55 protein-coding genes (1 of these 55 running past the window's edge) are annotated in these 55,411 nt (G+C 69.4%); 35 read left to right on the top strand and 20 right to left on the bottom strand.

The window, feature by feature from the left end; all coding sequences use genetic code 11:
• Positions 1-669, top strand: partial view of an alkaline phosphatase D family protein gene (locus AB0B91_RS04490; RefSeq protein WP_358315391.1) — the 3' end only. The gene continues 924 nt to the left of window position 1, outside the view; only the last 669 of its 1,593 coding nucleotides appear in the window; the start codon falls outside the window, past its left edge; it ends in the stop codon at positions 667-669.
• Positions 670-1,106: 437 nt separating this feature from the next.
• Here the strand turns inward: AB0B91_RS04490 and AB0B91_RS04485 are convergent, their stop codons facing one another.
• Positions 1,107-2,549 carry an ATP-binding protein gene (locus AB0B91_RS04485; RefSeq protein WP_358315388.1) on the bottom strand — a complete coding sequence of 481 codons (1,443 nt, stop codon included), beginning with the start codon at positions 2,547-2,549 and terminating at the stop codon, positions 1,107-1,109.
• A gap of 293 nt (positions 2,550-2,842) precedes the next feature.
• Here AB0B91_RS04485 and AB0B91_RS04480 point away from each other — a divergent pair, with 293 nt between their 5' ends.
• The 3 genes from AB0B91_RS04480 (at position 2,843) to AB0B91_RS04470 (ending at position 5,269) form a co-directional block, all read left to right on the top strand.
• The gene (locus tag AB0B91_RS04480; RefSeq protein WP_358315384.1) at positions 2,843-3,829 is read left to right on the top strand and encodes an NADP-dependent oxidoreductase; all 987 of its coding nucleotides are present in this window, start codon (positions 2,843-2,845) and stop codon (positions 3,827-3,829) included.
• Between the two features lie 9 nt (positions 3,830-3,838).
• Entirely contained in the window at positions 3,839-4,315 is a 477-nt protein-coding gene (locus AB0B91_RS04475; protein WP_358315381.1) for an ester cyclase, read from the top strand.
• A 321-nt stretch (positions 4,316-4,636) separates the two neighbouring features.
• Entirely contained in the window at positions 4,637-5,269 is a 633-nt protein-coding gene (locus tag AB0B91_RS04470) for a helix-turn-helix domain-containing protein (protein WP_358315378.1), read from the top strand.
• A gap of 1,464 nt (positions 5,270-6,733) precedes the next feature.
• Here the strand turns inward: AB0B91_RS04470 and AB0B91_RS04465 are convergent.
• Positions 6,734-7,000 (bottom strand): hypothetical protein, encoded by a 267-nt coding sequence (locus AB0B91_RS04465; RefSeq protein WP_358315375.1) that lies wholly within the window; start codon positions 6,998-7,000, stop codon positions 6,734-6,736.
• 529 nt (positions 7,001-7,529) lie between these two features.
• Between AB0B91_RS04465 and AB0B91_RS04460 the strand changes: the two genes are divergently transcribed.
• Positions 7,530-8,555: a M23 family metallopeptidase gene (locus AB0B91_RS04460; protein WP_358315373.1), complete on the top strand. Its 1,026-nt coding sequence runs from the start codon at positions 7,530-7,532 to the stop codon at positions 8,553-8,555.
• A 58-nt stretch (positions 8,556-8,613) separates the two neighbouring features.
• Here AB0B91_RS04460 and AB0B91_RS04455 read toward each other — a convergent pair whose 3' ends face one another.
• Positions 8,614-9,363: a LysR family substrate-binding domain-containing protein gene (locus tag AB0B91_RS04455; protein WP_358315370.1), complete on the bottom strand. Its 750-nt coding sequence runs from the start codon at positions 9,361-9,363 to the stop codon at positions 8,614-8,616.
• Between the two features lie 55 nt (positions 9,364-9,418).
• Between AB0B91_RS04455 and AB0B91_RS04450 the strand changes: the two genes are divergently transcribed.
• Both AB0B91_RS04450 and AB0B91_RS04445 read left to right on the top strand, forming a co-directional pair.
• Positions 9,419-9,784, top strand: coding sequence for a DUF5997 family protein (locus AB0B91_RS04450; protein ID WP_358315368.1), 366 nt, complete (start codon positions 9,419-9,421; stop codon positions 9,782-9,784).
• Positions 9,785-9,902: 118 nt separating this feature from the next.
• Positions 9,903-10,733: a sugar nucleotide-binding protein gene (locus tag AB0B91_RS04445; RefSeq protein ID WP_358315365.1), complete on the top strand. Its 831-nt coding sequence runs from the start codon at positions 9,903-9,905 to the stop codon at positions 10,731-10,733.
• A gap of 42 nt (positions 10,734-10,775) precedes the next feature.
• Here the strand turns inward: AB0B91_RS04445 and AB0B91_RS04440 are convergent, their stop codons facing one another.
• The 7 genes from AB0B91_RS04440 to AB0B91_RS04410 all read right to left on the bottom strand — a co-directional run bounded on the left by AB0B91_RS04440 (position 10,776) and on the right by AB0B91_RS04410 (position 13,955).
• A complete protein-coding gene (locus AB0B91_RS04440) occupies positions 10,776-11,108 on the bottom strand; it encodes a hypothetical protein (RefSeq protein WP_358315362.1) in 333 nt (110 codons plus the stop codon).
• Positions 11,105-11,632, bottom strand: a complete 528-nt coding sequence (locus tag AB0B91_RS04435; protein WP_358315359.1) for a hypothetical protein — start codon at positions 11,630-11,632, stop codon at positions 11,105-11,107. The genes AB0B91_RS04440 and AB0B91_RS04435 overlap by 4 nt, the downstream gene beginning before the upstream one ends.
• Positions 11,632-12,147, bottom strand: a complete 516-nt coding sequence (locus tag AB0B91_RS04430; RefSeq protein ID WP_358315356.1) for a hypothetical protein — start codon at positions 12,145-12,147, stop codon at positions 11,632-11,634. Before AB0B91_RS04430 ends, AB0B91_RS04435 begins: the two co-directional genes overlap by 1 nt.
• Before the next feature lie 39 nt (positions 12,148-12,186).
• Entirely contained in the window at positions 12,187-12,591 is a 405-nt protein-coding gene (locus tag AB0B91_RS04425; RefSeq protein ID WP_358315353.1) for a hypothetical protein, read from the bottom strand.
• Between the two features lie 156 nt (positions 12,592-12,747).
• On the bottom strand, positions 12,748-12,909 hold the full coding sequence (locus AB0B91_RS04420) for a hypothetical protein (protein ID WP_358315350.1): 162 nt from the start codon (positions 12,907-12,909) through the stop codon (positions 12,748-12,750).
• Positions 12,910-12,916: 7 nt separating this feature from the next.
• A complete protein-coding gene (locus tag AB0B91_RS04415) occupies positions 12,917-13,435 on the bottom strand; it encodes a hypothetical protein (protein ID WP_358315347.1) in 519 nt (172 codons plus the stop codon).
• 10 nt (positions 13,436-13,445) lie between these two features.
• A complete protein-coding gene (locus AB0B91_RS04410; RefSeq protein WP_358315344.1) occupies positions 13,446-13,955 on the bottom strand; it encodes a MauE/DoxX family redox-associated membrane protein in 510 nt (169 codons plus the stop codon).
• 173 nt (positions 13,956-14,128) lie between these two features.
• Here AB0B91_RS04410 and AB0B91_RS04405 point away from each other — a divergent pair, with 173 nt between their 5' ends.
• The 4 genes from AB0B91_RS04405 to AB0B91_RS04390 all read left to right on the top strand — a co-directional run bounded on the left by AB0B91_RS04405 (position 14,129) and on the right by AB0B91_RS04390 (position 16,750).
• Entirely contained in the window at positions 14,129-14,512 is a 384-nt protein-coding gene (locus AB0B91_RS04405) for a hypothetical protein (protein ID WP_358315341.1), read from the top strand.
• A 176-nt stretch (positions 14,513-14,688) separates the two neighbouring features.
• Positions 14,689-15,102 carry a GntR family transcriptional regulator gene (locus tag AB0B91_RS04400; protein WP_358315338.1) on the top strand — a complete coding sequence of 138 codons (414 nt, stop codon included), beginning with the start codon at positions 14,689-14,691 and terminating at the stop codon, positions 15,100-15,102.
• 80 nt (positions 15,103-15,182) lie between these two features.
• The gene (locus tag AB0B91_RS04395; RefSeq protein WP_358315335.1) at positions 15,183-15,668 is read left to right on the top strand and encodes a SigE family RNA polymerase sigma factor; all 486 of its coding nucleotides are present in this window, start codon (positions 15,183-15,185) and stop codon (positions 15,666-15,668) included.
• Positions 15,665-16,750, top strand: a complete 1,086-nt coding sequence (locus tag AB0B91_RS04390) for a hypothetical protein (RefSeq protein ID WP_358315333.1) — start codon at positions 15,665-15,667, stop codon at positions 16,748-16,750. The genes AB0B91_RS04395 and AB0B91_RS04390 overlap by 4 nt, the downstream gene beginning before the upstream one ends.
• Positions 16,751-16,811: 61 nt before the next feature.
• On the opposite strand, the gene AB0B91_RS04385 is transcribed toward AB0B91_RS04390, so the two are convergent.
• Together AB0B91_RS04385 and AB0B91_RS04380 are read right to left on the bottom strand one after the other, a co-directional pair.
• A complete protein-coding gene (locus AB0B91_RS04385) occupies positions 16,812-20,612 on the bottom strand; it encodes a S8 family serine peptidase (protein ID WP_358315330.1) in 3,801 nt (1,266 codons plus the stop codon).
• Positions 20,613-20,852: 240 nt separating this feature from the next.
• Complete coding sequence (locus tag AB0B91_RS04380) at positions 20,853-23,147, bottom strand: glycosyl hydrolase family 28 protein (protein ID WP_358315327.1); 2,295 nt, start codon at positions 23,145-23,147, stop codon at positions 20,853-20,855.
• Positions 23,148-23,339: 192 nt separating this feature from the next.
• Here AB0B91_RS04380 and AB0B91_RS04375 point away from each other — a divergent pair, with 192 nt between their 5' ends.
• On the top strand, positions 23,340-23,825 hold the full coding sequence (locus AB0B91_RS04375; protein ID WP_358315324.1) for a GNAT family N-acetyltransferase: 486 nt from the start codon (positions 23,340-23,342) through the stop codon (positions 23,823-23,825).
• 199 nt (positions 23,826-24,024) lie between these two features.
• On the opposite strand, the gene AB0B91_RS04370 is transcribed toward AB0B91_RS04375, so the two are convergent.
• Entirely contained in the window at positions 24,025-24,321 is a 297-nt protein-coding gene (locus AB0B91_RS04370; RefSeq protein WP_358315321.1) for a hypothetical protein, read from the bottom strand.
• A 137-nt stretch (positions 24,322-24,458) separates the two neighbouring features.
• Between AB0B91_RS04370 and AB0B91_RS04365 the strand changes: the two genes are divergently transcribed.
• On the top strand, positions 24,459-24,668 hold the full coding sequence (locus AB0B91_RS04365) for a hypothetical protein (protein ID WP_219531178.1): 210 nt from the start codon (positions 24,459-24,461) through the stop codon (positions 24,666-24,668).
• A gap of 236 nt (positions 24,669-24,904) precedes the next feature.
• Here the strand turns inward: AB0B91_RS04365 and AB0B91_RS04360 are convergent, their stop codons facing one another.
• The gene (locus AB0B91_RS04360; RefSeq protein ID WP_358315318.1) at positions 24,905-26,122 is read right to left on the bottom strand and encodes an RNA polymerase sigma factor; all 1,218 of its coding nucleotides are present in this window, start codon (positions 26,120-26,122) and stop codon (positions 24,905-24,907) included.
• A gap of 120 nt (positions 26,123-26,242) precedes the next feature.
• Positions 26,243-26,581: a YciI family protein gene (locus AB0B91_RS04355; protein WP_358315315.1), complete on the bottom strand. Its 339-nt coding sequence runs from the start codon at positions 26,579-26,581 to the stop codon at positions 26,243-26,245.
• Between the two features lie 225 nt (positions 26,582-26,806).
• On the opposite strand from AB0B91_RS04355, the gene AB0B91_RS04350 reads away from it, so the two are divergent.
• Positions 26,807-27,367: a helix-turn-helix domain-containing protein gene (locus tag AB0B91_RS04350; protein ID WP_358315312.1), complete on the top strand. Its 561-nt coding sequence runs from the start codon at positions 26,807-26,809 to the stop codon at positions 27,365-27,367.
• Positions 27,364-28,647 carry an MFS transporter gene (locus AB0B91_RS04345; protein WP_358315308.1) on the top strand — a complete coding sequence of 428 codons (1,284 nt, stop codon included), beginning with the start codon at positions 27,364-27,366 and terminating at the stop codon, positions 28,645-28,647. Before AB0B91_RS04350 ends, AB0B91_RS04345 begins: the two co-directional genes overlap by 4 nt.
• Before the next feature lie 18 nt (positions 28,648-28,665).
• Here the strand turns inward: AB0B91_RS04345 and ligA are convergent, their stop codons facing one another.
• Both ligA and AB0B91_RS04335 read right to left on the bottom strand, forming a co-directional pair.
• Positions 28,666-30,741 (bottom strand): NAD-dependent DNA ligase LigA, encoded by a 2,076-nt coding sequence (ligA, locus tag AB0B91_RS04340; RefSeq protein ID WP_358315305.1) that lies wholly within the window; start codon positions 30,739-30,741, stop codon positions 28,666-28,668.
• Between the two features lie 39 nt (positions 30,742-30,780).
• Positions 30,781-31,695, bottom strand: a complete 915-nt coding sequence (locus AB0B91_RS04335) for an IclR family transcriptional regulator (RefSeq protein WP_358315302.1) — start codon at positions 31,693-31,695, stop codon at positions 30,781-30,783.
• An 11-nt stretch (positions 31,696-31,706) separates the two neighbouring features.
• Here AB0B91_RS04335 and AB0B91_RS04330 point away from each other — a divergent pair, with 11 nt between their 5' ends.
• From AB0B91_RS04330 to nirD, 7 genes are all read left to right on the top strand, one after another.
• Positions 31,707-32,903: an FAD-dependent monooxygenase gene (locus AB0B91_RS04330; RefSeq protein ID WP_358315299.1), complete on the top strand. Its 1,197-nt coding sequence runs from the start codon at positions 31,707-31,709 to the stop codon at positions 32,901-32,903.
• Positions 32,904-32,938: 35 nt separating this feature from the next.
• On the top strand, positions 32,939-33,826 hold the full coding sequence (locus AB0B91_RS04325) for an intradiol ring-cleavage dioxygenase (RefSeq protein ID WP_358315296.1): 888 nt from the start codon (positions 32,939-32,941) through the stop codon (positions 33,824-33,826).
• Between the two features lie 141 nt (positions 33,827-33,967).
• Positions 33,968-35,278 (top strand): MFS transporter, encoded by a 1,311-nt coding sequence (locus tag AB0B91_RS04320; RefSeq protein ID WP_358315293.1) that lies wholly within the window; start codon positions 33,968-33,970, stop codon positions 35,276-35,278.
• Positions 35,279-35,288: 10 nt separating this feature from the next.
• Positions 35,289-37,310, top strand: coding sequence for a molybdopterin-dependent oxidoreductase (locus tag AB0B91_RS04315; RefSeq protein WP_358315290.1), 2,022 nt, complete (start codon positions 35,289-35,291; stop codon positions 37,308-37,310).
• Entirely contained in the window at positions 37,307-38,701 is a 1,395-nt protein-coding gene (locus AB0B91_RS04310; protein ID WP_358315287.1) for an FAD-dependent oxidoreductase, read from the top strand. The genes AB0B91_RS04315 and AB0B91_RS04310 overlap by 4 nt, the downstream gene beginning before the upstream one ends.
• Positions 38,698-41,130: a nitrite reductase large subunit NirB gene (gene nirB / locus AB0B91_RS04305; protein ID WP_358315284.1), complete on the top strand. Its 2,433-nt coding sequence runs from the start codon at positions 38,698-38,700 to the stop codon at positions 41,128-41,130. The genes AB0B91_RS04310 and nirB overlap by 4 nt, the downstream gene beginning before the upstream one ends.
• Positions 41,127-41,450 carry a nitrite reductase small subunit NirD gene (nirD, locus tag AB0B91_RS04300; protein ID WP_358315281.1) on the top strand — a complete coding sequence of 108 codons (324 nt, stop codon included), beginning with the start codon at positions 41,127-41,129 and terminating at the stop codon, positions 41,448-41,450. The genes nirB and nirD overlap by 4 nt, the downstream gene beginning before the upstream one ends.
• A gap of 66 nt (positions 41,451-41,516) precedes the next feature.
• Here the strand turns inward: nirD and AB0B91_RS04295 are convergent, their stop codons facing one another.
• On the bottom strand, positions 41,517-41,681 hold the full coding sequence (locus AB0B91_RS04295; RefSeq protein WP_358315278.1) for a hypothetical protein: 165 nt from the start codon (positions 41,679-41,681) through the stop codon (positions 41,517-41,519).
• Between the two features lie 192 nt (positions 41,682-41,873).
• On the opposite strand from AB0B91_RS04295, the gene AB0B91_RS04290 reads away from it, so the two are divergent.
• Positions 41,874-42,449, top strand: coding sequence for a nuclear transport factor 2 family protein (locus AB0B91_RS04290; protein WP_358315275.1), 576 nt, complete (start codon positions 41,874-41,876; stop codon positions 42,447-42,449).
• A gap of 148 nt (positions 42,450-42,597) precedes the next feature.
• Complete coding sequence (locus AB0B91_RS04285; RefSeq protein ID WP_358315272.1) at positions 42,598-43,236, top strand: class I SAM-dependent methyltransferase; 639 nt, start codon at positions 42,598-42,600, stop codon at positions 43,234-43,236.
• On the opposite strand, the gene AB0B91_RS04280 is transcribed toward AB0B91_RS04285, so the two are convergent.
• Entirely contained in the window at positions 43,233-43,475 is a 243-nt protein-coding gene (locus AB0B91_RS04280) for a hypothetical protein (protein ID WP_358315269.1), read from the bottom strand. The two genes, AB0B91_RS04285 and AB0B91_RS04280, sit on opposite strands and share 4 nt — an antisense overlap.
• 121 nt (positions 43,476-43,596) lie before the next feature.
• On the opposite strand from AB0B91_RS04280, the gene AB0B91_RS04275 reads away from it, so the two are divergent.
• From AB0B91_RS04275 to AB0B91_RS04240, 8 genes are read left to right on the top strand one after another with little or no spacing between them, the layout of a single operon-like run.
• Positions 43,597-43,944: an NADH-quinone oxidoreductase subunit A gene (locus tag AB0B91_RS04275; protein ID WP_358315266.1), complete on the top strand. Its 348-nt coding sequence runs from the start codon at positions 43,597-43,599 to the stop codon at positions 43,942-43,944.
• An 11-nt stretch (positions 43,945-43,955) separates the two neighbouring features.
• Positions 43,956-45,221: a hypothetical protein gene (locus AB0B91_RS04270; protein WP_358315263.1), complete on the top strand. Its 1,266-nt coding sequence runs from the start codon at positions 43,956-43,958 to the stop codon at positions 45,219-45,221.
• The gene (locus AB0B91_RS04265; RefSeq protein ID WP_358315260.1) at positions 45,214-46,146 is read left to right on the top strand and encodes an NADH-quinone oxidoreductase subunit H; all 933 of its coding nucleotides are present in this window, start codon (positions 45,214-45,216) and stop codon (positions 46,144-46,146) included. The genes AB0B91_RS04270 and AB0B91_RS04265 overlap by 8 nt, the downstream gene beginning before the upstream one ends.
• Positions 46,143-46,640 carry an NADH-quinone oxidoreductase subunit J gene (locus tag AB0B91_RS04260; RefSeq protein WP_358315257.1) on the top strand — a complete coding sequence of 166 codons (498 nt, stop codon included), beginning with the start codon at positions 46,143-46,145 and terminating at the stop codon, positions 46,638-46,640. The genes AB0B91_RS04265 and AB0B91_RS04260 overlap by 4 nt, the downstream gene beginning before the upstream one ends.
• Positions 46,637-46,942 carry an NADH-quinone oxidoreductase subunit NuoK gene (nuoK, locus tag AB0B91_RS04255; RefSeq protein WP_358315254.1) on the top strand — a complete coding sequence of 102 codons (306 nt, stop codon included), beginning with the start codon at positions 46,637-46,639 and terminating at the stop codon, positions 46,940-46,942. Before AB0B91_RS04260 ends, nuoK begins: the two co-directional genes overlap by 4 nt.
• Entirely contained in the window at positions 46,939-48,786 is a 1,848-nt protein-coding gene (locus AB0B91_RS04250; protein ID WP_358315251.1) for a proton-conducting transporter membrane subunit, read from the top strand. The genes nuoK and AB0B91_RS04250 overlap by 4 nt, the downstream gene beginning before the upstream one ends.
• Complete coding sequence (locus AB0B91_RS04245; protein WP_358315248.1) at positions 48,783-50,231, top strand: NADH-quinone oxidoreductase subunit M; 1,449 nt, start codon at positions 48,783-48,785, stop codon at positions 50,229-50,231. Before AB0B91_RS04250 ends, AB0B91_RS04245 begins: the two co-directional genes overlap by 4 nt.
• Entirely contained in the window at positions 50,228-51,565 is a 1,338-nt protein-coding gene (locus AB0B91_RS04240) for an NADH-quinone oxidoreductase subunit N (RefSeq protein ID WP_358315245.1), read from the top strand. Before AB0B91_RS04245 ends, AB0B91_RS04240 begins: the two co-directional genes overlap by 4 nt.
• 23 nt (positions 51,566-51,588) lie before the next feature.
• Here the strand turns inward: AB0B91_RS04240 and AB0B91_RS04235 are convergent, their stop codons facing one another.
• Positions 51,589-52,248, bottom strand: coding sequence for a FadR/GntR family transcriptional regulator (locus tag AB0B91_RS04235; protein ID WP_358315242.1), 660 nt, complete (start codon positions 52,246-52,248; stop codon positions 51,589-51,591).
• A 132-nt stretch (positions 52,249-52,380) separates the two neighbouring features.
• Between AB0B91_RS04235 and AB0B91_RS04230 the strand changes: the two genes are divergently transcribed.
• The 3 genes from AB0B91_RS04230 (at position 52,381) to AB0B91_RS04220 (ending at position 55,302) form a co-directional block, all read left to right on the top strand.
• Positions 52,381-52,902 (top strand): hypothetical protein, encoded by a 522-nt coding sequence (locus tag AB0B91_RS04230; protein ID WP_358315239.1) that lies wholly within the window; start codon positions 52,381-52,383, stop codon positions 52,900-52,902.
• Positions 52,895-53,236, top strand: a complete 342-nt coding sequence (locus AB0B91_RS04225; RefSeq protein ID WP_358315236.1) for an alpha-ketoglutarate-dependent dioxygenase AlkB — start codon at positions 52,895-52,897, stop codon at positions 53,234-53,236. Before AB0B91_RS04230 ends, AB0B91_RS04225 begins: the two co-directional genes overlap by 8 nt.
• Before the next feature lie 149 nt (positions 53,237-53,385).
• Entirely contained in the window at positions 53,386-55,302 is a 1,917-nt protein-coding gene (locus tag AB0B91_RS04220; RefSeq protein ID WP_358315234.1) for a Xaa-Pro dipeptidyl-peptidase, read from the top strand.
• Positions 55,303-55,411: the final 109 nt, after the last annotated feature.

Here is a 55,411-nt window from a genome sequence, read left to right as displayed (position 1 = left end):
GACAAGATCGGCCGCGTCTACCGCAAGCTGTCCTACGGGCCGCTGATGGATCTGTTCATCCTCGACATGCGTACCTACAAGGACCCGAACACCACCGACCTCGAGACCGTCGCCGACGGTGGCCTGCTGGGCACGGAGCAGACCGCGTGGCTGCTGCGCGAGCTCAAGGCGTCGAAGGCGACCTGGAAGGTGATCGCCAACGACCTGCCGATCGGCCTCGTCGTGCCCGACGGGAGCAATCAGGAGTCGTCGTCCAACGGCGACCCGGGTGCGCCGCTGGGCCGCGAGCTCGACGTCGCCTACCTCCTCACGCAGATCAAGCGCCTCGGTATCCGCAACCACGTCTGGCTCACCGCCGACGTGCATTACACCGCCGCGCACCACTACCACCCCGACCGGGCGGCGTACCAGGACTTCGACCCGTTCTGGGAGTTCGTCTCCGGACCGCTCAACGCCGGCGCCTTCGGCCCGAACGTGCTCGACGCGACCTTCGGCCCGGAGGCCGTCTTCCAGGCCGTGCCGCCGCGGCCGTCCACCTCGCCGCTGGAGGGCTACCAATTCTTCGGCCAGGTCGACATCGACCCGCGCACGCAGCAGTTGACCGTCACCCTCAAGGACGTCGAGGGCAAGGCGCTCTTCACACAGACGCTCGACCCCGAGCGCCGATGACATTGGGTCGCTGAAGATCCTGCTGGGCCGAGGTGCCCGGGTCTCCCGTCTCCTGCTTAGGCTCCGCGGCTGGACGCTGCATGCCCACGGAGAGCGCCGTGAGGCAGTGGACCTTCGACGGTCTGCCGGGCGCTTGGCCGGTACCTTGACTGCCGACGAAGGAACTGCGCACTGACGCGGGCAGTTCCTTCAGATCGGATGTGTCCCCACCGCCCGGACAGTGGCCGCCGGAGGGTCCGTCGATCGCCCAGCGGCTTGCCTGGTGGCACGCTGGGCTCAAGAGGCTCCTTACAAGTGAAAGGTCTCTGGTTCGAACCCAGTACCGCCTGCCTGCATCAAGAAGCCCCGCAGCGATCACGCCACAGGGCCGCTTACGCCATTCGCATGCCATCTTGTCTGGCTGGGCGAACCGCCGTACATGGACATCAGCATCGCCCCTACTCCGAGAGCTTCCGGTAGGTTGTTGGCCGCCCTTGGCCCCCAAGTTGCTCGACGAGCCCCCTCGATCTCAGTTCGCGTAGTGCCTTGCGGATGTTGGGTGCGGACAGGTTCAGTTCCTGCTTGAGGTCAGCGACACTGCGTGTCCCGGCCGCCAAGGTGTCGTAGACGCGTAGCTCCGTCTCGTTCAGGTCGTCGCCCGGGCGGATGACGGGAACTGCCTGCCGCCGTAGGACGACAGTGAATCGAATGGCGGCGTCGATATAGTGCGCAGGTGGAAGCCCGGCCTCTGCCAGGGCATCGGCCACGATCGGAATGCCGGTTGCCAGCGCCTCGATCACTCGCGCGCCTGTTTCTGGTGTGCGAGCGTGTTGGCAGATCGCAACGAGTCGCGCATTGCGTGCTGAGGTGACGGCATCCCGGCCGAGCCGATCGACCGTGATGCCGTACAGGCCGCCCGGGTTTGAGACGATCAGCCGGTCACGGCGGAGCCGAACCTCCACGGCCATGCCAGCCGACCAATGATCGAGGTCGCGATGGAGAAGAGCGTTCGCGATGATCTCGCGAAATGCGATGTATGGATAGGCGGGCCGATCACGAACAGTCCCGTCCGGTGCCGACACGACGCTGGTGTCAAAGGTTCGCCGTGCCCAGTTCAGGGCCTCTTCCAGCATCCGTGGAATAGCTCCAGTGATCGTTGTCTGGTTCCGAGCCCGCGATCCTACGGGATCGGTCGGCAATGGCTCTGCCGAAGCCTGGATGACGAAGCGCGGAAACCACTCCTGTGGATGAACCCCCAAAGCCAACACTCCGGCGACGGTCGGAGTGCCGTCGGGCAGAGTAACTCCAGCACGCCGCAGCAACTCGGCATCGTCAAGGAAACGGCCCAGGCCGTAGGGATCCCGTTCGCGGACCGAACGTAGGAACGCTGCGACAAGGTCGCTGTCCAGGTCCTCGCGGCTGGCGCCTGTGACGGGCTGCCGGTCGAAGAGCGGCGGCTTCCGGGCGGCAAGGAATGCCTGCTCTTCCAAATCCGACAGTGGGAAGTCCCCGTCGTACCCCCGCATGTATGCCGTACCCGACGCCGTGATCCGACACGGCTTGGCCGACGGATCGCATTCATGCACCCTGGCGACGATGACCGGTGCCCCATCCACTTCCGCGTCGCTGATCGTAAGCTGGACAGGCGGCGAGAACGAGCGAGCCTTGTGAGCGAGGCCCTGCTTGAGAGCTTGCGGATCTGAAAGCTGTACCGGACGAAAGCCGGTGGCCTCGTCGAGGCCGAGGATGATCATCCCGCCGCCTGGATGGTTTGCCAGCGCACTCAGAGTTGAGGCGAGCGACTGCGGCAACCCTCCTGCCGCCGACTTGACCTCGACATCGTCGTAGTCGCCTCCGGCTGTGCGGAGACGTGCGACCAACTCGTTTACGCTCTGGCTCACAGGTAAATGTAATCATGTGCTGGTTACATTTACTCGGTTTCCGGTTACATTTCGTCCTGTTCCGATTCGGCGCCTTCAGACGCGTCGCCTCCGAGAGAGCCCAGCACCCCGGAGCCGACTGTCCGAGCATCGCGCAGCCTGACGAGTTCCCGATCGACGTGATGTCCGAGGCGCCCCCCGTCCGGCGCCGCCGACGTCACCAGCCTCCTGATCGAGCGTCTTGCCAGTCGTCTCAATGCCGCCGTCACCGCCCGTTCACCGTTCGCTCCCGCATTTACATACATGGTGCATGTATGTATTCTCGCGTCATCATCACTCCAGGAGGGGCGGTCATGCGGGCGATGCAGCAGTCGGCGTGGGGAGAGGCCGAGACCATGGCGTTGGTCGAGGTGGAGGAGCCTGCGCCGGTGTTCGGCGAGGTGCTGGTCAGGGTCATGGCGGCCGGGGTCAATCCGGTGGACGTCTTCACGCGCCGGGGGCAGGCGTACAACCGGGTGCTCGACCTGCCGTTCATCAATGGCTGGGACGTCGCGGGGACAGTGGTGAGGACCGGCTACGGCACGGCCCGGTTCCGGCCCGGCGATCGGGTGTTCGGGATGCCGTGGTTCCCCCGGGCCGCGGGTTGTTATGCCGAGTACGTCACCGCCCCTGCCCGCCACTTCGCCCGTATGCCGGAGGGCTTGAGCTTCACCGAGGCGGCGGCGCTGCCGCTCGCCGGGTTGACGGCGTGGCAGATGCTCACCGAGGTCGCCGCCGTCGCCCCGGGGCAGCGGATCCTCGTGGCGGGCGCGGCCGGGGGCGTGGGACACCTGGCGGTCCAGATCGCCAAAGCCCGCGGCGCCCACGTGACCGGCACCGCGAGCGCCGCCAAGCATGCCTTCGTCCGCGGATTGGGGGCGGACGAAGTGATCGACCACACCACGACAGAGGTGTCCGCCGTGGCGCGTGACATGGATGTCGTCGTCCAGATGTTCGGCGGTGAGGCCGGGCTCAAAGCGCTGGAGTGCCTGCGGCCGGGCGGCGTCCTGGTCAGCGGGCAGGCGGCCTGGACCCCCGGGTTGCACGAGCGTGCCGACGAGCTCGGCGTGCGTGCCGTGGCCTACCTCGTCGATCCCGACGGCGCCGGGCTCGCCGCACTGGCCGGCCTCGTGGCCGAGAGGCAGTTGAAGGTGCACCTCGACGCGGTGTTCCCGCTGGCGGAGGCGGCTAAGGCGCATGACCTCCTCGGTTCGGGGCGTACCAGGGGCAAGGTTGTGCTCGCCGTCGGCGAGATGAATTAAGGAGGAGCAGTGTCGGAACAGCACACCACACCGGCTGACGTGGTCCACGCTTACGCGCAGGCCAAGAGCCGCGCCGATATGCAGGCGGCTCTGCGGTACTGCAGCCCGGACACCGTTTTCGAGACGATCGCGTTCCAGGCCGTCGCGACCGGCATCGATGAGGTCGCCCGACAGAACGCCGCGTTCCTGCGCACCTTCCCCGATTACGGTGTGGAGCTCGAATATCTCGTTGCGGCGGGCGACCTGGTCGTCGGCGCCGGGACGATCCGAGCCACCATGGTGGAGAGCCTGGTGGGGATCGAGCCCACGGGCAGAGCCTTCGCGCTGCCGTTCGCCTGCCACTGGAGAGTGCGGGACGGGCTGATCGCCCACGAGCGGTTCTTCTTCGACTTCCATCAGATGTGCGAGCAACTCGGGCTGTCCACCGCCGAGGCCGCGGCGCGGTTCGCCGCCTGGCGGGAGCGGGCGAAGGCGGCGGCGCGATGATGGCCTACGTGCTGGTTCATGGGGCCGGGCACGGCGGCTGCTGCCGGCGGCACGTGCCCGCGCGGTTGTGAGAGACCGGTCGTGAGGTCCACGCTCCGACGCTGACCGGTCTCGGCGAGATAGCTGAACTCCTACATCCGGGTAGGAGCCCGGCACGTCATCATCCGGCTGGCCGCTGATGACCATCACGCGGCCCTGGAAAAGGTCGCGGGCCAGCTCCTGCCACTGCTCCACCTGCACGGGCACCCGTGACGGCTCGGAAAATACGTTCGCCGCGTATGTTCTTCTAACCTCGAGTTGAGAGCAAGAGGAGATACGCGGGTGGCAGAGAACACGAATGTGCGACGGAGCCAGCACGAGCGCACCAAGGCGACCACGGGCGCCTTGGTCGCGGCGGCGCGCGAGCTTTTCATCAGCGACGGTTTCTCCGCCACCGCGGTGGACGAGATCTGTGCCAGGGCCGGCGTGACACGTGGCGCTTTCTACCATCACTTCAGCAACAAGGAACACATCTTCCGCGAGGTCTACGCCGCCGACCAGAAGGCGCTCGCGATGATCGTCCGGCGGGCGTTCCAGGCCCAGCGGGATCCGTGGGACGGGGTGTCGGCGGGCTGCCGACGCCTGCTGGAGGCGTCCCTCGAACCCGCCGTACGCCAGATCACGCTGGTCGAGGCGCCGGGCGCGCTCGGCTGGTCTGCCATGCGAGACATCCAGGCCGGGTGCAAGGAGCAGATGCGGCGCGGGCTGGCCATCGCGATCGAGGCCGGATGCATCCCGAACCGGCCGTTGGACCCCCCCACCTCGCTGCTGTACGGGGGGATCTGCGAGAGTGCCCTGGACATCGCACGCGCCCCGGACCAGCGTGCCGCTCTGGAGGACTCGCTGGCGGAACTCGACCTGGTGCTCGCCGGCGTCGCCCACCGTTCAACTCCGGGCTGCATGCACGCAAGATAGGGGAGCGGCATCCAGGCGCGGCTCCGCAGGCCGAAGTCACGTTCCTGAAGTCCTTCGGTGGCAACGGGTTTCAGTGGCCGGGTCGGAGGACGAGGACCTTCCTCGCATGGCCGAACTCGTCGAGAGGTCTATAGATCTTTCTCTCGGCCTGGTGGACGCCGCTGTCATCGCGATCGCCGAGTGCCTGGGACTCAGGAGGTGGCAACCGTCGAACACCGGCACTTGCTAGTGGTTCGCCCGCGCCACGACGAGGCCTTCACTCTGCTTCCCGGCTGATCGCAGGCACCGCCGTACTGGGTGACCATCTGGGTGCCGACGGCCGTGTACAGGCTCGGACAGTGGTGGCCAACTGTGGACTGTCTGCCCAAATCAGGGTAGGTGCTGGTGCTGCTCCCGCCCCTTCCCGGGTTGGCTTACAAGCGAGGGGGTCACTGGTTCGATATCAGTATCGCCCACCGGCAGAAAACGGCTTGTGCTCGTTGATCATGGCGTTCGTCGCGTCGGCGATCTTACGGTCTGCTTCATGGAAGTGCGGGCCGGGAGCCGATCTTCCGTGTGTTCTCGTCCCACTTGGCCGCGCCTCGGAAGTCGCTCCGCCGCAGGATGAGGTCCAGGTCCATTCGACGGAGGGCTGCCACTTCGCCCCAGCGCAGGCTCGCGAAGGTGGCGGCAGGATCAGGGAGCGCAGCGGATAGCATCGAGGGGTGGACGATGATCTCTCAGGTGGACCAGTGACCAACGTCGAGATCGCTCTCGGGGTCGGCCTCATGGTGTTGCTCCTTCTGCTGCCCACCATCATTTGGCTTGCCACGATGTTGCTGCCACGCCGTAGATAGAGCCTGCGGCGGGGCCTCGGCTCCGGGAATCGCGACGGGCGCCGCAGGCGGTCAGTGCGGGCGTGCTATTCGCTGGCCCTGGCGCGATGAGGAAACCCTGATCAGACGGCATAGTGACATGGTGGAAGAGCATGATCGTCGTGCCATGGGATCCGGCGGAAGCCTGGCGGACCTTTCGGAAGTCGCGCCGTACGTGTGGGCCGTGACAGGCGTCCCCGTCCGTGTGCAGAACACGAGGTCCGTGTCCTTCCACGCTCGCAGCTTGCGAGCCCGAGAGCAGGCAACCACATGCTTGTCGGCGCAGGTGTTGTGCATCTTCACCGTGGCGACCGACCTGCGCCGAGGCCGCGCTCCAGCCAGGTCCCAGCAGGTACGGATCATGCGACGCGCTTGGTCGGTGACGGGGATGGCGTCGAGGCTCAGATCCGGTTTGAGTTCCGTGCCGTGGCATAGGTCGCAGGTGGCCGTCAGGCTCAACCGCCCGCGTCCGGCGCACACCCGGCAGGACAGGCGATGAACGACGGTGCCGGCGGCTTCGGCGCCCTTGGCGGCGTACGGGGGCAGCCAGTGATCCCGGTGGAACGTTTGCCCAGGTGAGAGCCGACATCATCCGAACGAGTGGGCACGCTCAAGGTGCGCGGCGGGAGGACATCGCCGAGAACAAGAACCATGAACCTGCCATGGTGCATCCGATCGCGAGAAAGATCAGCGCCAGAGACAATCCATGTGACCAGCCCATCACCATATTGGACAGTGCCAGGAAAACGGAGAAGAGCCCCATGAGTAGTTGCCCCAAGCCGTAGCGGCGAGGCTCATATTGCGCGCGTTTGCCGATCAACGGGCGGGGGAGTCGATTGGTGACCAGCGTGTATATCCCGAATGCGCGAGGACGCATCCGAGTCCTAATATGACTGCCCACATTGTGAAGTTCACTTGAGTCGGCTCCTTGGCTGCGCAGGGTAAGTGCTGTTCAGATCATCCTGCTGCTCGCCTTGATGAAGATCAAGCGGCGGCGCGGCGCGCTGCCCTTTGGGGGAAACTCGCTCATACCCTCGCCGGACACGCCGGGGTCCTGGCCGCCTCGGGGCGGCTGACCCGTCAGGCCCGGCTGGAAGCGCCCCGCGGTCGTTGATCCTGGTCGGATCTGATGGCCTCGCGCACATCTTTCGCCCGCCTGCCCTCTCTGCGTACCGGCTCCGCAGTGTGAGCGCGAACCGCAGGTCAACTCCCACTCTCCCGGTCTCCGGTGACTGACGGTGACCAACAGGTGCCCGAACCGGCCGGCCCTCTATGCGGGTTTTGGATGTTCTCTGTATGGCTCATCCGCACTCTTGATCTCCAGCAAGAGACGTTTCGCACGACCTCATAGACAACGCACGGTGCCGGCCAAGCCTCGTCCCCGGCACACGTAGAAAGGATTTCGTATGAGACCCAAAGGGGTACTCACGGTTGGGTTCGCTCTGTTCGTCTGTCTCGCGTCGGGCCAGGCCGCGTTAGCGAGCACGACGGGGGCCGAGGCCGGTCCGACGCCGACTGCTACACCGACCGCCACGAAGACCGTCACACCCACCCCCACGCCGACCTCCGGGGCGGACAACAACGACCCCCCGAACCAGGTTGAGGGGCCGCAGGTGTCGACCCTGGCCGCCCCGGGCTTCCAGCTCCCCTTCCCCTGCGGCCAGTCGTGGAACGGTAACAACAGCGGCAGCAGCGCTCACCGGTCCTATGAGATCGACTTCAACCGGGGCAGCACGCCGAACGCCGACCTCGGGGACACCGTTGTCGCCGCCGCCGCGGGCACCGTGGTCATCTCGGCCCACCAGGGTTCGGTCAACGGCTACGGGAACCTGGTCAAGATCGACCACGGGGGCGGCTGGACGTCCTTCTACGCGCATCTGAACTCGCGCGCCGTCGCCGCCGGGGCCAAGGTCACTCAGGGCCAGAAGATCGGCGCGGTCGGCAACACCAGCAAGCCGGGCAACGGCATCTCGCCTCACCTGCACTTCGAGGTGCGCCAGGGCAGCAGCTACCCGTCGAACATCCGCAAGGCCGTCTTCAACGGGGTTACGTTCGGCTACCCGAACCAGACCCTCACCTCCAAGAACTGCGGCGGAGGCGGCGGCGGTAACCCGCACACCGCCGCGTCGGTGTGCGGCAGCGGCTACAAGGTGATCGACTCGGCCGCCCTGGGTACGGCGGGCAAGGTCTACCTGCTGTTCAACTCGGCCAAGGGCCAGAACTGCGTGGCCACCATCAAGGCGACCTCCCTTGGCAAGGCCACCGCGGCCAGCGCCTACCTGGAGGTGAAGGGCAAGACGCGGGTCAGCGACACCGGCAACTTCACCTACTTCGCGGGTCCGGTACGCGCCAGTGCGGCGGACAAGTGCGTCAAGTGGGGCGGCAAGGCCGGTACCGCCACCTACAACAGCCCCTTCGAACACTGCAGCTGACGTCTGAACCATGAACGCCGCCACCCCCTGCGGGTGGCGGCGCTTTCATGCCTTGCTGCTACCGAGGGCGGTTGCCCTTCTTCTTACGGCTGGTCGGCACGGTCCGGCGGCTGGAGCCACTCTGCGAGGCTTTTTGTGGCTTTCGTGGGTTTTGTGGCTGCCGCTGTGTCCGCTCCTCCGCAGGGGAGGCGGCTGGAGTACGGCCCCGCGAGCTGTTCACGGTCCGGCCGCGTACGATGCCGATGAAATCTTCCACCAGGTCGGTGGTCGCGTCCGTGGGCCAGGCCAGCGCGACCTGAGACTGCGGCGCGTCCAGCACCGGCCGGTACGTGAGATCCCGGCGGTCGTGGAGGCGGGCCAGCGACTGCGGGACCAGGAGCAGCCCAGCGCCGGAGGCTACCAGCTCGACCGCGGCCGCAGTCGTGGCCGGGCGGGTGAAGGCGGGCACTCCGGGCCGGACCGTCCACTCGATTATCTCGTCCAGAGGATGGAACACCTCGTCGTCGGCCAGATCGGCGATGGCCACCTCGTCGGCGGCGGTAACCGCGTGGTCCTTGGGCACCACGACCACCGTGGTCTCCACGTACAGGGGAATCACGCTGAGCCCGTCCCGGTCGACCGGCAGCCTGACGAATCCGGCGTCGGCGCCGCCTTCGCGCAGGAGTCCCACCACCTCGGCGGCGGGAACCGCGACCAGGGTGATCGGTACGTCGGGCAGTCTCTCGGTCCAGACGCCCACCCATTTGGCTGGTGTCACCCCGGGCACGTACGCCAGCCGGAACTCGTCGCCGGTCTCCCCATCAGTCACTTCCTCAGCGTACCGATGTCAGCGGAACCCGTTTCGACTGACTACGCTTTGCGCCATGTCCAAACCGAAGACCATCCAGACGATGAAGCCTGAGACCGCGGCCAAGAAGCTGGGTGTCCTTCTCTCGGCCACGCCCGCCGAGTTCCAGGCGGGTGTCGTCTCCAGGGACGAGTTGAACGAGTTGCAGTCGACGCCACCCACCTGGCTCGCCGACCTGCGCCGCAACGGCCCGCACCCCAAGCAGGTCGTCGCCGCGAAGCTCGGGGTCTCCATTTCCGGCCTGGCCAGAGGCGGGATCACCGAACCGCTCACCACCGCTGAGATCGACGCGCTGAAGGCGGAGAACCCGGCGTGGCTGGAGCGCGAGCGGACCGTCCAGGCCGAGACCCGCAAAGAAGCAGTCCGCCTCAAGCAACGCTAGACGGCGGAGGTCCTGAGCCCCTGGGCCGACCCGAGTCGAGCTCGTGGGGCGATGCGGTTCCGCGCCGGGCTGGGCACGACCCACCTGCGACCCAGCTGACCAACTATGGTGACCGGCCATGAGAACCCTCATAGTCGGCGGTAGTGGCTTGCTCGGCGGCGAGCTCGCTCGACAGTGTTCGCTGGCAGGACACGAGGTCGCCGCCACGTACCTGACCCGACCGGGAGAGACCGCCGGCGTTGAGTGGTCGCAGCTCGACGTGCGCCGACGAGAGGACGTCGATGCGTTGATCGGCGCATTCCGGCCAGAGGTGGTCATAAACGCTGCCTACCGGCAGACCGATTGGGTTACAACGGCGATCGGCGCCGCGAACGTGGCCCTCGCGATCTCCACGGCAGGTGGACGCCTCGTCCATGTGTCCAGCGATGCGGTCTTCTCCGGCGCTGCGGTTCGCTATGACGAGATGTGCGTCCCTGACCCGATCAGCCCGTATGGTGCGGCCAAAGCCGCCGCCGAGACAGCGGTGAACGCGATCGTGCCCGCCGCGGTGATAGCCCGGACATCCTTGATCATCGGCGACGGTGACTCCCCGCACGAGGCCCTGGTGCATTCACTTGCCACAGGGAGCGCGAGAGGAGTGCTGTTCACCGATGACGTGCGGTGTCCCGTGCATGTCGTCGATCTTGCTGCGGCGCTGCTGGAACTTGCCGCTGCTGAGTATCGGGGTATCCACCACGTCGCCGGAGCCGATGCCGTAAGCCGATACGAGCTTGGGCTGCTCATCGCTCGCCGCGATGGCCTCGACACGCACCACTTGCCGTCAGGCCGGCGGGCGGACACCAGGCTGCCCGGCCCCATAGACGTGCGCTTGGACTGCGCCATGACCCAGCGGCGGCTTCGGACCGAGTTGCGCGGCGCGCGGCAATTCCTGGGTGACGGTCAGCGGTGATCATGATGCGGTGGGCCGGGCCCACCGCATCATGATCATCACTCAGGTGCAGGGTCGGTTGTTCACCCTGCAGATGCAGTTGGTGCCGCTCTTTCTGTAGTCGCAGCACTCGAACCGGTACAGCGTGCTCCCCAAGTAGGCGCATGTCGTCCAGCAGTGCTTGCCGCCGCAGCTGTTGATGCTGGTGCAGCCGCTCGAGCAGCAGGTCGTGGCTGAGCAGCAGCTACAGCCGTCGTAACCGTAGCAGCCGTCCGGCGCCGCTTCGGCTCGTCCGGGGAACCACGCGTTGGTGGCGACCCCGACGATTGTCGCCCCGGCGACGGCGAGGAACTTGTTCCTCGTCAGCCGAGTCTTCTTCACGTGCTCGACGATCATGCTCTCATCCCCTCTGGTACGTCCACTCTCTGTTCCCACAGCACCTCGAGGTCCGCGGCGCTGTCGGCGTCGCTGCCCGTCGCGACGGCGACCATGAAGCCGTCCCGCTGCAGGACGACGGTGGGCCACATCGCCATGGGCAGGTCGGCGTCGACGGCCTTGGCCCGCTCGCCGTCGAAGGCATTGACGTGTGATGGGATCATCGCGAGCAACTCGGCGGTGGAGTCGCCGGCGATGATCGCCACCGTTTGACGGTCCGCGAACTTGTCCAGATCTGCCGCGAGGCCGTGACAAGTGCCGCAGGTGCTGGACATGAAGAGCAGCAACGCGTCCTGCGTCGCGTCGGGGATCAGGGAGACCAGGCTGTCTGGAAGTTTCCTGCCGATGATCAGCTGGGCGCTGGGATCCATGCCGCGCCCGGTGAGGCGCAGGCGCAGCTCCGCGATTCCCCGCAGGCAGGCCAGGAAGGCCACCGTGAGGACGACGCACGCCGCCACCAGCACGACGGCGAGAACGCGTTCCATCAGGCAGCCTGCCTGATCCGCCGCATGAAGTGGACGGTCAGGGTGCCGTCCACGCGGTTGTCGAAGCACTCCAGGGCGACGGTGTCCCCGGCCTTCAGTGGCTGGGCCAGCGGTTTGGCGGCCGGTTCGGCCGACATGCCCTCATAGTGCAGCGTCCGCGGGTCGAGCAGGCAGACCTGGCCGTTCACCGAGATGCGATCGGCGGTGACCTCCGTCACGCTTCCGGTGATGTTGCGGTGCAGAGTGACCGCGACGCGCTGACCCGCGGTGGACTCGTCGAGCACGACGAGGTCGCCGGGCCTGAGCGTCCAGCCGTAGGGCAGTTCCTCGGCCTTGGCCGGGACGGGCGCGGCGGCCGTGAGGCCGGCCGAGCCGTAGCGGCGCACTGTCACGTCCTGGCCCGAACCGCTGACCAGGACGCCGGCAGAGGCGTCGGACGGGGGTAGTGGCGAGCTGCCGGCCGTGTCTTTGAAGACTCCGGCGAACAGCCCGCGTCTGGTTGTTTCCTCCTTCATTACTTCTTCCTTTCTGTTGGTGACACAACGGTCTGTTGGTCACAGCAACGGCGTGAGGATGGGGTAGAGGGCGCCGAGCGCGGCGAGGGCCAGCGGGTCGGCGATCATGCGGGCGCGAATGATCCCGTCGGAGATATAGATGTCCGCTGAGGTGAGCAGCGCGGACAGGCCCACCCGCGTCAGCGCGAAGACGGTGAAGCCGAGCGCTCCGAGGACCGGGTCGGCCGTGATGAAGGCGGTCAGCGGGACCAGGTACCAGAGCCAGAAACCGATACGCGTGGTGAAGCCGACGCCGAGGGCCAAGCCGTTGTACGCGGCGGTGCGCCAGTCGTTGTACGTGAGCCAGCGGGTGTTGGTCTCACGGTCCAGTTGCCAGGGAACGGGCTTGAACGCCGCTCCGATGATGACTGCCGACACTGCGGTCACAGCGAGCAGAACCCGCATCGAGGGTTCCATAACCGCGCCGAGGAGACCGACGAATGCCCCGGTGAGCGCTGCTCCGGCCATTGCCGACAATATGAGGACGGCACCAGCCACCACCGAGGAACCGAAGCACCCGGACACGCGGGCGCGCGTGATCATGATGATCACGTTGGGGCCTCAAGGGAGGGTCTGCTGCGCGATCGCGACTATCAGTGCGGACATGACGAGCAGCGTCCAGGGCTGGAGGCCCAGGAGATGGCCGGCGAGCACACCCAGCGCGGCCAGCGGTGTCGCCAACGCCGGCCTGATCCGAGGGCTGGCCAGGATGCCACCCATCATGTCTCCTTTACCTGCCGACCGAGGTCGCGCGGTAGGCAGAGCTATGGAGATGTTCCAGGTCGTCGGCATACCGCAGGATGCCCTTGGCCACCACCAGGCCATTGGACACCGCCACGCCGAAGGGGCCGGAGTGGACCTTGTACCGGTCTCTCACGGCAGCGGCCTCATCGCCCGTGAGCACACGCGCGTTCTCGGGCAGGATCTGCCGGAAACCGGCCGACGACCCGGCCATGGTGCCGTCGCTGACCACACAGGCGAACCCGCCGGGATCGGCGGACCGGGCCACCTCCGTCGCCACCTCGTGGCAGGGCTCGCAGTCCCCGAAGAAGAACAGGACCACGTCGTCCGGCCGCATGCCGGGAAACTGCGGGGCGAGCGCGCCCACGGCGAGTCCGTCGGCGGGCGCGTTTCCGCTCACTGACACACGGTCCTGGAGGATCGACAGTTCACGGCGTACGACCAGCAGTCCGAGAGCGAGCAGAAGTAACCAGACGGAAGCCAGGAAAAATAGTGCGGTATAGCTCATGACGTCTCATTCACCCGTCGAGTCGGACGCTGAAAGGCTTGACTACGGCCAGTGTGGAAAATAGTAGATATCCGCAGGTGATTGCCGTACCGATGAGCAGTCCTGAAATGCGCTGGTCCAGGGTGGGCACCGCCGATGCCGCGGCGACGAACGCCGCGACGCCGATCAGGACGAGGTTGCGCACCACGGTCGCCCACGAGGTCGTCTCGCCCGTGCCGAAGCAGGCGCACTCCACGCTCTTCCCCGCCATGACCGACCGTACGACCACCGCGGTGAAGGCGACCAGAAGCACAAGAGCGCAGGTCGCGGCCGGAAGCAAGGCCGGGCTCACCGCTACGGCGACACCGACCGCGACCTCCAGGGCGCCGAGAATCCGGCCCAAGCCGGGCCGTACGCGCTTGACGACACCGAAGCGGACCAGCGCGAGCGCGAGCGCGAACGGCCGTCTGATCTTGGGAACGCCGCTGGCGACGAAGAGGGCGGCGAGAAGGCCGCAGCCCACTCCAACTAATTCGGCCATGTCCATGGACGTGATCATAAATGGCCGCAATACTTTGATCAATGAGTAAGTCAAAAATCTTGTCATGCTCGGCGGCACTAGTTCTGTTATGCAGCCAAACGGCCTGTTCATCGGGCACGGCGGAGGTAAAACAGGCATCGAGCCCCCCGAGCACACTGGGCTGGACGACCCCCGTGTCATCGCCGGCGACCCCGCCTGGCGGTGTGCCGTGCATCGACGCCGACAAGGCCGGAGAGAAGGGTGCCTCGGTGGGCGGTGTGCGGGCAGGCCCGTTCGGCGCGTCCCTGCGCCAGCAACGCGGTGGCGTGGCCAAACTATGGGTCGCGCAGGATGCCAAGGGCCGGGCGGACGCGCTGATCCGGATCGAGCACGTCGAATCGGGCACCATCGCCTACTTCGTCCGTGACGCCGCGGCGACCGCCACCACAACCAACGACGACGGCACACCCTCCGGGGACACGATCTACCCCGGCGCGATTCTGCTGCCACGTGACGGGCACGTCCGCATCACCGTCAGCATCGGCCGCGCCTCCGGCTGCTTCGCCTACACCCTGTAGGCCGCCAGGTTGCCCGGCCCTCGGGACGTGCGCTTGGACTGTGCCATGACTCAGCGGCGGCCTCGGACCAGGTTGCGCGGCGATTTCTGGGTGACGGTCAGGGCTGATCGCGACGCGCCTGGCAGTATGCGTGGCGCTACGGTCTGTCGAGCGCGGTCGGGGCTTAACGTGGGACCGTGATCGATCCCACGGGCGAGCAGCCGGTATATCTGCAGGTCGCGGCGTCCCTCCGCGAGCGTATCGAGTCCGGCGAATGGCTGCCTCGCCACCGCCTGCCTCGGGTCGCGGAGCTTGAGGGCGAGTATGGCGTGGCTCGGAGCACCATCCTCGAGGCGATCAATCATCTGCGGGACAGCGGTTACGTCTACACGGTCCCGAACTGGGGCACCGTGGTACGTCTCGGATCGGACGACATCACCGTTGTGGTGATCGAGCCGGGGGACTGCGGCATCTTCCGGGTGGCGAGCGAGCAGGAGAGTGAGCGGCTCGGTCTCGATCCGGAAGCCGCCGTGTTCGTGCTTGAAAAGGCGAGTGGCAGGGTCGCGGTGCTGCCTGCCGACAAGGTCGAGATCCGCGGGCCGGAGCTCTGAGCCGACGCCGGCTCTTCGCGAGCGGTCACGTTCTTGAGCCTGTTTCCAACCTCGGGGTCTTTTCCGGAGTTCTTTAGGACATGGACCGTTATGAGGGGTTCCACGAGTTCGTGCGTGCCCGTCAGCAATCGCTGATGCGGACGGCGTACCTGCTCACCGGAGACACCCACCTCGCCGAGGATCTGTTGCAGACGGTCCTCACCCGCGTCGCCTCACACTGGGCCAAGCTCGCCAAGGGCGGCAATCCCGAGGCGTACGCCCGTAAGGCCCTGGTCAACCAGAACATCTCGTGGCGCAGACGCAAGCGGGTCGAGCTGCCGGGAGCCGAGTTGCCGGAGGTCGGTCAGTCGCACGACGAGGCGACCGTGCGGCGGCTCGCCTTGCTGCACGCGCTCGCCCAGCTCACCCCGAAACAGCGGACGGTGATCGTGCTGCGTTACTACGAAGATCACACCGAACACGAGACCGCCCAGCTCATGGGCACGTCGATAGGCACGGTCAAGAGCCAGACGCATTACGCGCTGTCGAAGCTGCGTGCGCTCACCCCACAGGAGGTGGATCGATGAACACGCTCCGCGAGGATCTGCACGAGCTGGCCGCCCACGCGCCCGACGTCGACCTGGCCGACGTGGCGATCAGGGGAGCGCGCCGCCGCAACCGCGTGGTCCGCCTGTCGCTGGCCGCCGCCGTGGTGGCTGCCGGGATCGCCGGCGGCTCCGTCATACGTCTTCAGCAGGAGGTACGGCCGGTGCCGCCGGTCGTTCTCACACCGCCGGAGACCAAGGCGCTGCCGCTGCCCGACAAGGGGGTCGCGCCGGTGGAGCAGGTCTATCGGCCGTTCTGCCGGGGCGGGTGCCAGGAGAGCGGGTGGCGCATCGTGACCCGACGCGGCGAAACCTTTCAGCTGCCCGAGGTGCCGGGGCCGGTGGAGGCCACGGTTGACGGGCGCCGGATCGCCTACTACAGCGAGAAGGACCGCAGGATCGTGGTGCGCGACCTGGCCAGTGGCCAGATCTGGAAGGCGCCGCTGAAGCAGCCGAAGCAGGACTTCAAGGTCGAGTACACCCTGCGGATGTCACCCAACGGGTTGCGGTTCATCGTCTCCGGCTGGGGTGGTCGGCGTGAGCCGAACATGCTGGTGGACATCGAGCAGGGGACGGTGGAGCAACTGGACAGTGGCTGGTGGCCGGTGAGCGTGGCAGACGGTGACGGCCCGGTGGTGCTGGCCAAGCCGTACGACAAGAGCACCAAGGTCTGGGTACGCGGCCATAAGCCGGTCACTATCCCCACCTTCACCTACGAGTTCAGCGCTTTGAACCCTGATGGCCGCAGGCTCGTTCGCATGGGGCAGTTCCTGAGCCGTACGGAGCCGATGGTGCGGAGAGACGGAATGATCGTCACCTTCGACGCCCTCACCGGGGGCATCCAGGCGCGGGTGCCGGTGTCCGGAATTCCGGGAGATCTGGAGCCGGCCAAGCTGGGCGGCTGGTTGAGCGCCGACGAGGTCACGTTGGTCGCCGTCGCGCGGTCGCCCGGGAGCGATGCGTCGGCGGTGGCCTACGCGGTGAATGTGCTGACGGGGAAGGCCCGTAAGTTGTTCCCGCTCCGGGCGGAAGGAGCGTACGCCGTGCCCGGCTTGGTGCATTGATCCAGCGAGGAGGCGGCCACGGGGCGCGCGAGCGTCCCGTGGCCGCCGAAGCCGAAGGAGTTTACTTCAGCCCGTACGCGCGGTCGACGGTCTGGGTGACCGTGCCGCCCGTCTTGTCCTCAGCGTTGACTCGCAGTGACACGAAACCGCTGGTGGCGGCCAGTGCCGGGTGGAGGATGCGGACGCGGAAACGGCCGTCGCCGAGCTTGCGGACGTTCTCGGCCGGGCGCCAGGTGGTGCCGTCGTCGACGGAGTACTCCACCCTGGCCGACCGTGCCTGCGAAGCCGAAGGCGCCGCCGGGCGGGCGGTCAGTTCGAAGGTGAAAGGCCGCCCGGACGGGGCTCGGTTGAGCAGGTCCACCGGCAGGTCGTACTTGAGCACCAAAGCGGGCTGGAACGTGCAGGCCGGGCCGAAGGAGCAGGAGGCGCCGCGGGGCGTGCCTGACGGGTCTGCCGAGGAGGTGAACCGCCAGCCGGTGGTCACCTTCGGCGACAGCGCCCGGTAGCTGGTGTCCACCGCGTCCAGCCGGTACGCGGACGAGCCCGCGGGCACGGTGAACGAGCGGGGGCCCCAGCCCTTCACCGGGATCTCGGTGCCGCCCGCCACAAGGTGAGGGGCGGAGGAGACCGTGCTCAGCGCACTGTAGTGGCGCGGGTCCGAGTCCAGCCACTGCTCGGCGGGCACGAACCGGTCGCCGTCCCGGCACAGCGCGCACGGCACCGTCGCCGGGTAGCGCGCCGGCACGGCGGCCGCGCCGGGCACCAGCGGAGCCTTGAACCAGTCCTCGTCCGTACGGCCCGCCCGCGCGAACGTGTCCTGCGACGTGAGCTCCAGGCCCTGGTTGCCGACCGAGCGCGACCAGAGCACGTCGTCCCCGGCCGGGCCGTAGTACTCGGTGCGTTCGAACGGCATCGTCACCCACTGGCCGAACGACAGCGCGGACGCGCCGGCGGACGTCGTCACCAGCAGGTGTCCCTGGGCGTTCGGCTGGTCGGCGTGATAGCGGGTGTCGACGCGGGCCAGCCGGTCCCGGTCCAGCTTCGCCGGCTTGCGGGGGATCTTCCCCTGTTCGTCATAGCGCAGCCGGTAGTAGGTGGACTCTCCGGTGTAGGGGGTGAGACGCAGCGAGTCCGTACCCCGCCGTACGGTGTCCCGCAGGGCACGACCCTGGGCCGCGTCCAGCCCGAACCGCAGGAACCTGGTGTCGGCGAACCCGGGCAGCCGCGTCCCGGCCCCGTCGGCGTCGTAGAACCCGATGAACCCGGCGGCCCCGCCCTGCTTGGCCAGCGCGGACGCCTCGTCCATCAGCGGGGTCGCGTCGCTGTACGGTGTCGCGCCGGTGCCGAGGGGCACCCCCACCAGCACCAGCTTGCCGGTGACGTCGAGGCCCGCGAAGTCGGCCGGCCTGCCCTGGCCGGCGTAGACGACGGGATAGGTGGTGGGCTTGGTGATGATCGAGCGCACCGTGTCGACCTCGTACGACGGGTCGAGGGTGAGCCTGCCCGCCGTGGCGGTGGCCAGCACGCCCGGCTCCAGCTGCCACATGTGCGACAGCCTCATCGTGCCTGCCTTGACCGACGACACCGGCGTGGCGTACAGGTCCACGTGCCTGCCGTTCTCGGTGCTCGCCGTGATCGAGATGGGCGAGGGCCGGTCGGTGAAGGTCCGTACGTACTGGACCTTGCCCTCGGCGTCCATGGCGTCGCGCGCGGCCGGTTTGAGCGGCACGGTGTCGCGGGCGTCCAGGTCGAGGGTCTGGTCGCCCTTCAGGGTCACGTTGCCGATGACCAGGGAGGTGCGGGTCCTCATGTAGGTCTCGTTCGCGACGGCGATCACCTCGTAGTCGCCGTCCGGCAGGTACTGCTCGCCGTTCCCGGTCAGGTCGAGCCGGCCGTAGTAGTACGCGTACGGATGGAAGGGGTCATCCTTGCTGTTGCTCCGCCGCAACGGGACGATGTAGACCAGCGGCCCGAGCCGCCCGCCCTGGCCGGGACGGGAGGAGAACTCCTTGGCGCCGTAGGAGTTGGTCAGCGAGATCTTCAGCAGGTGCGTGTCCGGGCCGGTGTAGTAGCTGAACGGCGTGGACAGACGGGAGTCGCCCGCCGTCGCGGTGACCCAGCCGCCGTAGGCGCCCTCGGGGCCCAGCGCCGGGTTCACGGTGAGGTCGACCGTGGCGGTGCCGTTCGCGGGGACGGTGACGGTCTCCGCGCCCAGGCGGATCGCTCCCGACGGGGTGGGGCCGCCGCTCCAGGCGCGGGTGTCGGCTTTCAGGGCGAGTGTGATGGGTTCAGGGCCGGTGTTGCGGTACGTGACCTTCTTGGTGACGGTGCCCTTGCCCCGTTCGAGGCGGAGGAAGTCGACGACCGGGTCGGCGAACACGCTCTGCGTGACCGCGCGCCCCAGGTCCAGCCGGCCGCCGCCCTCCTCGAACCAGTTGTGCTTCTCGTTGCGCGCCGAGGTGGAGACCAGGGCGGCGCTCAGTTCGTCGGCGTCCCAGTCGGGATGCTGCTGGGCCAGCACCGCCGCGGCGCCCGCGACGTGCGGCGTGGCCATCGAGGTGCCGCTGAAGGAGGTGTAGCGGTCGTTGCCCGGGATGGACGGCTGCCCGGAGGCGCCGGACCGGGCGGCGACGATGCTGACGCCGGGGGCCACGATGTTCGGCTTGACCGCGGCGTCGTCCAGCCGCGGGCCGATGCTGGAGAACGGGGCCAGGGTCGTACCGGTGATCTTGTCCACCGCGCCGACGGCGAGCGCCTTGTCGGCGGCGGCCGGGACGCTCACCGTCTGGGGCTCGCCCTCGTTGCCCGCGGCGGCGACGAACAGCGTGCCGTACTTCCTGGTCAGCTCGTTGACCGCCTGGCTCGTCGGGTCCGTGCCGTCTCCGCAGCACACGCCGAGGCTCATGTTCACCACGTCGGCGCCCTGGGCCGAGGCCCACTCCATGCCCGCGATCAGCCAGGACAGCTCGCCGTAGCCGTCGTCGTCGAGCACCTTGCCGACGAGCAGTGACGCGGCGGGCGCGACTCCCCGGTACTTGCCGTCGGAGGCGGCGCCGGAGCCGGCGATGGTGGAGGCGACGTGGGTGCCGTGGCCGACCACGTCGGTGGTGTCCGGGGTGGTGGAGAAGTTCTCGGTGGCGGCGATGCGGCCGGTGAAGTCGGGGTGCCCGGCGTCGATGCCGGTGTCGAGGACCGCGACCTTGGTGCCGGCGCCGTCGAAACCCTTCTGCCACGCGGTGGGGCCGCCGATGAGCGGGACGCTCTGGTCCAGGGACGCCGTGACGCGCCGGTCCAGCCAGATCTTGGCAGGCCGGTTCGCCTTCAGTCCGTTGGGCAGGAGGGCCGACCACAGCTTGCCCGTCTCGGCGGTCTGCACCGTCACGGCCGCGCCGTGGATGACGTCGAGCGTGCGGGTGCGCTCGGTGCCGGGCAGGGCCTCGGCGGCCTTCGTGACGGCCGCCTCACCGGGGTTGCCGCCGTAGGTGACGATCAGCGGGATCGCTTGGGTGCGGTGCTCCCGTACGAGCGTCTCCACGTCGAACAGCTCGTCGTCGAGGGTGCCCGCGGCCACCAGGTCGGCGGCGTCGGACGGGATGACCAGGGTGCCACCGTCGCGGTCGGGCAGCGTGGCGAACGTCACCGGCTCGCCGTCAGGCCTGGGTGCGGCCCGGGTGGCTAATATCGGCGGCCCGCCGTTCACGCCCGGCGTGAAGTCGACGACGTCGCCGGTGATCAGCGTGATGGTGCCGGGCTTGAGTGGTTCGTCCGTTGTGGTGGAGGGAGTCGCCGAGCTGGGTGTGGCTGTGCTGCCGAGCACGAGTGCCAGACCGGTGATCACCGCGGCGATGCGGTTGTGGAACAAAGGGGAGGTCCTCCCGTTCGTTGGCGGGCACGTCGCGGGGCCCTCCCCTCGGGTCGCCAGTGTTTGGTCCATCCCGATCGGTTCCGGGAGCGCTCCCAAACGACGCCCCGACGCTTTCCGTGGTGATCTTTATATCGTGCCGCCGGAGCCGGGCATGGGGTTGGGGCGCTGCCTTTGAAACCGCCGCCCCGCCGGTGGGTGCGGGGCGGCGGTCCGTTCCGCCGCAGGAAGGCGGAAGGCTCAGGCGACGGAGATCCGGTCCAGGTTGGGGCCGCCGCCGGCCGTGGTCGAGGTCGTACGGATCGCGTTGGCGCCCGCGTTGAGCGGGACGGTCACGGTGACGGTGCTCCAGGTCGTCCACGCGCCGGTGGCGGGGAAGGCGAGCTCGTCCGAGACCAGAACGCCGTTGACCGTGATGTCCATCGGCCGGTTGGCCGTGGTGCCGTTCGCGAAGCGCAGGACCACCGTGGCGTTGCCCGCCTGGGCGGCCGTCACCGCGAACTCGACGTAGCTGCCGACCACGTTGTCGTAGTTCACGAAGCCGGTGCCGGTGAAGCCCGCGTGGTTGGACTCGACCACGCCCTGGGAGATCGTCGCGTTCTCCGCCTGGTACTCCGTGGGGGCGGGCCCGGCCGCGGCGGTGTCGAGATAGTCGAGGTTCGGGCCGCCGCCGGCCGTGGTGGAGGTGGCCCGCACGGCGTTGGCGCCCGCGTTCAGCGGCGCGGTCACCGTCACGGACTGCCAGGTGGTCCAGGCGCCCGTCGGCGGGAAGGCCAGCTCGTCGGCCACGAGAACGCCGTTGACCGTGATGTCCATCGGCCGGTTGGTCGTGGTGCCGTTGGCGTAGCGGAAGGTCAGCGTGGCGTTGCCCGCCTGCTCCGCCGGCGCATTCCACTCCACGTAGCTGCCGACGACGTTGTCGCCGTTGACGAAGCCGGTGCCGCTGAAGCCCGCGTGGTTGGACTCCACGACGCCCTGGGAGATCGTGGCGTCCTCGGCCTCCAGGAACTCGGTGCCGGGATTGCCCGGCGTGCAGGTGTCGGTGGAACCGGTGGCACTGACGCGCAGGGCGCCACCCGCGGTGTTCTGGCTGTTCTGGACGCAGTAGCCGGTGATCGTCTGGAAGACCATGTCGTTCGGGCTGTTGCTGCCCCGCTCGGCCGTGAACCGGTCGAACGTCACCGTGCTGCCCGTGTTGGCGATCACCGCGGGCCGGCAGTCATTGGAGTTGAACTGGACCGAGCTGTCGACGAACTTGATGTCGTGCGCGTTGTGGATGTACCAGCCGTACGCCGGCCGGGTGCCGATGCTGTTGGGGTTGTAGTTGGTCGGGTCGTTGCTCGGCACGCCGGTGCCCACGCAGCCGTTGCCGCCGGGGACGGTCAGGTCGACGTTGGTGAACGTGACGTTGCGGATCCGGTTGCTGGTGTTCGACTCGCCCCACAGGGTGGCGGTGAAGTTGTTGCCGCTCTGGCCGGAGGAGGTGACGTTCTCGTAGGTGATGTTCTCGATCCGGCCGACGCCCGGACTGTTGCCGCAGCGTCTGCGGGTGCCGATCTTCTCGGTGATCGCCGCCCGTACGTTCGTCATCGTGATGTCCTTGTAGTGGACGTCGGAGATGATCGTGCCGTCCATCGACACCATGCCGAGACCCGACTTGTTCGAGCCGTTGATGGAGATGCGCTCGAAGTGGTAGCCGGTGAAGTTGCCGCAGGTCTCCGAGCCGAACATCAGCGCGTTGCAGCACACGGCCGAGAGCTGGGCGTCGGTGACGGTGACGTTGCCGTTCGCGTAGGTCTGGCCCAGTGCCCAGTCGCTCTTGAAGGCGAGGGCATCGTCGTTGGCCGCGATGTTCGCGTTGCGGATCGTGACGTTCTGCGCGCTGATGACGTTCCAGCCGTCACGGTCGCTGGCCGTGTCGATCCGCAGGTTGTCCGAGGTGATGTTGTTGCAGGCGTTGGTGAGCATCGCGAAGTGGCCGCCGCGCCGCAGGCGGATGCCGCTGACCGTCAGCCCGTCGCACCGGGTGAGCGAGATGATCTTGTCGGCCTCGCCGGAGTCCGGGTTGCCGGTGATGAGGTTGCCGCCGCCGTCGATGGTGCCCGTCCCGACGAACCCGATGTTGGTGAGGCGGTCGCCCCAGATCATCGCGTTGTGGAAATGGCTGTGCCCGTAGTCCTGATAGTCGTCGTTCGGGTTCGACTCCGGGGCGTCGTAGTCGTCATTGGACGCGCCCATGATGGTGGAGCCGCTGTCGAGCTGGATGGTGACGTTGCTCTTCATGTGGATGGAGTTGGCGGACTTGTAGGTGCCCGACGGGAACTGCACGGTCCCGCCGCCGGCGCTGTTCGCCGCCGTGATCGCCGCGTTGATGGCGGCGGTGTCGTTCGTGGAGCCGTTGCCTGTCGCTCCGTAGTCCTTGACGTTGAACACCGCCAGTGCCCCCGCGGACTGGGCGGGGATGACGATCGAGAAGATCGCCAGAACGACGGCGGCAACCCAGGAGGCTGCTCTTGCTAAGGCGGATTCGCTCATGGGGGGTGCTCCTGCCTAACAGTCGGTTGCAGACCTGACGCTCAAGCTAGGCTCAAAGGTCGGATGTGACAAGGGATAGGATTTGGAAACATCCAGATCGAGGGGTTATCGCGCAAAAAACATCGGGTCTCTAAGCGCCGGAATGACTGCAACCGGTTCTGGGATTTGCATCTCAGCACTACGCTGAGACCCATGATTCGCCGCGCCACCATTGACGATGTCCCCGCGATGCTCCAGCTCGTGCACGAGCTGGCCGAGTACGAGAAGGCCGCGCACGAGGTACGGGCGACCGAGGCGCAACTGCGCGAGGTGCTCTTCGGCGCCGAGCCCGCCGTGTTCGCGCACGTCGTCGAACACGACGGTGAGGTGGCCGGTTTCGCGGTGTGGTTCCTCAGCTTCTCCACCTGGCGGGGGACGCACGGGATCTATCTGGAGGACCTGTACGTGCGTCCCGGCATGCGCGGCTCCGGATACGGCAAGGCGTTGCTGGCCGAGCTGGCCCGGATCTGCGCCGAACGCGGCTACCACCGGCTCGAATGGTCGGTGCTCGACTGGAACGAACCGGCCATCGGGTTCTACCGCAAGCTCGGCGCCGTGCCGCTCGACGAGTGGACGATGTTCAGGCTGACCGACGAGCCGCTCCAGCGCCTGGCGGAGTCTGCCGCTGTAGCGCGCTAGATCTCTGGCGGAGTTACCTCACCGGCCTTCTCCGGGGTTCAGACCTTTTCGGAATCGGCCTGCAGGCCGCGTCCGTGAGAGGCGGCCTGCGGTCGATTTGTCGCGTGCCGGCCCGCGGTTGGTTCGCTCCGTGCCAGCGTGCGGTTGTTCGCTGCGTGCCGGCGTGTGTCCGGCTCGCCGCGCTTCCGCGTCCCGTGCGTCAGGTGCCGGCGGGTGCCCGTTCGCGGACGCCGCCGGAGGCGCGGTCGAACATCTCGGTCTTCGGTTCCTCCTCGATGGCCGCGTGCGTCTCCTCTATGCGGAGCGCGATGCCCAGCGCGAAGAACGTGGGCGCCCACTGGCCGACGAAGATCCCCCAACGGTCCGCCCGGTCGACGCCGGCCATCTCGTAGTTCCTCGACATCATCCAGGACGCGATGGACGCGGCGATCGACGCGGCGCCGGCCGCGTACATATGGCTGGACTTGATGCCCATTTTGTGGAGCATTCTGATCATGATTCCCCCTTGTCCTCGTGCTGTTACCCGAGGTCAGGGGCGGTAATCGTGTCCCGCAGGAGTCGGAGAGGATTCGCTCAGGTCTCGGTGAGACCAAGTCGCCATGATCTGTCGGTGGCGGCTGCGATAGTGGGGGAGTGCTTCACACCTCTCTCCTCCTGCCTTGCCATGTCCGTGAGTTGCCCGGCGACGCCATCGAGCTGATGCCCATCGTGCTGCCCATGACCTTGACCAGCTCCCAGCGCCGGCAGCTCGCCGCGATCCTGCTCGACGGGCTCGACGAGCCCGAAGCGTGCGCCACCGTCCTCCCGACCCGTCGCGGTCACTTCGTCCACGTGGCGACGTGACCTCCGTACTCCCCACGCGCCGTGATCACTTCGTCCGCCGCGGCGACGTGATCTCCGTAGTTCACACCTTTGATCTTTCTTGTACGGCACAGCCTGGTAGGCGCCACCCGCCGTACGTGGCCGATGGCCTCCAGGGAGACGGCCTCTGACCCGCACGGGGCCCGGCGCCGTTACGGCGCATCGCCGGCCGTGGCTTCCCTGAAAACCCCCGCGACAGCGGAGGCAGCCCCCGCAGGTCAGTCCGGCGTGGGAGCTACCGCCAGAGCCGCACGGCGCAGGAAAGCGCGTTCGGCCGCGTTGCCGCTGCGCGCGATGGCCGCCTCATACGCCAGTGCCGCCTCCGCGCCACGGCCCAGGCGGCGGAGTAGGTCCGCGCGGATCGCGTGATACAGGTAAAAATCGTCCAGGTCGAGCGTGTTCACCAGGGCCAGTGCCACCGACAGGCCGTTGACCTCGGCCACCACCACCGCCCGGTTCAACGCGACCACCGGGCTCGGTGCCAGCACCATCAGCTGGTCGTACAACTGGAGGATCTGCCCCCAGTCGGTGGCGGCGGCCGACGGCGCGTCGCTGTGCACCGCGTTGATCGCCGCCTGGATCTGGTACGGGCCGGGCCGGCCGCGCCGCAGGCAGGCCCGGACGAGGGCCTGGCCTTCCGCGATCAGGGAGTGCTCCCAGCGGGCCCGGTCCTGGTCGGCCAGGAGCACCAGGTCGCCGTCCGGGGTGGTCCGGGCGGCCCGCCGCGACTCGATCAGCAGCATCAGCGCGAGCAGCCCGAGGACCTCGGGTTCGTCGGGCATCAGCGCGGCCAGCAGGCGGCCCAGCCGGATCGCCTCGGCGGCGAGGTCCTCGCGGGTCAGCCGGTCGCCGGAGCTCGCGGTGTAGCCCTCGTTGAAGATCAGGTACACCACGGCCAGCACGGACCGCAGCCGGGCCGGGAGGTCGGCGTCGGCGGGCACGCGGTAGGGGATGCGGGCGTCGCGGATCTTGCCTTTGGCGCGGACCAGGCGCTGGGCCATGGTCGGCTCGGAGACCAGGAAGGCGTGCGCGATCTCCGCGGTGGACAGGCCGCCGAGCAGCCGAAGGGTGAGCGCGACCTGGGCGGCGGTGGCCAGCGCGGGGTGGCAGCAGGTGAAGATCAGACGGAGCCGGTCGTCGCGCACGGGGCCCTCCTCGGCCGGTTCGTCGCGGGCGTGCAGCAGGGCGGCCTCGGCGTGACGCCGGTCGCGGGTCGCCTCGCGGCGCAGCCGGTCGACGGCCCGGTTGCGGGCGGTGGTGATGATCCAACCGGCGGGGCTGGGCGGCGGGCCGGTGGACGGCCACCGCTTGACCGCCTCGCCGAAGGCGTCCTGGACCGCCTCCTCGGCGAGGTCGATGTCGCCGAAGACGCGGACCAGGACCGACACGGCGCGCCCGTACTCCGCGCGGAACACGCCCTCGACATCCGGCGTCATCGGATCCGGTGTCATCGGACCCGGCGTCGTCGGATCGGGTGTCGTCGGATCGGGTGTCGTCGGATCGGGTGTCATCGGATCGGGTGTCATCGGATCGGACGTGTCATCGGATAGGACGTGTCATCGGATAGGGCGGATCTCGATGGGCAGGGTGGTGGCCTGGGCCATCCGGCCGGCCCAGGCCAGCGCCGCGTCCAGGTCCGGGGCCTCGATCACGGTGAAGCCGCCGACGTGTTCCTTGCCTTCGGTGAAGGGGCCGTCGGTCATCAGCACGTCGCCGTCCCCGGCGCGGACCACGGTGGCCGTGCTCGGTGGATACAGGCCCACGCTGAACACCCACGCGCCGGCGGCGCGCAGCTCCTGGTTCAGCGTCTCCAGGTCGTTCATGATCTTGTCGAGGACCGGCGGAGGCGGCGGGGGCCCGTCCGGCTGGTACACGCTGAGCAGGTACTGGGTCATCACGCCTCCCTCGCGGTGGTGGTCGTCGCGCTGCTGGTCACGACAATGGTCATGGCGAGCTCCTGTCTGGTTCGGCGCCGGCCTCGTGCCGGCGTCTTACCCCTCACACGAACCGCGATGGCCCGGATCGACAGGCGAGCCGGAAAATCTCTCAGAAGTTTCGGTCGCCGCACCTAAAGTACAAGAGATGTTGCACAACAACTCTTGTGGATTTAGGGTGGCGTCATGTCCCAGATCACCGACTCCAGGGTGCTCGCAGCCATGGCGCATCCGGTGCGCCGGCGCCTGCTCGACCTGTTGAAGCTCGATGGCGCCGGCACCGCGAGCGCGCTCGCCCAGCGGACGGGCGAGGCGGTGGGCAACGTCAGCCACCACCTGCGCGCCCTGGCCGCCGCCGGCCTGATAGAGGAGGCGCCCGAGCTGGCCCGCGACCGGCGCGAGCGCTGGTGGCGACGCACCTCCGAGAAGCTCTGCTGGTCCTCCGCGGACTTCGCCGAGGACGCGGCGGGCGAGGCCATCGCCCGCGCCCTGGAGTCGCTCAACCTGGAACGGCAGGTCGGCCACGTACGGCGCTGGGCCGACCAGCCCCAGTCCGAGCAGGAACGCTGGCAGCGCGGCCCGTTCTCCACCGAGACCTGGATCCAGGCGACCGACGACGAGCTGGCGCAGTTCGCCGCCGAGATCATCGCCGTCATGGACAAGTGGGCCGAGCGTGACATCCCTGATGACGGCAAGGAACGCGCCACCGTCTTCACCTTCGCGCGCGGCGTCCCGGGGCAGCCATGACGGCCGAGACGCTGGCCAAGCCCAGGTTCGGATTGCTCCGGGAGCGTGACTTCCGGCTGCTGTGGATCGGCGAGAGCGCCAGCAGTCTGGGCAGCGCCGTCACCGGCGTCGCGCTGCCCCTGGTGGCGGTGACCGTGCTGCACGCCTCCGCGTTCGCCGTCAGCGTGCTGGCGGCGGCCGTCTGGTTACCGTGGCTGCTGGTCGGCCTGCCCGCGGGGGCCTGGGTCGACCGGCTGTCCCGGCGCAGGGTGATGCTCGCCGCCGACTGGGTGTCGATGGCGGCCTTCCTCAGCGTTCCGGCCGCGGCCCTGCTCGGCGTCCTGACCACCGGCCAGCTCGTCGCGGTCGCGCTGGTCGCGGGGACGGCGAAGGTGTTCTTCGCGACCGCTTACCGGGCGTACCTGCCGTCGCTGGTCGAGGGCCGCGACCTGCTGGAGGCCAACGCGAAGCTGCAGGGCAGCGAGCAGGTGGCCAACCTGGCCGGGCCGGGCGTCGCCGGGCTCCTCGCCCAGTTCGCCTCCGCCCTCGGCGGTCTGGTGGTGGACGCGGTGAGCTTCGCCGTCTCGGCGCTCTGCCTGATGCGCGTCAGGCACGTCGAGATCGTCAAGCCGCGGCCCCGGCGGCGGCTGCGCAGCGAGATCAGGGACGGGCTGCGTACGGTGGTGGGCGATCCGCTGCTGCGCGGCAACATGCTCTACGGCTGTGTGGCCAACCTGGCGCTGACCGGCTACCAGTCGCTGCTCGTGGTCTTCCTGGTCGGCGACATCGGCCTGTCCGCGGGCGTGACCGGCGCGCTGCTCGCGGCCACCAGCGCGGGCGGCGTCGCCGGTGCCTTCGCGGCCCGGCCGCTGGCGGCCCGGCTGGGCAGCGCGCGGGCCGTCCTGCTCGGCAAGGCCGGTCTGGCGCCGCTGGGCCTGTTGATCGCGTGCGCGGATCGCGGTGTCGGGCTGGTGCTGTTCGTCGCGGCCAGCATCACGATCATCGGGGGGATCGTCGCCGGGAACGTGATCTTCAGCGGGTTCACGCAGTCGTACGTGCCCGGCGAGCTGATGGGCAGGGTGAGCACCAGCATCCAGGTGGTCAACTTCGGCGCCATCCCGCTCGGCGCCCTGCTGGCGGGCACGCTGGCCGAGGCGTTCTCCGTGCGCGCGGCCCTGTGGGTGATGCTGGGCGTCTTCGCGCTGAGCGGCCTCATCCTGCTGGCCAGCCCACTGCGCCGCCTGCGCGACCTGCCCACCGGCCGAATGGACGCGCAGGCCGGCTCGGTCGCGCGTGGCTGACCTCGCGTGCCGCTTTGATCAGATGAACGAGCCGACAAGGCCGGCGAACTCCTCAGGGGTGACGACCCGCACGCCCAGGCCCTCCGCCTTGCTCCGCTTGGAGCCCGCTTTCTCTCCGGCTACCAGCAGCGATGTCTTCGCCGAGACGCTGGAGGACGCCTTGCCGCCCGCGCGCTCGATCAGCTCGTTCATCTGGTTGCGGCTCAGCGCCTCCAGCGCTCCGCTCATCGCGCCGGTGACCACGACGGACATCCCAGCCAGCGGCAGCTCGAACCCGCCGTCGGCCTTCGTGGCACCGGGCTCGGCGGGTGGTGTCCAGCCCGGCTCCGTCATGGTGACCCCGGCCTTGACCAGCTTGTCGATGAGGGAGGCGAGCTCGACCAGCTCCGCCACCACCACTGGGGCCTTCTCTGGGCCGATGCCCTCGACCGCCTGGATCGCCTCGGCCTCGGCCGTGCGGATGGCGTCCATGCTGCCGAAGTGCCGGGCGATGCGCCGGCTCATGGACCGACCGGTGCCGCGCACGCCGAGCGCGCAGAACACCCGGCTGAGCGGCTGGCCCTTGGCCCGCTCGATGGCCGCGAGCAGGTTGTCGGTGCTGGTCTCGCCCATGCGCTCCAGGCCGAGCAGCTGCTCGCGGGTCAGGAAGAACAGGTCGGCGAAGTCGGCGATGAGGCCCGCGTCCAGCATCTGCTTGATGCGGTTCTCGGCCAGTCCCTCGATGTCGAGCTGGTCGCGGCCCGCGGCGTAGACGATGGAGGCGATCGCGCGGCACTGACGCCCGCGCACGCACCGCCACCGCTCCTGGGAGCTGTCGATCGCGTCGCCACAGGACGGGCAGGCCGCCGGAATCTCGATCGGCTGTTCCTCACCCGTGCGCAGATGCACCACCGGCGCCTCGACCCGCGGGATGACGTCGCCCGCCTTGTAGACGGTGACGCTGTCGCCGAGCATCAAGCCTCGCCGCGCGATGTCGGCGGGATTGTGCAGAGTGGCGTAGGTGACGATGCTGCCGTCGAGCTCGACCGGCTCCAGCACGGCCCGCGGGGCGATGATGCCGGTGCGGCCGGTGTTCCACTCCACGGCCAGCAACTTGGTGATCTTCTCGGTGGCGGGCAGCTTGTAGGCCGTCGCCCAGCGCGGCGCGCGCGAGCTGAACCCGGCCTGCGCCTGGTCGGCCGCCAGATCACACTTGATCACGATGCCGTCGATGCCGAACGACAGCTCGGAACGGGCGGCGGCGATCTCCCCGACGCGCTCCTGAACCCGCTCCAGCGACTCGGCCACGATGCCCGCGACCGGCGTGGCCGCCGTGGTCTGCACGCCCTGCCCGGCCACCCACTCCATGACCTCGCTGTGCGGCAGCTCGCGCAGCCGGACTGCCGGCTCGGAGGCGTCGTCGGGGTGGGGCAGCGCGCCGTAACCGAAGAACGTCAGCTCGCACACGTACGGCCGGTCCTGTGCCCGCAGCGTGCCCGCCGCCGCGCTGCGCGGATTGGCGAACGTGGTGCCGTCGTGCGCCTGCCGCTTGGCACAGGCGTCCTCGAACTGCGAGGCGGTCATCATCACCTCACCGCGCAGCTCGACCGTGACCGGCTCGGCCAGCCGCTCGGGCAGGCCGACGATGGTGCCGATGGCGTGGGAGACATCCTCGCCCGCGGTGCCGTCGCCCCGCGTGACCAGCTGGGCCAGCCGCCCGTTCCGGTAGCGCGCCGAGATGGCCAGCCCGTCGAGCTTCGGCTCCACACTCCACGCCGTCACGGGCCTGCCGAGCCTGCGCTCCAGCCCCGCCGCCCAGTCCGCGAGCTGCTCGGGGCCGAAGACGTTGTCCAGACTGAGCATCGGCACCGTGTGCGGCACGTCGCCCGTCACCGCCCCACCGGCCACCTTGCCGGTCGGCGAGGACGGCAGCACCGACTCAGGGTGCGCCTTCTCGTACGCCTGAATGCCCCGGACCAACCGGTCATAGGCATCGTCGTCGAGCGTCGAGGTGCCGTCGGCGTAGTAGGCGGCGGCCGCATCGACAGCCAACTGCACGGCTTCGGCGTAGGCCGTGTCGTCGGACAGGGCGGTGATGGGAGGTGTCTCGGTCATGGGTCCATCATGTCGAGCCCCACTGACACTTCCGCCCTGTCAACTGGGCTGGAACAGACCCTCACGGACCTTCACGCCGGGGCGCCACCCCAGCATGCGTGAGATGGCCAGAGCACAGGTGATCACCGCGGGAAGGATCGCCTGCCGGTCCACGGACCCGGACCGGAAGACGACCGACAGCGCGGCCACCACTTTTCCCTCGTTGTCGATGATCCGGGCCGCGATCGAGTCGGCGCCGTCGGACAGCTCTCCATGAACAAGAGCAGTACCGGTACGGCGACAGTTGGCGAGCTCCTTGCGGAGCGTCGACGGATCGGTCACCGTCCGGGAAGTGAATCGCTGCAGGCACCCGTCAAGAACCTCCTCGAGAAGGTCAGGTCCACTGTGGCTGAGCAGGATCTTCCCGACGCCGGAGCAATGCAGAGGGAGGCGTCCGCCGACCTGCGACATCAGCTCCATGGCTTGAGGGGCGGAGAGACGCTCGATGACCACCGCCTCGTTGCCCTCCAGCACCGCGAGTTGAACATGCTGATGGAGGGCGCTGTAGAGATCCTCCATGTACGGCCGGGCCATGGCCCGCAGCGATTCTGTCAGGGGTGCCAGCGTGCCCAACCGCCACAGTTTCAGACCGACGGAGAACCGGCCGTCGGCCCGGCGATCAAGGGCGCCTGCCTGCGTGAGTTCCAGCACGAGCCGGCGTACCGTCGGGCGCGGCAGGCCCGTCTTGCGCACAAGCTCGGCCAGGTTCAGCTCGGTCTGGCCGGGCTCGAAGCAGAACAGCAGTTCAAGCAGCCGGGAGCTGACACTTCGCCCCGGTTCGCTCGTACGCGGCATAACGCGGTTGCCTCCCCTGTCGTGTTCCCAACGCACTGTAAGTGCGGCATCGGCGCGAAGGTGGAAGGAGCTTCGATCATTCAATGAGCACCGCGGTTCCCTGAAGAGCGAGACTGGCACAGGATCACCGCATGAGCGCATCGCCTGTCCGTGTCGCCATCGTCGGTGGCGGCATCGGTGGCCTCGCCGCCGCCGCCTTCCTGCACCGCGCGGGTATCCCGAGTGTCGTCTATGAGCAGACCCCCGAACTGAGAGAGGTCGGCGCCGGGCTCGTCCTGGCGCCCAACGCAGTACGGCTGCTGCGCCGGCTGGGCGCGATGGACCGGTTGACGGACCACGTGGTCCCGCTGGAGGTGGGGTGGGAGTTCCGCCGGTGGGAGGACGGGCGGGTCCTGTCGGCGGAGGACCTGGTCGGCGCATGCGAGCGTCTGTACGGGGAACGTACCTACACCGTGCACCGGGCCGACCTCCTGGACGCGATCAGCTCCGCGGTCCCTTCGGGCGCGGTCCAGCTGGGGAGACGCTGCGCCTCCGTCACGGTACGCGCCGATCGCGCGGTATTGGACTTCGCCGACGGAACCTCGGCCGAGGCCGATGTCGTGATCGGCGCCGACGGCGTTCACTCGACGGTGCGGGGCGCGGTCACCACTCCCACACCGGCGACCTATTCGGGAATCTGCGCCTTCCGCGCCCTCGTGCCGGCCGAGCACGCGCCCGCCTTCGCCCGCCGCCGGGCCCAGACGCTGTGGCTCGGCCCGGACCACCACCTGGTCCACTACCCCATCTGCGGCGGAGCCGTGGTCAACCTCGTGGCGATCGCCCCGGCCGGCGGCTGCACGGCCGAGTCATGGAGCGCCACCGCGACCGTGGCGGAGTTCCTCGCCGAGTTCGCGGACTGGGACCCGCGCCTGCGGGAGCTGATCCAGGCAGCCGGCACACCGGGCCGATGGGCGCTGCTCGACCGCAGGCCGCTCGAACGCTGGAGCCACGGGCCACTCACCCTCCTGGGCGACGCCGCGCACCCGATGTTCCCCTTCTTCGCCCAGGGCGCCGCGCAGTCCATCGAGGACGCCGCGGTCCTGGCCCGTTGCATCGCGCAGGACCCGCAGGCCCCCGTACACGCGCTGCGTCGCTACGAGTCGCTCCGGATCGCACGCACCGCGCGGCTGCAGGAGGTCAGCCACGCCCGGGCCCACGTCAACCACCTGCCGGACGGGCCTGAGCAGGAAGCCCGGGACGCGGCGCTCGCGGACGCGGATCCGCTGGTCGCCAATGGGTGGATCTACGCCTACGACGCCGAGGCGGAAGCGAGCGCGGCATCGGTCTGATGCCGCGACCGAACAGGACGACGAGGAGTACACGCATGGAGCTGTTCAGTGAGGAACGATCGGCGCACGTGGTCGCTGAGAGCTTCGCCGGCACGGCGGACCCGCGGTTGCGGGACGTGCTGACCGCACTGGTGCGGCATCTGCATGCCTTCGTGAGAGAGACGGAGCTGACCGAGGAGGAGTGGTGCGCGGGCATCGACTTCCTCACCCGGACCGGGCAGAAGTGCGACGCCGCGCGGCAGGAGTTCGTGCTGCTCTCCGACGTGCTGGGCGTCTCGATGCTGGTAGAGACGATCAACCACCGCAGCGGAGGCACCTCGACGGAGTCGACGGTGCTCGGTCCGTTCCACATGGTCGAGTCCCCGCCACGCGAACTGGGTGAGAACATCGCGCTGGACAGCAAGGGGGAGCCGTGCCTGGTCACCGGCCAGGTCAAAGGACCCGACGGCGAACCGCTGGCCGGCGCGCTGGTCGACGTGTGGCAGGCCAACGCCGATGGCTTCTACGACGTGCAGCAGCCGGGCGTGCAGCCTGAGCTGAACCTGCGCGGGCTGTTCACCTCCGACGAGGATGGCAGGTTCTGGTTCCGGACGATCGTGCCCCGCTATTGCCCGATCCCCGACGACGGGCCGGTGGGCGAGCTCCTGGCCGCGACCGGCCGGCACCCGTACCGGCCGGCGCACATGCACTTCATCGTCACCGCTCCGGGATACCGCCCGGTCACTACGCACCTGTTCGTCGACGACAGCCCCTATCTGGACTCCGATGCCGTCTTCGGTGTCAAGGAGAGCCTGATCCGGCGATTCGCGCTCGTCGACCACGAGGCGCGCGCGGCCGAGGCCGGACTGCCCAACCCGTTCCGCACCGTCCACTTCGACGTCGCCTTGCTCCGCGCCGCCCACGCCGGCGGAAGCCTGGATTAACGGCAGGTTTCCACCGTGACACATATTGATTGCTCGTTACGCCAGTGAGTTACACGTAACGAACGCACAGCCACGGATCGTCAAAGTGCGTAACGCGCGCTTCCTACATTCGAGTCCTCGCCACCGAATGTAGGAGGAACGATGGCGCGCTGGATAGCCGATTGGCACCCCGACGACAAGACCTTCTGGGAGGGCTCCGGCAAGCGGATCGCCCGGCGCAATCTCGTCTTCTCGATCCTGGCCGAGCACCTCGGGTTCACGGTGTGGACGCTGCTGAGCATCGTGGCCGCCAAGATGGGCGCCTACGACTTCTCCACCGACCAGCTCTTCTGGCTCGTGGCACTGCCCAACCTCGTCGGCTCCGTGTTGCGCGTCCCCTACACGTTCGGGCCGGCCAGGTTCGGTGGCGCCACGTTCACCACGGTCAGCGCGTTGCTGCTGGTCATCCCCACGGTGCTGCTCGGGCTGGCGGTCAGCGACCCGGGCACCCCGTACTGGATGTTCCTGGTGATCGCGGCGCTGGCCGGGGTCGGCGGCGGCAACTTCGCCTCCAGCATGGCGAACATCACCTACTTCTACCCGCGCTCGCGGCAGGGGGTGGCGCTCGGGCTGAACGCGGCCGGCGGCAACATCGGGGTCAGCTCCGTGCAGCTGGTCATGCCGCTGGTGATCGGCGGGTTCGGGCTGGCCGCCGCGGGCTGGTTCTGGGTGCCGCTGGTCGTCGTGGCCGCCGTCTGCGCCTGGTTCTTCATGGACAACCTGGCGGTGGCCAAGGCCAAGCCGCGCGAGCAGCTGGCGGTGGCCGGGCGGGCGCAGACGTGGATCATGTCGTTCCTGTACATCGGCACGTTCGGCTCGTTCATCGGCTACTCGACGGCCTTCCCGCTACTGGCCAAGAGCCTGTTCCCCGGCTCGCCGTGGGCGGCGGTGGCGTTCGTCGGCCCGCTGCTCGGCTCGCTGATCAGGCCGGTCGGCGGCTGGCTCGCCGACAAGAAGGGCGGGGCGCCGGTGACCCTGTGGAACTTCGCCGGCATGGGCGTCGGAGTGGTCCTGATCTGGCTGGCCAGCACCTCGGGCAACTTCTGGCTGTTCTTCCTGTCCTTTCAGGTGCTCTTCATCACGGCGGGCATCGGCAACGGCTCCACCTACCGGATGATCCCGGCGATCTTCCAGGCCAAGGCCGTGGCCGAGCGCGGCGCCGGCGAGGAGGCCCTGATGTACGGCAAGCGGCAGGCGTCCGCGGCCATCGGGATCATCTCCGCGGTCGGGGCGCTCGGCGGCTTCTTCATCAACCGGGCGTTCGGCATGTCGTTCGCCCAGACAGGTAGCCCGGCCACCGCGTTCGTCGGGTTCGGCGCCTTCTACGTGGCCTGCTTCACGCTGACCTGGTGGTGCTACACGCGCAAGGTCGGCGTCTCGCTCGTGGGCAGCCTGGCCGACGCCCGTGTCTGAGGATCCCGTGGTGACCGCGACCCACTGCCCGTACTGCGCTCTCCAGTGCGGCATGACGATCACCGCCCGGGGATCCGAGATCACGATCGCGCCGCGCACCGACGTCCCGGCGAACTCCGGCGGCGCCCTGTGCCAGAAGGGCTGGACGGCGGCCGACCTGCTGACCAACGGCGAACGGCTGACCACGCCGCTGCTCCACGGCCGGCCCGTGGCCTGGGAGACCGCTCTCGACTACGTGGCCGACCGGCTGGTCGCCATCCGCGCCGCGCACGGCCCCGACGCCGTGGCCGTGTTCGGCGGCGGCGGGCTGACCAACGAGAAGGCCTACCAGCTCGGCAAGTTCGCCAGGGTGGCGCTCGGCACCAGCCAGATCGACTACAACGGCCGCTTCTGCATGTCGTCGGCCGCGGCCGCCTCGCTCAGGGCGTTCGGGATGGACCGCGGTCTGCCGTTCCCGATCACCGACCTGGCCGAGACCGACGTCGTCCTGCTGGCCGGCGGGAACGTCGCCGAGACCATGCCGCCCTTCGTCCGGCACCTGACCGGGCCGCGGCTCATCGTCATCGACCCCCGCCGCACCGCGACGGCCAAGCTGGCCTGGCTGCACCTGCAGCCCACGCCGGGCACCGATCTGGCGCTCGCCCTGGGGATGCTGCACCTGGTCATCGCCGAAGGGCTGGTCGACGAGGACTACGTCGCCGCCAGGACGTCGGGCTTCGAGCAGGTCCGCACCTCGCTGGCCTCATGGTGGCCCGAGCGGGTCGAGCGCATCACCGGTGTGCCGGTCGCCAGGATGCGTGAGGCCGTACGGGCGCTCGCCGCGGCCGGGCGGGCCGCCGTGCTCACCGGGCGGGGCGCCGAACAGCACGCCAAGGGCACCGACACCGTCACCGCGTTCATCAACCTGGCCCTGGCGCTGGGGTTGCCCGGCCGGCCCGGTTCCGGGTACGGCTGCCTGACCGGGCAGGGCAACGGCCAGGGCGGCAGGGAGCACGGCCAGAAGGCCGACCAGCTGCCCGGCTACCGCAAGATCGACGACCCGGCCGCCCGCGAGCACGTCGCCGCGGTCTGGGGCGTCCGGCCCGACGAGCTGCCCGGCCCGGGACGCTCGGCCTACGAGCTGCTCGACACGCTCGGGACGCCCCAGGGGGCGCGCGCCCTGCTGGTCTTCGGTTCCAACCCCGTGGTGTCCGCGCCGCGCTCCGCGCACGTGACCGAGCGGCTCGACGCGCTCGACCTGCTGGTGGTCTCCGACATCGTGCTGTCGGAGACGGCCGCGCGGGCCGACGTGGTGTTCCCCGTGACGCAGTGGGCCGAGGAGACCGGCACCATGACGAACCTCGAAGGCCGGGTGCTCCTGCGCCGCCAGGCCGTACCCGCTCCCGAGGGGGTCAGGAGCGACCTGGAGGTCATCCGGGAGCTGGCCGGACGGCTCGGCCACCGGTTCTCCGCCGAGCCGCGGGAGGTGTTCGACGAGCTGGGCCGGGCCAGCGCGGGCGGCGCGGCCGACTACGCGGGCATCAGCTACGAACGGATCACCGAGGAGACCGGCGTGTTCTGGCCCTGCCCGTCGCCGGAGGACCCAGGCCGCCCGCGCCCGTTCCTCGACTCCTTCGCCACCCCGGACGGCCGGGCCAGGTTCGTGCCCGTCGAGCACCGGCCCGCGGCCGAGGAGCCCGACGACGACTACCCCGTCTACCTGACCACGGGCCGCGTGCTGGCCCAGTACCAGAGCGGCGCGCAGACCCGCAGGATCGCCGCCCTGTCCAAGGCCGCGCCGGAGCCGTTCGTCGAGCTCCACCCCGATCTCGCCGAGCAGCTGGCCATCACCGCCGGAGACGTCGTGCGCGTGCTCAGCCGGCGAGGTGAGAGCACGGGGCTCGCCCGGATCAGCGAATCGATCCGGCGCGACACCGTCTTCATGCCGTTCCACTGGGAGGGCGCCAACCGTCTGACCAACCCCGCACTCGATCCGACATCGCGGATGCCGGAGTTCAAGGTCTGCGCCGTCAGGGTGGAGAAGATCGCATGAGGCTCGTCGTAGTAGGGAACGGGATGGCCGGGTCGCGGCTGGTCGGCGAGGTGCGGGCGCGTGACCCGCACCTGTCGGTCACCGTGTTCGGCGCCGAGACCTGGCAGCCCTACAACCGGGTGCTGCTGTCGAACGTCCTGGCCGGAAGCTCGGGTCCCGACCAGGTACGGCTGCTCGACCCGAGCTGGTACGCCACCCACGACGTCGAGGCCGTCTTCGGCAGCGAGGTGGTGCGCATCGACCGGAGCGCCCAGACGGTGATCACCGCCGACGGCCGGAGCACGCCGTACGACATGCTGGTCCTGGCCACCGGCAGCCAGGCGGTCGTCCCGCCGGTGCCGGGGGCCGAGCTGGCGATCCCGTTCCGCACGCTCGACGACTGCCACCGCATCCTGGAGGCGGCGGAGCGCGCGGACAGGGCGGTGGTGGTCGGCGGCGGCCTGCTCGGCATCGAGGCCGCGCGCGGGCTGGCCGGGCGCGGCCTGCCCGTGACGCTGCTGCACCTGGCCGACCATCTGATGGAACGGCAGCTCGACGCCGAGGCCGGGCTGGTGCTCGGCGAGACGCTCACCGGGCTCGGCGTGGACATCCGCACCGGCGTGTCGGCCGAGGCGATCCTGGAAGAGGGCGTCCGGCTGGCCGACGGCGAGGTGGTCGAGGGCGACCTCGTCGTGCTGGCGTGCGGCGTGCGTCCGGTGACCGGGCTGGCCAAGGATTCGGGCCTGTCCGTACGGCGGGGCATCGTCGTGGACGACGAGATGCGTACCGAGGACCCCGCGGTGTTCGCCATCGGTGAGTGCGCCGAGCACGACGGCACCGTCTACGGCCTGGTCGCCCCCGCCTGGGAGCAGGCGGCCGTCGCCGCCGAGGTCATCACCGGCGGCAAGGCGCTCTACCGGGGTTCGCGGCTGGTGACCAGGCTCAAGGCCAGGAGCGTCGAGCTGGCCGCGATGGGCGAGACCCAGCTCACCGAGGAACACGCCGAGGTGGTGCGCTTCAGCCACCGAGCTCGCGGCACCTACCGCAAGCTCGTCATCCGCGACGGCCGGTTGGTCGGCGCGATCCTGCTGGGCGACACCGACGCCGTCGGCACGCTCACCCAGCTCTTCGACCGCGGTGGGCCGCTGCCGGGCGACCGCGCCGGGCTGCTGTTCCCCGGGCTGGCGACGGTCACCGTGGCCGACAGCCCGGTGCTCATGCCCGACGCGGCGAAGGTGTGCCAGTGCAACAACGTGACCAAGGGCCAGATCAGGGCGTGCTGGGAGGCCGGCGCGCGGGACGTGGCCGCGGTGGCGTCCGCGACCAGGGCCACGACCGGGTGCGGGACCTGCCGGGATGCCGTGGAAGGCATCGTCGGCTGGCTGTGTGAGCAGGAAGGGATCTCGGCATGAACAGGATCGTCGTCGTCGGTTACGGACCCACCGCCCATCGGCTCGTCGAAACGCTGCACGAGCGGGGCTTCGACGGCCGGGTCACGGTGATAGGCGAGGAGCCCCGCCCCGCCTACGACCGGGTCGCGCTGACCTCCTACCTGTCGGGGATCAGCGTCGAGGACCTCACCTACCCGGTGCCGCCGGGCACGGTGACCAGGCTCGGCGGGCGCGTCACCGGGATCGACCGCGAGGCCCGCACGGTCACGCTGGCCGACGGGTCGGCCGAGCCGTACGACGTGCTCGTGCTGGCGACCGGGTCGGCGCCGTTCGTGCCGCCGGTGCCGGGCGCGGAGCACGCCTACGTCTACCGGACCATCGACGACCTCGACGCGATCAGGATGGCCGCCAAGGACGCGACCGAGGGCGTGGTGGTCGGCGGCGGGCTGCTCGGCCTGGAGGCCGCCGACGCGCTGCGCGGGCTGGGGCTCAAGACGCACATCGTGGAGATGAGCCCCTGGCTGATGCCCCGCCAGGTCGACGAGGGCGGCGGCTCGGTGCTCAAGGGCCACATCGAGGCGCTCGGGCTCAGCGTGCACGCGGGCGCGGGCGTGAAGGAGATCGTCGCGGGTGAGCGCGGCGTCACCGGGCTGCGCAAGCCCGACGGCACCCTGCTCGACGCCCAGATCGTCGTCTTCTCCGCCGGGATCAGGCCGCGCGACGAGCTCGCCCGGACCAGCGGGCTGGACGTGGGCGAGCGGGGCGGCATCACGGTGGACGCCGGGATGCGTACGTCCGACCCGGCGATCTACGCGATCGGCGAGTGCGCGCTGGCGGGCGGCATGGTGTACGGGCTGGTCGGGCCGTGCTTCACGATGGCGGAGGTGGCCGCGGACCGCATCCTGGGCGGGGCCGCCACCTTCGACGGGGCCGACCTGTCGACCAAGCTGAAGCTGCTCGGCGTCGAGGTGGCGCAGTTCGGCGCGATGGACGGGGCGCTCGACGTCACCTACATGGACCCGGTGGGCGGCGTCTACAAAAAGCTGTTCATCAGCGACGACGCCAAGACGCTGCTCGGCGGCATCTGCGTCGGCGACGCCTCGCCGTACTCCGCGCTGCGTCCCTTCGTCGGCAAGCCGCTGCCGGCGGCGCCGTCCGACCTGCTGTTCACCGGGTCGGGAGCCGAGCTGGACCTGCCCGACGACGCGCAGGTGTGCTCGTGCAACAACGTCAGCGCGGGGACGGTCCGCACCGCCATCGCCGACAAGTCGCTCACCGACGTTCCCGGGATCAAGGGGTGCACGCGGGCGGGCACCACCTGCGGAAGCTGCGTACCGATGCTCAAGCAGCTCCTGGAGAAGTCCGGGGTCGAGGTGAGCAAGGCGCTGTGCGAGCACTTCACCTACTCCAGGGCCGAGCTGTACGACATCGTCAGGGTGCGCGGCATCACCACGTTCTCGGACCTGATCTCCGCGCACGGGCAGGGCCGGGGCTGCGACATCTGCAAGCCGGCCGTGGCCTCGATCCTCGCCTCGCTGCACAACGGGCACGTCCTCGACGGCGAGCGGGCGGCCCTGCAGGACACCAACGACGCCTTCCTCGCCAACATCCAGAAGAACGGCACCTACTCGGTCGTCCCGCGCATCCCCGGCGGCGAGATCACGCCGGACAAGCTCATCGTGATCGGTGAGGTGGCCCGCGACTTCGGCCTCTACACCAAGATCACCGGAGGGCAGCGGATCGACCTGTTCGGCGCCCGCGTCGAGCAACTGCCGCAGATCTGGCGGCGGCTCGTCGACGCCGGGTTCGAGTCCGGGCACGCCTACGGCAAGGCGCTGCGGACGGTGAAGTCGTGCGTGGGATCGGCCTGGTGCCGCTACGGCGTCCAGGACTCCGTCGGCCTGGCCATCGACCTGGAGCTGCGCTACCGCGGCCTGCGCGCGCCGCACAAGCTCAAGTCGGCCGTGTCCGGCTGTGCCCGCGAGTGCGCGGAGGCCAGGTCGAAGGACTTCGGGGTCATCGCCACCGAGCAGGGCTGGAACCTGTACGTCGGCGGCAACGGCGGGTTCAAGCCGCGCCACGCCGACCTCCTGGCGGCCGATCTGAGCACCGAGGAACTGATCAGGACGATCGACCGGTTCGTCATGTTCTACATCCGCACCGCCGATCGGCTGCAACGCACCGCCGCCTGGCTGGAGTCGCTCGACGGCGGGCTCGACTACCTGCGGCAGGTGATCATCGACGACTCCCTGGGGATCTGCGCCGAGCTGGATGCCCAGATGGAGCACCACGTCTCCACGTACGTGGACGAATGGCAGACGACCATCGACGATCCGGAGAAGCTCGGCCGGTTCGTCAGCTTCGTCAACGCGCCGGGGGTTCCCGACCCGTCGATCGTCTTCGAGACCGAACGCGACCAGATCAAGCCGGTGGAGGTGTTGGCCCGATGAGTAGCTGGATTCCCGTCTGCGGGTATCAGGCGTTGCTGCCGGAGCGCGGGGTGTGCGCTCTGGTGGACGGACGGCAGGTGGCCGTCTTCCGTACGTTCGACGGTACGGTGCACGCGATCGGCAATCTGGACCCGTTCAGCGGGGTGCAGGTGTTGTCGCGGGGGATCGTCGGCACCCGGCAGGGGGAGCCCACTGTGGCGTCACCCCTGCACAAGCAGGTGTTCTCGCTGGTGAGCGGGGAGTGCTTGGACGAGCCCGGGTTCTCCGTACCGGTGTATCCGATCCGGGTGGACGGTGGGCTGGTGCAGGTGGGCGTCTGACAGCTCTGGTTTGAGGAGGCGGGCCGGTCACGCTCATCGAGCGCGACCGGGTCGCCTCTTCTGGCTTCAGTGCTCGAGCATCATCTCCGCCGGTGGGTATACATGCGCGGTCTGATGTCCCACCGGCAGGACACAGCGCCGTTCGGAGTCGATGCTGTCGCAGCGCTCCGCATCGTCGCGTTGCGGCAAAGGCTCGGGTTCGGTGCTCAGGCTCGTCTCCAGGTGCGGCACTCGTTCGACGCTATCGGACACGGCGGCGGGTTGGTCGCGGCCCGGCAACGATCCAACCTCTGAACGGTCTCACCAACTCCTGTGAAGGTTACTGTGAGCAATCCCCGTGGCTGTGGCGGGGGGTGGTAAAAGGGTTGTCCGAAGTGGATAAATGGTGCATTCGGGGCGGGTGTTGGGGGGAATTAGCCCGCTATGAGCACAAAATCCCAGGCCAGAGCACTCCTGCTGGCGGCAGTCGTCCCGGCGATGCTCGTCACGGGCTGTGCCGCGGGCGGTAGCAATATGCGACTGATGGGCGCGGTGGCGAGCCCGGTTCCGCCCATGCCCTCGGAATCAGGCCCGACACCGGCCGAGTCGGAGACGGGCACCACGAGCCCGATGCCGTCCGAGTCGGGCACCATGAGCCCGGAACCCTCGGGCCCCGAGATGACCTCGCCGCGCGCGGCCGTACAGGCGTACTTCGACGCGGCCAAGGCCGGTGACGCGGACAAGGCCGCCGACGCGTTCGCCTCCGACGGCATGGCCGCCATAGCGGGCAAGCCGACCGCGGACGGCACCGAGGCGCTGCGCAAACTGTTCGAGGACGAGTTCAAGGCGAAGGCCGAACGCACACACACCTTCGACGAGACGCGGACCTTCGGGAACGAGGCGGCCTTCGTCCGCACCACCAGCAAGGAGGGTGACGAGACCTACCGCGAGTTCTTCCTTCTCAAGAAGGCCGACGGTGAGTGGAAGATCGACCTCTTCATGGACAACGAGCCGACCTGAGCGGGCCGGTGACATGCCTGCTTGCCTCTCAGCGGCCGGTCTCCAGTCTCAAGCACGTCTGGGGGCGCCACCGATCACATCGGCGGCGCCCCCAGGCGTGCGGGGCCGTGGGCGCGCGGTGGGACGGTGTGCGATTTAGCGTGGGGGCATGCAGGACCTTTCGGAGTTCCAGCATCGACGCTTCGCCCGTATGTACGAGCGGCTCAGCGCCGAGGCCGAGCGGAACGGCATGGCCGGGCTGCGGCGGCGGTTGCTGTCCGGGTTGAGCGGCCGGGTGGTGGAGGTGGGCGCCGGCAACGGGATGAACTTCCCGCACTATCCCCCGCAGGTGCGCGAGGTCGTCGCCGTCGAGCCCGAGGACCACCTGCGCGCGCTGGGCGAGCGGGCCGCGGCTCCGGCTCCGGTGCCCGTGACGATGGTCCGGGGGCATGCCGGCGCGTTGCCGTACGACGCCGGGTCGTTCGACGCGGCCGTGGTGTCGCTGGTGCTGTGCTCCGTCCCCGACCAGGCCGCGGTGCTGGCGGAGGTACGCAGGGTGCTCAAGCCGGGCGGTGAGCTGCGCTTCTTCGAGCACGTACGCTCGGCGAACCCGGTCCGGGGCGTGCTGCAGGATCTCATCACCCCGCTGTGGCGGCTGATGGCCGGAGACTGCCGCCCCAACCGGGACACCGCGGCGGCGATCCGGGACGCGGGGTTCGTGATCGAGGACATCGACCGGTTCGTCCATAAGGCGACGCCGAAGTCGCCGGCCATGGCTCACATCCTGGGGCTCGCCCGCAGACCTTAGGGGCGCTTGCCGCCCGGCAGGCGTGGTGTGATGCGGCCCTGGTCGACGAGTGCCAGATAGACGGCGAACGCGCCATGCGCCCACATCTCGGTCTGTCCGAGGGTGAGCGTGGTCTCCTCGCCGTCGCGCGAGACGATCTCGTACCGGCCGAAAGGCGCTCGCCGCCAGACGAGCAGGACGTTCTCGAAGACCAGGACATCCAGCATCGCGGCCAGGTGGTCACGTCCCACGGCGGACACGGCGAACAGCCTCCTCGCTCCTCGCCTTGTCTCCCATTGTGTGTCGTCAGTGGGGATGCTGTGCATCTATACGGTGGAGATTGCTCACTACCGCGCTTGGCAGACGGCTGGGGTGTGATCGATGCAGGCGTTCTTGGCAGTGCTCGGTCTGGTGGCCCTTGTCGTCGTGGGTGTGGCCGGGGTCTACGCCGTTTCGCTGGTCGTCGCGCCTCGGGGGACGTCGCGGGTGGGGCCGTATCTGTCGGGTGGGCTGCCGCGGGAGCACGCGCTGGCCCGGTTTCACGTTCGCTGGTACGCCGTGACGCTCGTCTTCCTCGCCTTCGACATGGAGATGATCTTCATGTACCCGTGGGCGCTGGTGGTGGCCGAGGTGGGCGGTGTGGCGCTGGTGGAGATGTTCGCGTTCCTCGGGTTGCTGATGGTCGGGGTCGTCTACGCGTGGCGGGAGGGGGCGTTCCGGTGGGTTTGAGCGGGTGGCTGATGCGGCGGGCGTCCGTGCGGCCGCTGGTCGTCGCCGGGGTGTACGGGACGCGTACGCGGCTGCTGGTGGAAGCGGAGGTGGCGCGCCGGGGGTGGGCCGTCGCCCTGTCGCCGGGGGAGGCGAGCCTGGTGGTGGTGTGCGGCGTGCCGGGGGAGGAGTTGGCGGCGGCGATTACGGTCGTTTGGGGTGGTGTCGCGAGTCCTCGGGCGTTCGTGGAGCTGCCGTCGGACGCCACGCCTGACGTGGTCGCGGGGGCGTTGGACGGTGCGGTGGTGGCGCTGGGGGATGAGCCCGGTCAGCGTCGCGACGCGGCCGAACGAGAGTCGCAGTCCTGGCCGCAGGAGCCGATGGACCGTAGTGACCACGGTGGGATGGATCACGGTGGGATGCATGGGGGCATGGGGGGCGGTGGGCATGAGCATCACATGGGGAGTCCCGGTGGGGTGGCCATGGCCGAGCGGGGGCCGGATCGGGACGGGCTCAAGCTCGACCGGCTGCACGTCCCGCTGGGACCGGTGCTCGTGGACTGGCCCAGTGGGCTGGTCGTGGAGACGGTGCTCCAGGGTGACGTGATCCAGCAGGCGACCGTGCGTGTGGTTGGCGGCGTCGGGGGTGGGGTGAGCTTCTGGGATGAGCCCTGGGTGGCCGCGTCGGAGGGGCGGGTGGTGACGCGGGGGGAGGCGGAGCGGCGTAGGGCCGCGTCGCACCTCGACAGCCTTGGGCGGCTGCTGGCCGTTGCCGGGTGGCCTTCGGCGGCTCTGCGGGCCAGATGGCTGCGGGACCGTACGTTGGCGGGGGACTCCCGAGCTGGCCTGAGCCGTGATCACGCCCGGTTCGCGCGGCGGGTACGGCGGTCGAGGATCCTCGCCTGGATGCTCCGCGGCGTGGGCCTCGGCGTGCGACCTGGCGTGGAGTCCGACGCGGGAGCCGCTGTGCGACCTGGCGTGGAGTCCGACGCGGGAGCCGCTGTACGACCTCGCGCGGGACCCGACGCGGGAGCCCTCGCCTTGTCGGAGACGGACGTACTGAGTCGGCTGCGCTGGTGGCTGGACAGCACCGCGGCCGCCATCGACGCGCTGGACGACACGACACCGCTCGTAGGGGACGACGGACCCAGGGGCCCCGTGGGAGAGCGGCGGTCGGCGGCGGCGTTGGACGTGCTTCCCCGGTTGCTGGACGGAGCCGAGCTGGCCGCCGCCCGCCTGATCGTGGCCGGTCTCGACCCCGACCTCGACCAGCTCCCCCAGGAGGCGTTCCATGGCTGAGCCCGGTGCGGTCCTCGGGCTGGCCGTCGCGCTGGCGGCACTCGTATGGGGCGCTGCGGCACTCGACGCCCGCCTGGGCTCACCCCCGCGGTCGCGGCATCCGGCAAGGCGCCCGGGGCCGCCGCCGCAGCAGGGCGGGCCGTTGCGGGAGGTGGCCCGGTTGCTGGTGCAGCAGCGGCGCCTGACGCTGTTGCCCGACGTCCTGCTCACCCGCATCGGCCTTCTGACGCTGCTCCTGGCCCCCGTTCTGGCCGCCGCCGTGCTGCCCCTCGGCGGGGCGCCGGTGGCGGACCTGGACGTCGGGGTCGTGTGGTTCAACGCCATGGAAGTGTGCGTCTGGCCGGCCCTCTGGCTGATCGGCTGGGGCGCCAACTCCGTCTATCCGCTGATCGGCGGCTACCGCTACGTCGCCCAAGGGCTGGCGTACGAGCTGCCGCACATGTTCGCCCTGATCACCGTCGCCCTGGGCGCGGGGTCGCTGCGGATGACCGGCATCGTCCAGGCGCAGCACGGCCTCTGGTACGCCGTCTGGATGCCCGTCGCCTTCCTCGTCTACCTGGTCTCGGCGCTGGCCATGGCGTTCTGGGGGCCGATGGGGCAGCCGCTCGGCCGGGACCTCGCCGGGGGAGTGCCCGCCGAGTTGTCCGGTGCCGATCGGCTGCTGTTCCTGGCCGGACGGTACGGGGTGCTCGTGGTGGCCGCCGCCGCGGCCGTGCCCCTGTTCCTCGGGGGTGGCGCGGGGCCGCTGCTGCCGGCGTGGGCGTGGACGCTGGTCAAGACCGTCGCGGTGCTGGTCCTGCTGGTCGTGGCCAAGCATCGGCTGCCGGCCGTACGGATGGATCGGTTCATGGACTTCTCCTGGATGGTGCTGATCCCGCTCATGCTGGCGCAGTTGCTGGTGGTCGGGATAGTGGTGCTGCCATGAGCGTCGCCTTCTGGGTTCTCGCCGTGGTGGCGGTGGTGGCCGGGGTCATGGTGTTCGTGGTGGACTCGATGGCGCGGGCGACGTTCGCGCTGCTCGCGTCGCTGCTGGCCGTCGGCGGTACGTTCCTGCTGATCGACCTGCGCTACCTCGGCGTGCTGATCGTGCTGATGATGGTCATGGAGATGATGATCATGGCGATCTTCATGATCATGTACATGATGAACCCTGCGGGGCTGATGCCGATGAAGATGGTGCACAACAACCGGGCCGCCGCGATCATCGCCGGGGCCGCGTTCGTCCTGCTGGCGGCGGGGGCGCTGCTCACCCCCTGGCCGGCCGCGAAGGGACGTCCGGGCGGCGACCCCACCCACGCGCTCGGCCTGTCGATCATGGGGCCGAAGATGCTCGTGATGATGGTCATCGGCGTGGCGATCCTGGCCACGATGATCTCCACCGTGGTGCTCGCCACGCACAAGGGGCGCTACGACCGATGACTCTCCAGGCCTTCCTGCTGCTCGCCGCCGCGCTCTTCGCGGTGGGCCTGTACGGCGCGCTGTCCCAGCAGTCGATCGTCATGCTCATGATGGGCCTCGAACTCATGATCAACGGCCTGATCGTGGCCGGCGGCGCCTTCTGGTACTACGTCGCCCCCCAGAACGCCGACGGACAGGTGCTGGTGCTCGTCGCCGTGACCGTGATGGCGCTGGAGATGGCGATGGGGTTCGCCGTGGTGACCGCGATATTCCGGGCGCGCGATGTGGACACGACGGACGACGCCGGAGACCTCAAGGAATGAACGCCCTCCTCTGGCTGCTGCCCGCCCTCCCCCTCGCCATGGGTGCCGCCCTCCTCCTGGTACGGCGGGCCGCCAGGCCGGTGGCCCTCGCCACGGCCGTCGCCACCCTGGGGCTGGCCGGTTACGCGGCGGTGGCGCGGCCACGGGTCGGCGCGCGGCTGTTCTTCGAGTCCGGGCTGGCCGTGGACGGGCTGTCGGCGGCGATGGTCGTGACCGTGGCGGGGGTGGCGCTGGCCGTCCTGGTCTTCGCCGCCGGTGAGCTGCGCGAGGCGCGGTTCTTCGGGCTCATGCTGATCTTCGTCGGCGCCATGCTGCTGACCGTGACGGCCACCGACCTGGTGCTGCTGCTCATAGGGTGGGAGGTCATGGGCGCGATGTCGTACGCGCTCATCGGCTACTGGTGGCACGACCCCGAGCGGGTGCGCTCGGCGACGATCGCGTTCGTCACCACCCGGGCCGGCGACCTCGGCCTGTACTTCGCCGCCAGCGCCGCCTTCGCGGGCGCGCTGGCCGCCACCGGCAACGGGGACGGGGCGTTCGAGCTGGCCGTACTGTCCGGTGATCCGGCCCCGTGGCGGGATCTGATCGCGGCCGGGATCGTGCTGGCGGCGCTGGGCAAGTCGGCTCAGGTGCCGTTCTCGTTCTGGCTGTCGCGGGCGATGGCCGGGCCCAGTCCGGTGTCCGCGCTGCTGCACTCGGCGACGATGGTGGCCGCGGGGGCGTACCTGCTGCTGCGTGCCCAGCCGCTGCTGGCCGCGACCGGGTGGGCGGCGGCGGTGGTGGCATGGGCAGGGGCGGCGACCGCGCTGCTGCTCGGGGCCGTCGCCGTCGCGCAGCGGGACCTCAAGCAACTGCTCGCCGCCTCCACCTGCGCCCAGATCGGGTTCATGGTGCTGGGCGCGGGCGTGGGGGAGGTGCCGGGCGGTGCGGCGCAGCTGGTGGCGCACGCGGCGGTCAAGAGCCTGCTGTTCCTCGGGGCCGGGGCGTGGCTGGCGGCGCTCGGCACCAAGGACCTGACCGGGCTGCACGGGGCCGCGCGGCGGTATCCGCTGGTCGGCGTCACGTTCGGGATCGGGGCGCTGGCTCTGGCCGGGGTGCCGCCGCTGTCGTTGTGGCTGACCAAGGACGCGGTGCTCGGGGCGGTGCGTGAGCCGGTGCTGTACGGGGTGGCGTTCGCGGGTGCGCTGCTGGGTGCCGCCTACGCCGCCAAGGCGCTGGTGGCCGTCTGGCGGCCCGTCGACGCGGGTACCCGTGACGACACCGAACAGCCGGGCACCCGGCGGGTTGGGGTGCTGGAACGGCTGCCGCTGCCGGTGCTCGCGCTGGGCGCGGTCGTGCTGGGGCTGCCCGTCCTGGTGGGCGCCGGACGGCACCTGGCCGTCGGCGAGCTGGCCCTCTCGGGGACGCTGGCGGCGGCCGTGGTGCTCGCCGTCGCCTTCGCGACACGGAACCGACCGGACACTGTGCCGGGCGCGGCCGCACGTCCGGCGGTCGCGGTGCCGGGCATGCGGGGGTTGCTCGCCGGCTGGCTGTGGTTGGAGAAGGCCGCCGTCGTCCTGGTGTGGCGGCCGTTGACGGCACTGGCCGGCGGGGCCGCGTGGTTCGACCATCGGGTCGTCGACGGCGCCGTCAACGCCGTACCCCGGCTGGGGATGGCCGCCGCGCGCCTGGCGCGCAGGCCGTTCGAGTCGGGAATCGAGGGCTTTGTACGGGCGGTGGCCGGCGCGGCCGGACGGCTCGGCACGCTGGCCCGGCGTCCGCAGACCGGCCAGGTGCACACGTATTTCGCCCAGGCCGCCGTCGCCCTGATCGTGCTGGCCGTCGTGTTCGCGCTGGCGAGGTGAGCGTGCTCGATATCGTGATCTTCCTTCCCCTGGTGGCGGCGGCGCTGCTGGCGGTGATCCCACGCGGGAAGGCCGCCGGATGGGTGTGGGTCGGCGTCTGCTCGCTGGACCTGGCCCTGGTGATCGCCATGTGGACGGGCTACCAGGGCGGCATCGGCTACGAGACCAGGCTGCGCTGGATGCCGTCCGTGGGCGCGGGTTATCACGTCGGCGTCGACGGGCTGTCGCTGCCGCTGATCGCGATGACCGCGCTGCTGTTCCTGGTCTGCGCCGTTTACTCGCTGGGGGAGGCCGGCCGGGCGTACGCGGCGTTGTTCCTGTTCCTGCAGACGGTCTCCATCGGCCTGTTCGCGGCGCTCGACCTGCTGCTGTTCTTCGTCTTTTTCGACCTGTCGATCGTCGGCATGTACTTCGTGATCGTCGGCTGGGGGCACGGCGACAGGGCCCGCTCGGCGCTGAAGTTCTTCCTGTACACCTTCCTCGGGTCCCTGGCCCTGCTCCTCGGCTTCATCGGCCTGTACCTCGGCGCCGAGCCGCACACCTTCGACCTGGTCGACCTCACCACGAACCCCGCCAAAGCCGTGCCCCTGGTCCTGCTCGCGATCGGCGTGGGGCTGGCGATCAAGACGCCGACCGTCCCCGTGCACACCTGGCTGCCGCCCGCCCACACCGACGCGCCCGCCGCCGGCTCGGCCATCCTCGCCGGGGTGCTGCTCAAGATGGGCACGTACGGCTTCGCCCGCATCGCGATGCCGATGCTGCCGCAGGCGTGGCGCGAGTACGCCTGGGTGATCATCGTGATCGGCGTGGCCGGAGTTCTGTACGGCGCGCTGGTCGCCCTGGCCCAGGAGAACCTGAAGCGGCTGATCGCGTACACCTCCGTCAACCACATGGGCTACATCGTCCTGGCATTGGGCGCGGCCGGGCTGAGCGCTCCGACGCAGGCCAGGGAGCTGGCGGTCAGCGGCGCGGTCACCCAGATGGTCAGTCACGGCCTGCTCACCGGGGCGCTGTTCCTGATCACCGGCATTCTGTGGGACCGGGCCCAGAGCTACGAGATCAGCAAATATGGCGGTATGCCGCCGGTGCTGACCGGGCTGATGGCGATGGCCGCGTTCGGCTCGCTCGGCATCCCCGGCCTTTCCGGATTTGTCGCGGAATTTCAGATCTTCACTGGCGTTATCGGTGCAGGTGCGGTGATCTCCGGTGCGCTGGGCATCGTGGGCATCCTCATCACGGCCGCGCTGTTCCTGCGTGTCCTGCAGCGCGCCTTCCTGGGCCGCCCCGGCGAGCTCACCTCGCGGGTCACCGACGTACGCCCCCGCGAACTGGCCGCCATCGCCCCGCTGCTGATCCTCTCGCTGATCATCGGCATCGCCCCCCGCTGGCTCCTCGACCTGATCGAACCCGCCGCCGCCGCCCTCGTGAACCTGGTCAGCCGATGACCGAGAACCCGCTCGACCTGCTCCCCGAGCTGCTGATCCTGCTGGGCGCCGTGGCGGGCCTGCTGACCGGCCTCTTCCTGCCCAGGCCCCGGCAGCGGATCGCCGCCTGGATCTGCGGCCTGGCTCTGGCCGGCGCGATGGTCGCCACCGCCGTTGTCATGAAAAATCCGGACAAGATGGCGTTCGCCGCTTACGCCGTGGACCCCCTCACGAACGTCACCCGGGCCACGGTCGCGCTCGCCACCCTGCTCGTGATCATCATGACCACCCGCTGGGCCCGTGGACACCCCCGCGAGACCGAGGTCTACACGCTGCTCCTGCTGGCCGCGCTCGGCACCGTCCTCATGGCGGGCGCCGACGACCTGCTCGTGCTCGTCGCCGCGTACCTGCTCGCCAGCATCCCCGCGTACGCCCTGGCGGGCTTCGGCAAGGACGCGCCCGGCACCGAGGCCGCGCTGAAGTACTACCTGATGGGCGCGTTCCTCGGCGTGCTCATGCTGGCGGGCGTCACCCTCGTGTACGGCATGGCGGGCGCGACGGCCTACCCCGGCCTGGACGCGCCGGTCGTGGGCGTGATCCTGCTGCTGGCCGGGCTGCTGTTCAAGGCAGGGGGCGTGCCCGCGCACTTCTGGGTGCCCGACGTCACCGAGGGCGCCTCCCGGCCGGTGGCCGCGTTCGTCACCACGGTGCCGAAGATCGGCGCGCTGGTGGCGCTGTTCCGGCTGGCCGGCGAGGTGTTCGACGAGCCCGCGCTGATCGCGGTGCTCGCCGTGGCCACGATGACGCTGGGCAACCTGGCCGCCTTCCACCAGGACAACGTGCGCCGCCTGCTCGCCTACTCCACGATCAGCCAGGCCGGCTACCTGCTGGTGCCGGTCGCCATGGCGGGCCGTACCGGCCTCGCCTCGCCGGCGTTGCTGTACTACGTGGCCGCGTACGCGATCACGAACCTGGGCGCGTTCGCCGTGGTCGTGTCCTTGGGCTCCGACCGGCTCGGGGACTACGCGGGGCTGGCCAGGAGGTCGCCGTGGGCGGCGTTCGCGCTGGTGGTGTGCCTGCTGGGGTTGATCGGCACGCCGCCGACGGGGGTGTTCGTGGGGAAGCTGCTCGTCTTCGCGGCGGCCTGGGACGGCGGTTATGCCTGGCTGGCCGTGGTGGTGGCGGTGAACACGGTGGCCAGCGTCTTCTACTACCTGCGATGGATCCGGCCGGTCTTCGCCAGGGAGGGTGTTGGGGGGTCGGCTCGGGGGTGGCTCGCACCGGTCATCGCCGTGGCGTCCGTGGTGTTCGGGGTGGCGGGCGGGATCGTCCTGCTGGTGCTGCCGTCGCGGTAGCCGATCGGGCGTTGCCCGGCTGGTCAGAGGTCGCGTTCCTGCTGGTCGAGGATGGCGACGGAGATCGCCACGGCGGCGCCGGGATCGCGGTCCTCGATCGCCTGCAACAGCTCCTCGTGCGAGCCGTCGAGCACCAGCGCCGCCTGTTCCATGTGGCGGACGCTGTCGCGCAGCGCGTCGCTCATGCTCCGGTAGAGGTCGCTGAGCAGCGGGTTGTGCGCCGCGTCGGCCACCAGGAGGTGGAAATCGACATCCGCGTCGGCGAACGCGTCCACGTCCCCCGCCCGCCCGGCCGCGTCCCGGCGTACCAGCGCCTCGCGCATGCCGGTGAGGTCCTCTTCGGTCCGCTTCCCGGCGGCCAGCCGCGCGGCCACCAGATCGAGCCCGCGCCGTACGTCGATGATGTCCATCGCGGCCGCCTTGGCGATCCGCCTGCCCAGCGCGACCTGCGACTCGTCGACCGCCGTGACGTACGTACCGTCACCCTGGCGGGTGGTCAGCAGTCCGGAGTGGGCCAGCACGCGTACGGCCTCACGGACCGAGAGCCGGCTCATGCCGAGGCTCTCCGCGAGCCGCAGCTCAGACGGGATCTTCGTCCCCACCGGCCAGGCGCCGCTGGTGATCTCCTTGCGGAGCTCCTCGATCGCGGCATCCACAAGGGAGGTCCGCGCCACGTTTCGCATGAGCCGATCGCCGATTCTCAGTGATTACTTAGTACGGCACCGTATCGCAAGCGGCGGCCGGCGGCTCACCCCCGGAGCACGCGGGAACGGCGTGGAACGCCTAAAGGGCAAACCCATCTCTCAGGAGGATCCATGCGCATCTTCAGACGGGGAGCCTGCGCCGTCGCCGCGATCGTCTCGCTCATCGCCACGCTCGGCATCCAGAGCCCGGCCTCCGCTGACGCCGCCACCGACTCCAGGCTGCTCTCACTCACGTCGAGCTCGCTCTTCGCCCGAGGGGCGTTCGGCAGCCCGTGGAAGGTCGGGGACTGCCATCTGGAGTTCCCCAGCTACGTCTTCATCGAAAGTGGCACTACTCGCGTACACGTGCACGCGGTGAGCGACACCGACTTCACCAAGCACGCCGACGTCTGGCACAGCAAGCTCGTCTTCATGGACGCCCAGCAGCGCGTGGTGGCCAGCGTGGGCAGCACGGCGAGAGCGTTCTGGACTCGCCCCAGATGGTGCCCGCCGAGGGCGACGAGGGGCCGAGCAACGTGTACGAGTGGGACCACGTCGCGGTGGTGCCCAGCGGCATCCCGTCCAGGGCCGTCTTCGTCAGATGGCTGTCAGCCTGCTGACCTGCGGGGGCGATTCCATGCGCCTGGTGCGTGAAGGGATCATGGACCGGGAACCGGATCAGGCGATCATCAACGAGTATCAGCCGGGGCAGGGCATCAGCCCACATATCGACTGCGTGCCCTGTTTCGGCCCGGTTGTCGCGGCGATATCCCTGGGCTCTGGCTGCGACATGGATTTCACTCACCCCGAGGCGGGACAGCGGTCGCCGGTGCGGCTCGCTCCAGGCAGCTTGTGCGTCATGACCGGACCCGCCAGATATGCGTGGCGGCACGGCATCGCCGCCCGTAAGAGCGACCCGGGTGCGGCGGGCCGGGTCCTACGGGGGCGGCGAGTGTCGGTGACCTTCCGTACGATCATCGGCGGGTAGCGCTCGCGGACGAGGCCGTAGAGCCGGGCGTCAGATGCGGCTATATCTGTCCAACACGCCCCTGTACGTCAACGCACCGGATCTTGTCAGGCCCCCTGCCGGGTGAGAGATTGCGGTTACTTGGCGCCCACCCGTCTCGGAGGACACGCGTGCCACAATTACGCCCGGCCCTCGTCGCCGTCGCCCTCACCATGGCGATCGCGAGTCCCGCGCAAGCGGCCGCCGGCCCCAGGATCACCGTTGAGAACGGCCGCACGCAGCCGGTCTTCTCCTACGCGGACGCCGTCCGCGAATACGTGTACGTCGAGTCGAGCGTCGACAGCGACTCCGACGGCCGGTTGGACCGGGTACGCGTCGACATCATCAGGCCCAAGGAGTCCGGTCCGCGGCTCAAGGTGCCGGTGATCATCGACGAGAGCCCGTACTACGACAATTCTGGACGCGGCAACGAGGCCGAGCGGAAGGTCTACGACGCCGCCGGGAATGTCACGAAATTTCCGCTCTTCTATGACAACTACTTCGTGCCACGCGGCTACGCCGTCCTGAACGTCGACATGCTCGGCACCACCAGGTCCGACGGCTGCCCCGACATCGGCGGCAAGGCGGACGTCCTGGGCGGCAAGGCCGTCGTGGACTGGCTGAACGGCCGGGCCAAGGCCTACCGCGCGGACGGCACCCAGGCCGTGGCCGACTGGACCACCGGTAAGGCCGGGATGATCGGCAAGTCCTATGACGGCACGCTGGCCAACGCCGTGGCCGCCACCGGCGTGCGCGGACTTGAGACGATCGTGCCGATCTCGGCGATCAGCTCCTGGTACAAGTACCAGCGCTCGAACGGCGTGGTCTACAACTACGACTACGCCTCCTGGCTGGCCAACTACGTCGACACCGACCCCGAGCCCAAGTGTCAGGCCGTACGGGATCGCCTGGACGCCGAGGACGGCGACGACACGGGCGACTACAACGCGTTCTGGGCCGAGCGCGACTACATCAACGGCCTGCTCGGCGACGTCTCCAAGGTCAGGGCGAGCGTCTTCGTGGTGCACACCGCCAACGACCTGAACGTCAAGCCGGACAACTTCTCCACCTGGTGGCAGGCCCTGGCCAAGCGGAACGTACCGCGCAAGATCTGGGTGGGCCAGTACCAGCACGTGGACCCGTTCGACTTCGAGGGCCGCAGGGACGTGTGGGTGGACACGCTGCACGGCTGGTTCGACCACTGGTTGCAGGGCGTACGCAACGAGGTCATGAACGCCCCGCGCGCCGACGTGCAGACCGGCCCGACGCAGTGGATCACCCAGCGCGACTGGCCGGCACCGCTGTCGGCGAACGTCGCGCTGCGGCCGGCCGCCGACGGCTCGCTCGGCCTCGTCCAGGCCAGGCGCGATGCCAGCTCCTCCTTCACCGACGTGGCGCTCGAGGAGGAGGAGATGATCGCCGACGTCGGTACGGCCAAGCCGGGCCGGGTGGCGTTCACCAGCGGCGCGCTCCCACTCGACCTGCGCCTGTCCGGTACGCCCACGGCCGACCTGCGGGTCAAGCTCGACAAACCGGACGCCAATCTGACCGCCCTGCTCGTCGACTTCGGCGACGCCACCCGCGTCGACTGGCGGCGCGGCCAGGGCATCACCACGCTCACCGAGGAGGACTGCCACGGCGACAGCACCGCCGCCGACGACGCCTGCTACCGCAAGGTGACCACGAACACGGTGACGCGGCCCGCCGAGATCGTCGCCCGCGGCTGGATCGACGTGCGGAACCGCGACTCGCTGAGCACTCCGTCGCCCCTGCCGGTCGGCACATGGGGCAAGGTCAAGTGGCAGACGCTGCCGCACGACTACACCTTCAGGAAGGGGCACCGGATCGCCCTGATCGTCGCGGGCACCGACACGACGTACACCTCTGAGGCGGGTACGGGCGCGAACGTCACGCTCGACCTGGCCAGGAGCAGCGTGATCGTGCCGTTCACGCAGGGGGCGCCGACGGTGGACGTGCCGAAGGACGCGGGCCAGTTCCGCGGACCGGCGCGGATCGACCTGCCGGAGCCGGAGAACACTTTCTTCTAGCAGCAGTCAGGTGGTGGCGGACCGGCGCGGCGCTCGGTGTCGCCAGCGTGATCACCTCGTGGGCGGTGGTGCACACCGTCTATACCTTGCGATACGCCCGGTTGTACTA

The sequence above is a fragment of the Nonomuraea sp. NPDC049141 genome (genome assembly GCF_040648415.1).
GTDB lineage: Bacteria > Actinomycetota > Actinomycetes > Streptosporangiales > Streptosporangiaceae > Nonomuraea.
Note: the sequence above shows the minus strand (reverse complement) of the source record. Positions and strands in the feature narration are given on the sequence as shown.

What these genes read in the sequence shown, in the direction of transcription:
- AB0B91_RS04480 (WP_358315384.1), top strand. Translation starts at nt 2,843, where the DNA reads ATGTATTCTCGCGTCATCATCACTCCAGGAGGGGCGGTCATGCGGGCG.
- AB0B91_RS04465 (WP_358315375.1), bottom strand. Translation starts at nt 7,000, where the DNA reads ATGCGTCCTCGCGCATTCGGGATATACACGCTGGTCACCAATCGACTC.
- AB0B91_RS04460 (WP_358315373.1), top strand. Translation starts at nt 7,530, where the DNA reads ATGAGACCCAAAGGGGTACTCACGGTTGGGTTCGCTCTGTTCGTCTGT.
- AB0B91_RS04450 (WP_358315368.1), top strand. Translation starts at nt 9,419, where the DNA reads ATGTCCAAACCGAAGACCATCCAGACGATGAAGCCTGAGACCGCGGCC.
- AB0B91_RS04445 (WP_358315365.1), top strand. Translation starts at nt 9,903, where the DNA reads ATGAGAACCCTCATAGTCGGCGGTAGTGGCTTGCTCGGCGGCGAGCTC.
- AB0B91_RS04440 (WP_358315362.1), bottom strand. Translation starts at nt 11,108, where the DNA reads ATGATCGTCGAGCACGTGAAGAAGACTCGGCTGACGAGGAACAAGTTC.
- AB0B91_RS04435 (WP_358315359.1), bottom strand. Translation starts at nt 11,632, where the DNA reads ATGGAACGCGTTCTCGCCGTCGTGCTGGTGGCGGCGTGCGTCGTCCTC.
- AB0B91_RS04430 (WP_358315356.1), bottom strand. Translation starts at nt 12,147, where the DNA reads ATGAAGGAGGAAACAACCAGACGCGGGCTGTTCGCCGGAGTCTTCAAA.
- AB0B91_RS04425 (WP_358315353.1), bottom strand. Translation starts at nt 12,591, where the DNA reads ATGCGGGTTCTGCTCGCTGTGACCGCAGTGTCGGCAGTCATCATCGGA.
- AB0B91_RS04420 (WP_358315350.1), bottom strand. Translation starts at nt 12,909, where the DNA reads ATGATGGGTGGCATCCTGGCCAGCCCTCGGATCAGGCCGGCGTTGGCG.
- AB0B91_RS04415 (WP_358315347.1), bottom strand. Translation starts at nt 13,435, where the DNA reads ATGAGCTATACCGCACTATTTTTCCTGGCTTCCGTCTGGTTACTTCTG.
- AB0B91_RS04410 (WP_358315344.1), bottom strand. Translation starts at nt 13,955, where the DNA reads ATGGCCGAATTAGTTGGAGTGGGCTGCGGCCTTCTCGCCGCCCTCTTC.
- AB0B91_RS04395 (WP_358315335.1), top strand. Translation starts at nt 15,183, where the DNA reads ATGGACCGTTATGAGGGGTTCCACGAGTTCGTGCGTGCCCGTCAGCAA.
- AB0B91_RS04390 (WP_358315333.1), top strand. Translation starts at nt 15,665, where the DNA reads ATGAACACGCTCCGCGAGGATCTGCACGAGCTGGCCGCCCACGCGCCC.
- AB0B91_RS04380 (WP_358315327.1), bottom strand. Translation starts at nt 23,147, where the DNA reads ATGAGCGAATCCGCCTTAGCAAGAGCAGCCTCCTGGGTTGCCGCCGTC.
- AB0B91_RS04375 (WP_358315324.1), top strand. Translation starts at nt 23,340, where the DNA reads ATGATTCGCCGCGCCACCATTGACGATGTCCCCGCGATGCTCCAGCTC.
- AB0B91_RS04370 (WP_358315321.1), bottom strand. Translation starts at nt 24,321, where the DNA reads ATGATCAGAATGCTCCACAAAATGGGCATCAAGTCCAGCCATATGTAC.
- AB0B91_RS04360 (WP_358315318.1), bottom strand. Translation starts at nt 26,122, where the DNA reads ATGACGCCGGATGTCGAGGGCGTGTTCCGCGCGGAGTACGGGCGCGCC.
- AB0B91_RS04355 (WP_358315315.1), bottom strand. Translation starts at nt 26,581, where the DNA reads ATGACCCAGTACCTGCTCAGCGTGTACCAGCCGGACGGGCCCCCGCCG.
- AB0B91_RS04350 (WP_358315312.1), top strand. Translation starts at nt 26,807, where the DNA reads ATGTCCCAGATCACCGACTCCAGGGTGCTCGCAGCCATGGCGCATCCG.
- AB0B91_RS04345 (WP_358315308.1), top strand. Translation starts at nt 27,364, where the DNA reads ATGACGGCCGAGACGCTGGCCAAGCCCAGGTTCGGATTGCTCCGGGAG.
- ligA (WP_358315305.1), bottom strand. Translation starts at nt 30,741, where the DNA reads ATGACCGAGACACCTCCCATCACCGCCCTGTCCGACGACACGGCCTAC.
- AB0B91_RS04330 (WP_358315299.1), top strand. Translation starts at nt 31,707, where the DNA reads ATGAGCGCATCGCCTGTCCGTGTCGCCATCGTCGGTGGCGGCATCGGT.
- AB0B91_RS04325 (WP_358315296.1), top strand. Translation starts at nt 32,939, where the DNA reads ATGGAGCTGTTCAGTGAGGAACGATCGGCGCACGTGGTCGCTGAGAGC.
- AB0B91_RS04320 (WP_358315293.1), top strand. Translation starts at nt 33,968, where the DNA reads ATGGCGCGCTGGATAGCCGATTGGCACCCCGACGACAAGACCTTCTGG.
- AB0B91_RS04310 (WP_358315287.1), top strand. Translation starts at nt 37,307, where the DNA reads ATGAGGCTCGTCGTAGTAGGGAACGGGATGGCCGGGTCGCGGCTGGTC.
- nirB (WP_358315284.1), top strand. Translation starts at nt 38,698, where the DNA reads ATGAACAGGATCGTCGTCGTCGGTTACGGACCCACCGCCCATCGGCTC.
- nirD (WP_358315281.1), top strand. Translation starts at nt 41,127, where the DNA reads ATGAGTAGCTGGATTCCCGTCTGCGGGTATCAGGCGTTGCTGCCGGAG.
- AB0B91_RS04290 (WP_358315275.1), top strand. Translation starts at nt 41,874, where the DNA reads ATGAGCACAAAATCCCAGGCCAGAGCACTCCTGCTGGCGGCAGTCGTC.
- AB0B91_RS04285 (WP_358315272.1), top strand. Translation starts at nt 42,598, where the DNA reads ATGCAGGACCTTTCGGAGTTCCAGCATCGACGCTTCGCCCGTATGTAC.
- AB0B91_RS04275 (WP_358315266.1), top strand. Translation starts at nt 43,597, where the DNA reads ATGCAGGCGTTCTTGGCAGTGCTCGGTCTGGTGGCCCTTGTCGTCGTG.
- AB0B91_RS04270 (WP_358315263.1), top strand. Translation starts at nt 43,956, where the DNA reads ATGCGGCGGGCGTCCGTGCGGCCGCTGGTCGTCGCCGGGGTGTACGGG.
- AB0B91_RS04265 (WP_358315260.1), top strand. Translation starts at nt 45,214, where the DNA reads ATGGCTGAGCCCGGTGCGGTCCTCGGGCTGGCCGTCGCGCTGGCGGCA.
- AB0B91_RS04260 (WP_358315257.1), top strand. Translation starts at nt 46,143, where the DNA reads ATGAGCGTCGCCTTCTGGGTTCTCGCCGTGGTGGCGGTGGTGGCCGGG.
- nuoK (WP_358315254.1), top strand. Translation starts at nt 46,637, where the DNA reads ATGACTCTCCAGGCCTTCCTGCTGCTCGCCGCCGCGCTCTTCGCGGTG.
- AB0B91_RS04250 (WP_358315251.1), top strand. Translation starts at nt 46,939, where the DNA reads ATGAACGCCCTCCTCTGGCTGCTGCCCGCCCTCCCCCTCGCCATGGGT.
- AB0B91_RS04240 (WP_358315245.1), top strand. Translation starts at nt 50,228, where the DNA reads ATGACCGAGAACCCGCTCGACCTGCTCCCCGAGCTGCTGATCCTGCTG.
- AB0B91_RS04235 (WP_358315242.1), bottom strand. Translation starts at nt 52,248, where the DNA reads ATGCGAAACGTGGCGCGGACCTCCCTTGTGGATGCCGCGATCGAGGAG.
- AB0B91_RS04230 (WP_358315239.1), top strand. Translation starts at nt 52,381, where the DNA reads ATGCGCATCTTCAGACGGGGAGCCTGCGCCGTCGCCGCGATCGTCTCG.